29 protein-coding genes are annotated in these 48,653 nt (G+C 64.3%); 15 read left to right on the top strand and 14 right to left on the bottom strand.

The genetic code is table 11. From position 1 onward, the window contains the following. From QYE47_RS22760 to ccoN (QYE47_RS22735), 6 genes are all read right to left on the bottom strand, one after another. Window positions 1-290: cbb3-type cytochrome c oxidase subunit II (locus QYE47_RS22760; protein ID WP_301159132.1), on the bottom strand; the 290-nt coding region annotated here is incomplete at its 3' end. Further along, window positions 290-1,732, bottom strand: coding sequence for a cytochrome-c oxidase, cbb3-type subunit I (ccoN, locus tag QYE47_RS22755; protein ID WP_003254284.1), 1,443 nt, complete (start codon window positions 1,730-1,732; stop codon window positions 290-292). The genes ccoN (QYE47_RS22755) and QYE47_RS22760, both read right to left, overlap by 1 nt. A 532-nt stretch (window positions 1,733-2,264) precedes the next feature. After that, window positions 2,265-3,206, bottom strand: a complete 942-nt coding sequence (gene ccoP, locus QYE47_RS22750) for a cytochrome-c oxidase, cbb3-type subunit III (RefSeq protein ID WP_014590229.1) — start codon at window positions 3,204-3,206, stop codon at window positions 2,265-2,267. Further along, entirely contained in the window at window positions 3,203-3,397 is a 195-nt protein-coding gene (locus tag QYE47_RS22745; protein ID WP_010955003.1) for a cbb3-type cytochrome c oxidase subunit 3, read from the bottom strand. The genes ccoP and QYE47_RS22745 overlap by 4 nt, the downstream gene beginning before the upstream one ends. Window positions 3,398-3,402: 5 nt before the next feature. After that, window positions 3,403-4,011, bottom strand: a complete 609-nt coding sequence (gene ccoO / locus QYE47_RS22740; RefSeq protein WP_010955002.1) for a cytochrome-c oxidase, cbb3-type subunit II — start codon at window positions 4,009-4,011, stop codon at window positions 3,403-3,405. A 13-nt stretch (window positions 4,012-4,024) separates the two neighbouring features. Next, window positions 4,025-5,449, bottom strand: coding sequence for a cytochrome-c oxidase, cbb3-type subunit I (gene ccoN, locus QYE47_RS22735; protein WP_014590230.1), 1,425 nt, complete (start codon window positions 5,447-5,449; stop codon window positions 4,025-4,027). A 50-nt stretch (window positions 5,450-5,499) separates the two neighbouring features. Between ccoN (QYE47_RS22735) and QYE47_RS22730 the strand changes: the two genes are divergently transcribed. Further along, window positions 5,500-6,192, top strand: a complete 693-nt coding sequence (locus tag QYE47_RS22730) for an alpha/beta family hydrolase (protein ID WP_041166869.1) — start codon at window positions 5,500-5,502, stop codon at window positions 6,190-6,192. Window positions 6,193-6,306: 114 nt separating this feature from the next. Here the strand turns inward: QYE47_RS22730 and QYE47_RS22725 are convergent, their stop codons facing one another. Both QYE47_RS22725 and QYE47_RS22720 read right to left on the bottom strand, forming a co-directional pair. Further along, entirely contained in the window at window positions 6,307-6,591 is a 285-nt protein-coding gene (locus QYE47_RS22725) for a pyrimidine/purine nucleoside phosphorylase (protein WP_003254278.1), read from the bottom strand. A gap of 74 nt (window positions 6,592-6,665) precedes the next feature. After that, window positions 6,666-7,217: an exonuclease domain-containing protein gene (locus QYE47_RS22720; RefSeq protein ID WP_020192631.1), complete on the bottom strand. Its 552-nt coding sequence runs from the start codon at window positions 7,215-7,217 to the stop codon at window positions 6,666-6,668. Window positions 7,218-7,388: 171 nt separating this feature from the next. Between QYE47_RS22720 and QYE47_RS22715 the strand changes: the two genes are divergently transcribed. Further along, window positions 7,389-8,189 (top strand): ABC transporter substrate-binding protein, encoded by an 801-nt coding sequence (locus QYE47_RS22715; RefSeq protein WP_070383598.1) that lies wholly within the window; start codon window positions 7,389-7,391, stop codon window positions 8,187-8,189. Window positions 8,190-8,252: 63 nt separating this feature from the next. Beyond that, complete coding sequence (locus QYE47_RS22710; RefSeq protein ID WP_070383599.1) at window positions 8,253-9,266, top strand: GNAT family N-acetyltransferase; 1,014 nt, start codon at window positions 8,253-8,255, stop codon at window positions 9,264-9,266. Between the two features lie 227 nt (window positions 9,267-9,493). On the opposite strand, the gene QYE47_RS22705 is transcribed toward QYE47_RS22710, so the two are convergent. Then, a complete protein-coding gene (locus tag QYE47_RS22705; RefSeq protein ID WP_010954997.1) occupies window positions 9,494-10,024 on the bottom strand; it encodes an RNA polymerase factor sigma-70 in 531 nt (176 codons plus the stop codon). Window positions 10,025-10,329: 305 nt separating this feature from the next. Here QYE47_RS22705 and QYE47_RS22700 point away from each other — a divergent pair, with 305 nt between their 5' ends. Beyond that, complete coding sequence (locus QYE47_RS22700; protein WP_070383600.1) at window positions 10,330-23,283, top strand: non-ribosomal peptide synthetase; 12,954 nt, start codon at window positions 10,330-10,332, stop codon at window positions 23,281-23,283. Between the two features lie 42 nt (window positions 23,284-23,325). Here QYE47_RS22700 and QYE47_RS22695 read toward each other — a convergent pair whose 3' ends face one another. The 5 genes from QYE47_RS22695 to dsbD all read right to left on the bottom strand — a co-directional run bounded on the left by QYE47_RS22695 (window position 23,326) and on the right by dsbD (window position 28,481). Then, window positions 23,326-24,027 (bottom strand): ATP-binding cassette domain-containing protein, encoded by a 702-nt coding sequence (locus QYE47_RS22695; RefSeq protein ID WP_070383601.1) that lies wholly within the window; start codon window positions 24,025-24,027, stop codon window positions 23,326-23,328. Between the two features lie 245 nt (window positions 24,028-24,272). Next, window positions 24,273-24,437 carry a hypothetical protein gene (locus QYE47_RS22690; protein WP_155766697.1) on the bottom strand — a complete coding sequence of 55 codons (165 nt, stop codon included), beginning with the start codon at window positions 24,435-24,437 and terminating at the stop codon, window positions 24,273-24,275. A 732-nt stretch (window positions 24,438-25,169) separates the two neighbouring features. Continuing rightward, complete coding sequence (gene dsbG / locus QYE47_RS22685; protein ID WP_019437875.1) at window positions 25,170-25,928, bottom strand: thiol:disulfide interchange protein DsbG; 759 nt, start codon at window positions 25,926-25,928, stop codon at window positions 25,170-25,172. Between the two features lies 1 nt (window position 25,929). After that, complete coding sequence (locus tag QYE47_RS22680) at window positions 25,930-26,766, bottom strand: TlpA disulfide reductase family protein (protein WP_014590239.1); 837 nt, start codon at window positions 26,764-26,766, stop codon at window positions 25,930-25,932. Beyond that, window positions 26,766-28,481 (bottom strand): protein-disulfide reductase DsbD, encoded by a 1,716-nt coding sequence (dsbD, locus tag QYE47_RS22675; RefSeq protein WP_019437874.1) that lies wholly within the window; start codon window positions 28,479-28,481, stop codon window positions 26,766-26,768. Before dsbD ends, QYE47_RS22680 begins: the two co-directional genes overlap by 1 nt. 660 nt (window positions 28,482-29,141) lie before the next feature. Between dsbD and QYE47_RS22670 the strand changes: the two genes are divergently transcribed. The 11 genes from QYE47_RS22670 to QYE47_RS22620 form a co-directional block, all read left to right on the top strand. Further along, window positions 29,142-31,973: a xanthine dehydrogenase family protein molybdopterin-binding subunit gene (locus tag QYE47_RS22670; protein WP_070383602.1), complete on the top strand. Its 2,832-nt coding sequence runs from the start codon at window positions 29,142-29,144 to the stop codon at window positions 31,971-31,973. Continuing rightward, window positions 31,966-32,502 (top strand): (2Fe-2S)-binding protein, encoded by a 537-nt coding sequence (locus tag QYE47_RS22665; protein ID WP_003254265.1) that lies wholly within the window; start codon window positions 31,966-31,968, stop codon window positions 32,500-32,502. The genes QYE47_RS22670 and QYE47_RS22665 overlap by 8 nt, the downstream gene beginning before the upstream one ends. 2 nt (window positions 32,503-32,504) lie before the next feature. Beyond that, window positions 32,505-33,716 (top strand): cytochrome c, encoded by a 1,212-nt coding sequence (locus QYE47_RS22660; RefSeq protein ID WP_070383603.1) that lies wholly within the window; start codon window positions 32,505-32,507, stop codon window positions 33,714-33,716. Window positions 33,717-33,719: 3 nt separating this feature from the next. Continuing rightward, entirely contained in the window at window positions 33,720-34,691 is a 972-nt protein-coding gene (locus QYE47_RS22655; protein ID WP_070383604.1) for an XdhC family protein, read from the top strand. Next, window positions 34,688-35,251 carry an NTP transferase domain-containing protein gene (locus QYE47_RS22650; RefSeq protein WP_014590244.1) on the top strand — a complete coding sequence of 188 codons (564 nt, stop codon included), beginning with the start codon at window positions 34,688-34,690 and terminating at the stop codon, window positions 35,249-35,251. The genes QYE47_RS22655 and QYE47_RS22650 overlap by 4 nt, the downstream gene beginning before the upstream one ends. Window positions 35,252-35,431: 180 nt before the next feature. Continuing rightward, entirely contained in the window at window positions 35,432-36,115 is a 684-nt protein-coding gene (locus QYE47_RS22645) for a response regulator transcription factor (RefSeq protein WP_004576176.1), read from the top strand. Then, complete coding sequence (locus QYE47_RS22640; protein WP_014590245.1) at window positions 36,112-37,434, top strand: ATP-binding protein; 1,323 nt, start codon at window positions 36,112-36,114, stop codon at window positions 37,432-37,434. The genes QYE47_RS22645 and QYE47_RS22640 overlap by 4 nt, the downstream gene beginning before the upstream one ends. A 265-nt stretch (window positions 37,435-37,699) precedes the next feature. Continuing rightward, entirely contained in the window at window positions 37,700-39,100 is a 1,401-nt protein-coding gene (locus tag QYE47_RS22635) for an aspartate aminotransferase family protein (protein ID WP_014590246.1), read from the top strand. Window positions 39,101-39,205: 105 nt separating this feature from the next. Further along, on the top strand, window positions 39,206-40,189 hold the full coding sequence (locus QYE47_RS22630) for a TauD/TfdA family dioxygenase (RefSeq protein ID WP_014590247.1): 984 nt from the start codon (window positions 39,206-39,208) through the stop codon (window positions 40,187-40,189). A gap of 155 nt (window positions 40,190-40,344) precedes the next feature. Beyond that, window positions 40,345-46,869 carry a non-ribosomal peptide synthetase gene (locus tag QYE47_RS22625; RefSeq protein WP_014590248.1) on the top strand — a complete coding sequence of 2,175 codons (6,525 nt, stop codon included), beginning with the start codon at window positions 40,345-40,347 and terminating at the stop codon, window positions 46,867-46,869. A 1-nt stretch (window position 46,870) separates the two neighbouring features. Beyond that, a partial coding sequence (locus QYE47_RS22620) for a condensation domain-containing protein (protein WP_301159131.1) occupies window positions 46,871-48,653 on the top strand: 1,783 nt, incomplete at its 3' end.

Raw genomic sequence — 48,653 nt, 5'->3', positions numbered from 1 at the left:
AACGGGTGGTCCCACACGCTTTCACCGGCTACCGAGTAGTGGCCGTAACGCTCGGTTTCAGCACGGAACGGGCGGATCATCTGCGAGTGGCAGCCCACGCAGCCTTCGCGGATGTAGATATCGCGGCCTTCCACCTCGAGCGCAGTGCGTGGCTTCATGCCCTCGACCGGCTTGTTGGTGACGTCCTGGAAAAACAGCGGGACGATCTGGGTCAGGCCACCGATACTCACGGCGATGACCATGAAGAAGGCCAGCAGGCCTATGTTCTTCTCGACGGCTTCATGCTTCATCAGTGCGCTCCCACAACGACGATCTTGGCGGCCTCTTCAGCCTGTGCCGGGTTGGCGGCACGTACGGTACGGAACACGTTGTAGGCCATCAGCAGCATGCCGCTGGCGAAGAACGCACCGCCCAGGGCGCGGACGATGTAGCCGGGGTGGCTGGCCTGCAGGGCTTCGACGAAGGAGTAGGTGAGGGTGCCGTCATCGTTGATGGCGCGCCACATCAGGCCCTGGGTGATGCCGTTGACCCACATCGAGGCGATGTACAGTACGGTACCGATGGTGGCCAGCCAGAAGTGCGCGTTGATCAGGCCGATGCTGTGCATCTGCTCGCGGCCGTAGAGTTTCGGGATCATGTGGTACACGGCGCCGATCGAAATCATTGCCACCCAGCCAAGGGCGCCGGCGTGGACGTGGCCGATGGTCCAGTCGGTGTAGTGCGACAGTGAGTTCACGGTCTTGATGGCCATCATCGGGCCTTCGAAGGTGGACATGCCGTAGAACGCCAGCGACACCACCAGGAAGCGCAGGATCGGGTCGGTGCGCAGTTTGTGCCAGGCGCCCGACAGGGTCATCATGCCGTTGATCATGCCGCCCCAGCTTGGCGCCAGCAGGATGATCGACATTACCATGCCCAGCGACTGCGCCCAGTCAGGCAGGGCGGTGTAGTGCAGGTGGTGCGGGCCGGCCCAGATGTACAGGGTGATCAGCGCCCAGAAGTGCACGATCGACAAGCGATACGAGTAGATCGGCCGCTCGGCCTGCTTGGGCACAAAGTAGTACATCATCCCCAGGAACCCGGTGGTGAGGAAGAAGCCCACGGCGTTGTGGCCGTACCACCACTGGATCATCGCGTCGGTGGCGCCGGAGTAGGCCGAGTACGACTTGAACAGGCTCACCGGCAGCGAGATGTGGTTGACGATGTGCAGCATCGCGGTGACCACGATGAACGCACCGTAGAACCAGTTGCCGACATAGATGTGCTTGGTCTTGCGCTTGACGATGGTGCCGAAGAACACCAGGCCGTAGGTTACCCAGACGATGGCCAGCAGGATCGCCAGCGGCCACTCGAGCTCGGCGTATTCCTTGGTGGTGGTGTAGCCCATCGGCAGGGTGATCAGCGCGCCGACGATCACGGCTTGCCAACCCCAGAAGGTGAAAGCGGCCATGCTGTCGGAGATCAGCCGGGTCTGGCAGGTGCGCTGCACCACGTAGTAGCTGGTGCCGAACAGCGCACAGCCCCCGAAGGCGAAGATCACCAGGTTGGTGTGCAGCGGGCGCAGGCGGCCGAAGCTGGTCCAGGGAAGGTCCAGGTTCAGTTGCGGCCACACCAGCTGCGAGGCGATGAAGACGCCGAGGCCCATGCCAAGGATCCCCCAGACCACCGTCATGATGGCGAACTGGCGGACGACCTTATAGTTATAAGCAGTCGGACTGATTGCTGTGCTCATTCTAAGGTTCCACGGTTTTGATGTTCTTGTTGGTCGAAAAATCGGCGCCAGTATTGATAACCAGCAAGGTTACCGCAACGCAACTTTGGTACGCCGACCCGTGTCCAGACCCGTTCACTGATGTCCCGCAGGGATCGGGTCTGGGCGATTGTACACAAATAAATATTTGTAATGTGTACCGTTTTTCATCTTTTTCTGATCGATCGGTCAAGCTTTTTCTGGGTCGGCGACAGGCCATGCGCCGCGTCTGCTCCGGTCCTTTCGGAGCGAAGCCCACTGAGGCAACAAGCTTAGTTGTGTTCGGTGGGGGTGCAAGGGAAGGGGGTTGAGGCTGGTAGTGGGCGGGGGAGTGTAAGGCTTGAGGGTTATGGGGGGTGGGGGTGTAAGGTTTGGGGTTGTGGTGGGCGGGGGGGTAAGGTTTGAGTGTTGTGGTGGGGCAGGGGTGTAAGGTTTGGGTGTTGTGGTGGGGCAGGGATCGAGCGCCGCGCGGGCGGCGCTCGATCTCACAGGCGGCAAATCCCTTTCGGCAAACTCACTTGGCAGTCACAGCCTCAGCCGAACCATCCTGCGACAGGCTATACACATAAGCCGCCAGCAGGTGCACCTTGTCATTCCCTTGGATCTCGGCCTGCGCCGGCATTTGCCCCTGGCGACCATAACGAATGGTCTGCTGCAGCTGGGCAAAGCTCGAGCCGTAGATGAACGCCTGCGGATGGGTCAGGTTCGGAGCGCCCATGGCGGGCGTACCTTTGCCTTCCGGCCCGTGGCAGGCCACGCAGTTGGCTGCGAAGATCTTCTGTCCGTTCTCCACATCGGCCTTCGCGCCCTCAGGCAGAGTGCGGCCATCGAGTTTGCTGACCACGAATGCAGCCACATCGGCCACGCCCTGGTCACCGATCACTTCGGCCCAGGCCGGCATCACGCCATGGCGACCGCTCATGATGGTGGTCTTGATGGTTTCCGGCTCGCCGCCCCAGCGCCAGTCATTGTCGGTGAGATTGGGGAAGCCAAAGGCACCCTTGGCGTCGGAACCGTGGCACACCGAGCAGTTGGAGGCAAACAGGCGGCTGCCCATTTTCAGCGCCTGCGGGTCCTTCGCCACTTCTTCTACGGGCATGGCGGCGTATTTGGCGAAGATCGGACCGAACCTGGCATCGGCCTTATCCATTTCCTTCTGCCATTCGTTGGCGCCGGTCCAGCCATTTTCATAGCCCGGCAGGATGCCTTTCCAGTTGCCCAGGCCCGGGTAGAGGATCAGGTAGCCGACCGAGAACGCCAAGGTGCCAACGAACAGCCAGAACCACCACTTGGGCAGCGGGTTGTCGTACTCCTCGATGCCGTCGAAGCTGTGGCCCATGGTCTCGTCGGTGGTGTTGTTGCTCTGGCCCTTGCGCGTGGCGAGCAGTAGCCAGGTCAGGCCAATCAGGCTACCGATGGTCAGTACGCTGATGTACGTACTCCAGAAGGTGGTCATTGCCCGTTACTCCTTTTTGCAGCAGGCTCCTGCCCGGCAGTGGGCAGGCGGTCGTCGACGAAGGGCAGCAGGCGCGCTTCGGCGAAATCACGGTCGCGGCGGCGGTTGAAGACCCACAGGGTGAGGCCGATGAAGGCAATCATCACCACCAGGGTGCCCAGCCCGCGGATCATGCCGATGTCCATTTCCATCGCACTCACCTCTTGTTCTTGATCGCGGTGCCGAGCACCTGCAGGTAGGCGACCAGGGCATCCATCTCGGTCTTGCCTTTGACCGCTTCACGGGCGCCGGCAATGTCGTCGTCGGTGTACGGCACGCCCAGGGTGCGCAGGGTGCGCATCTTGACGTCGGTGTGGCTGTTGTCGACCGGCTGGGCAACCAGCCACGGGTAGGACGGCATCTTCGACTCCGGCACCACGTTGCGCGGGTTGTACAGGTGCGCACGGTGCCAGTCGTCCGAGTAGCGGCCACCGACCCGGGCCAGGTCCGGCCCGGTGCGCTTGGAGCCCCACAGGAACGGGTGGTCCCACACGCTTTCACCGGCTACCGAGTAGTGGCCGTAACGCTCGGTTTCGGCGCGGAACGGGCGGATCATCTGCGAGTGACAGCCCACGCAACCTTCGCGGATGTAGACATCGCGGCCTTCCAGTTGCAGCGCGGTGTAGGGCTTCATGCCTTCGACCGGTTTGTTGGTGACGTCCTGGAAGAACAGCGGGACGATCTGGGTCAGGCCGCCGATGCTGACGGCAAATACCATCAGCAGCGCCATCAGGCCGACGTTTTTCTCGATGACTTCATGTTTCATCAGGCGTTTCTCCTCAAGCCAACCGGGCGTTCGCAGGGGCGACGTCAAGCGCTGGCGAACGCACGGTGCGCCAGGTGTTCCAGGCCATCAGGAACATGCCGCTGAGGAAGATCGCGCCGCCGACGAAGCGCACGACGAAGCCTGGGTGGCTGGCCACCAGGGTTTCCACGAACGAGTAGGTGAGCGTGCCGTCGCTGTTGACCGCGCGCCACATCAGGCCCTGGGCGATGCCGTTGACCCACATCGAGGCGATGTACAGCACGGTACCAATGGTGGCCAGCCAGAAGTGCGCATTGATCAGGCCGAGGCTGTACATGCGTTCTTTGCCGAACACTTTGGGGATGGTGTGGTACAGCGCGCCGATCGAGATCATCGCTACCCAGCCGAGGGCGCCGGCGTGGACGTGGCCGATGGTCCAGTCGGTGTAGTGAGACAGGGCGTTGACCGTCTTGATGGCCATCATCGGGCCTTCGAAGGTGGACATGCCGTAGAACGCCAGCGACACCACCAGGAAGCGCAGGATCGGGTCGCTGCGCAGTTTGTGCCAAGCGCCCGACAGGGTCATCATGCCGTTGATCATGCCGCCCCAGCTGGGTGCCAGCAGGATCAGCGACATCACCATGCCCAGCGACTGCGCCCAATCGGGCAGGGCGGTGTAGTGCAAGTGGTGCGGGCCGGCCCAGATGTACAGGGTGATCAGCGCCCAGAAGTGCACGATCGACAAGCGATACGAATACACCGGCCGTTCGGCCTGCTTGGGCACGTAGTAGTACATCATCCCCAGGAAGCCTGCGGTCAGGAAGAAGCCCACCGCGTTATGGCCGTACCACCACTGCACCATGGCATCGGTGGCGCCAGCGTAGACCGAGTAGGATTTGGTCAGGCTGACCGGCAGTTCCAGGTTGTTGACGATGTGCAGCAGTGCCACGGTCAGGATGAAGGCGCCGAAGAACCAGTTGCCGACGTAGATGTGTTTGGTGTTGCGCTTCATCAGCGTGCCAAAGAACACGATGGCGTAGCCCACCCAGACGATGGTGATCAGAATGTCGATCGGCCATTCCAGTTCGGCGTATTCCTTGGAGCTGGTGTAGCCCAGCGGCAGGCTGATGGCCGCCAGCAGGATAACCAGTTGCCAGCCCCAGAACGTGAACGCGGCCAGGCCCGGTGCGAACAGGGTGGTCTGGCAGGTGCGTTGCACCGAATAATAGGAGGTGGCGAACAGTGCGCAGCCGCCGAACGCGAAGATCACCGCATTGGTATGCAGGGGGCGCAGGCGGCCGAAACTGGTCCAGGGGAGGTCGAAGTTGAGGGACGGCCAGGCGAGCTGGGCGGCGATGAAGACGCCGAGCCCCATCCCGACGATTCCCCACACCACCGTCATGATGGCGAATTGGCGGACCACCTTGTAGTTATAGGCGGTACTGCTGGTTGTGTTCATGTATGGGTTCCCATCCACGGTTATTTGGCAGGCTTTACAGCGAGGCAAGCATGATTAATGGGCAAAGTGCCGGTATTGACGGGGATCAATGGGCGAAGGTCGCAAATGTCCCAGGCTTGCGCTGCGATCCTCCGCGGGTTGCAGGTAAAGATGACTACAAGGGGTGCCTGATTCTGGCCCATGGCGCGGGCGCGCCGATGGACAGCGAGTTCATGGACGAAATGGCGCAAAGGCTTGCGGCGCTTGGGGTAGCGGTAGTGCGCTTCGAGTTCCCGTACATGGCCGAGCGCAGGGTTACCGGTGGCAAGCGGCCGCCGAACCCGCAGAAGGTGTTGCTTGAATGCTGGCGCGAGGTGTACCGGCAAGTGCGACCTTTGGTCGCGGGCAAGCTGGCCGTGGGGGGCAAGTCCATGGGCGGGCGCATGGCGAGTCTGCTGGCCGACGAACTGGGCGCGGATGCGCTGGTGTGCCTGGGCTATCCGTTCTACGCGGTGGGTAAACCCGAGAAGCCACGGGTAGAGCACCTGGCCGAGTTGAAGACACCGACGTTGATCGTGCAGGGCGAGCGGGATGCGCTGGGTAACCGCGAGGCGGTGGCGGGGTATGCGTTGTCGCCGGCGATCGAGGTGAGCTGGCTAGTGGCGGGGGACCATGACCTGAAGCCGTTGAAGGCTTCGGGGTTCAGCCATGAGCAGCATTTGCAGGCGGCGGCTGAACGCGTTGCTGATTTCCTGAAGGACTAGTGCTGGATTCTTCGCGGGCAAACCCGCACCTACAAGGACCGCACAACATCGAAGGTCGGCTCAGCACCCTGTAGGAGCGGGTTTACCCGCGATGAGGCCGGAACAGGCCAACGCTTAGTCGCGGTATTCGCACAGGTAAGCGGTATCCACCTTCACCTGCAGCTGGAACTTGCTGTCAGCCGGCACGTTGAACTTGTCACCGGCGTTGAAGGTTTCCCAGTTGTCGCTACCTGGCAGTTTCACGGTCAGCGCGCCCGATACCACATGCATGATCTCGCGCTTGGCAGTGCCGAATTCGTATTCGCCCGGAGCCATGACGCCGACAGTGGCCGGGCCTTCTTCGCCCGAGAATGCGATCGACTTGACGGTGCCGTTGAAGTACTCGTTGACCTGGAACATGGGCGACTCCTGAAAAGAGGTGCTGAAAAAGGGCTGGCCAGTATGCCCAAGCCCACAGGCGTCGTCATCTGCTTTCAGGGGCCGTTGGCGGGCAGGGTCAACGGTAATAGCCGCGCCGTGTTGCGCGCATCTTCCAGGGCCCTGTGCTGCTGCCCGCAAAAGTGCATGCCGGCCAGTTGCAGGGCGCCGTTCAGGCCGGTGGGGCGCTGCAGGTGGCGGGCCTTGGCAAAGCGTTGCTTGAGGTTGATGTGCGGCAATGTGCGCAGCAGGCTGTCGAGGCTGTGCTGTTGCCACTCCTGGTGCAGTTGCTGGCGGTCGTAGTCGCCCCAGCTGACCCAGGCCTGAAGCTGCCCGCGGTGGTGCCCCAGCCAGCGCTCGAAGCTTGCCCACACCTCGCGAAACGGCGCGGCGCTGTCCACGTCGGCCTGGCTGATGTGGGTCAGCTCACGGCAGAACGGGGTCAGCTGCGGCCGCCGCCGTGGCTTAACAAAACGCTGGAAATGGTCGACCTCGCGGCCTTCGCGGGTAACCAGGCTTGCGCCGATTTCAATGACTTCCATCTCTGTGACCGGCCACCCACCATCGTCGGTGGTGGCTTCCAGGTCGATCACCAACCAATGGCCCATACCAGGCTCCCATGCAGATCCTGCTAGAGCGTAGCCAATGTCCGGGCATACGGCATCCTATGGCATTTTGCCGCCTGCTTTGGCACAAAGAGCAGGCGCCAGCAGTTGTGTCGCCCCTGGAAAACGCCTAGCTTAAGCGCATACAGGCATAAACCGTGATGAGTGTCCGTCTTGACTCCAGCGCCCGGCCTCAAGGCCTTGTCCACCCTGATGCTGCTGGCCGTGTTCTGGTTGGCGGCACCGGTATGGGCTGGCGAGGCGGTTGAAGTAAAGATTGGCGCAGCCCATTTCCCGCCTTACACAGTGCGCCCCGAGCAAGGTGCCGATACCGGTTTGCTGCCGCAGTTGGTCGATGCACTCAACCGGGCGCAGCAGCACTATCACTTCGTTCTGGTGCCTACGTCTATCCAGCGGCGCTTCGGTGACTTCCAGCAGGGCCGCACCGACATGGCTATTTTCGAGAACCCACAATGGGGCTGGGAGCAGATTGCTCATCAGACTGTGGACATGGGCCTGGAAGATGCCGAAGTGTTCGTCGCCCGCAAGGCAAACGGCAATGATCCGCATTATTTCGATGACCTGCGCGGCAAACGCCTTGCCTTGTTCAACGGCTACCACTACGCGTTCGCCAGCTTCAACACTGACCCGGACTACCTGCGCAAGACATACAACGCGACCCTGACCTATTCCCATGACAGCAACCTGCTGATGGTGCTGGCCGGCCGCGCCGATATTGCCCTGGTCACGCGTTCCTACCTCAGCGATTTCCTGGCACGCAACCCGGCGAGCAGGGCGCAGCTGGTGCCTTCGCAACGCATTGACCAGGTCTATCACCACTACGCTTTGCTGCGCCCGGGGTCGCCTATTGGCGAGCAGTCGTTCGCTGCCCTGCTGCGTGGCCTGCGTGACAGCGGTGAACTGGCGCACATCTTCGAGCCGTACCGCATCACGGTGGCTGCACCGCAAGACTAAATTCCCGTGTTGCGGCAACGTTCCCTGCAGTGTGCCTTTTCTTCATTTTCGTGAGTCAAGCCCATGCCGTTCGATGCCGCTTCGCAGCCACAGTCACCGCCACGCTGGCGCAGCCTCAGTGCCGAGGAGGGCGACAGCTGGTTAAGCCTGGCCCTTGAAGGCCGCCCCCTGATCCAGTTGCGTCTGGAGGCTGGCGCTTCTCTGCACGTTCACCTTGAGCGCTTTTGCCCCGAGCGCCCCTACCAAGCCTTGTGGGCCGCCTGCTATTGGTTGCTGTCGCGCGATACGGCCTGCCAGCGCCTGACCTGGCACCTGCCCGAAGTGTTGCCGCAGGCGTTGGCCAGTGGCCTGCTGCTGGCCGGTGAACAGCCTGGCCAGTACCTGTGCGAGCGCGCACTGTTCTGGCAACTGCCGCAGCCGTGGCTGGGCGAGTCGGTTGCCGGGGTATATCCGCAGCAGATGCAGATCAGCAACGGTAAGCGCCACCCGCGCAGGGCGCCCAAGCCGCGGGGCGAAGTGTACCGACGCTTCGATGCGCGCTTGGGCAGTTGGGTATCGCTGCGTACCCTGGAGATCGAGCATGACCTGGAGCGTTTCAACCGCTGGCAGAACAACCCTCGCGTGGAGGCGTTCTGGCAGGAGGGTGGCACGCTGGCGCAGCACCGCGAATACTTGGCCAAGCTCGAAGCCGACCCGCATACGTTGACGTTGATCGGTTGTTTCGATGACGAGCCGTTTGCCTACTTCGAGGCGTACTGGGCCAAGGAGGACCGCATTGCCCTCTTCTACCCGGCCGATGACTACGACCGTGGTATCCATATGCTGGTGGGAGAGGAGAGCCACCGAGGGCCGCACAAGGTGGCCAGCTGGCTATCGGCGTTGGTGCACTACCTGTTCCTGGATGACCCGCGCACCCAGCGGGTGGTGGCCGAGCCGCGCGCCGACAACGGCAAGATGATTGGCTACATGCACGACCAATGTTTCCATTGCGACAAGGAGTTCGACTTTCCACACAAGCGGGCGGCGTTGATGATTCTGGGGCGGGAGCGGTTTTTCGATCGTTGCAAGCTGACGTAGGGGCTAGTGTGGTGTTTCACAAATAACGACCATAACTCGCGGCGCTTTTTGCACTCATGCGGCGTTGTCGCTCCTCGCCGTAGCTGGGCTACGACTCGTCGCGACGCCTTGCCTGAACGCAAAAATCGCTCGCGAGTTATTGGCCGTATTTGCAAAAAACCACACTAGCGCTGCAAGCAAAAGCGAGAGCGATCCAGGTTCGCTCTCGCTTTTGCTTGCAACAATCTTCAGGCCTGCCGACTGGCCGTCTTGCGACAATGCACCAGCGCATCGCGGATCATGAAGTTGACCAAGGTCGGCGATACGCCCAGTTCCTTGGCAATGTCCTTCTGCGGCACGCCATTAAGGCGGTACATCTCGAAAGCATAGCGGGTGCGCGGCGGCAGTTCGTTCAAGGCCTCCGCGATGTCGTTCAGCGCGGCGCGGTTGATATGGGTGGCTTCGGGCGAGGCGTTCTGCACCACCACGTTCATGCCTTCCTCTTCACTACCGGAGTACTTCAGCTCCATCGCCTGCTTGCGATAGTGGTCGATCGCCAGGTTGCGCACGATCTGGAACAGGTAGCTCAGCTGGGCCTTGAACGATGAGGTGATCTGCGGGGCGGTGCTGAGCCGGAAAAAGGCATCCTGTACCACGTCCTCAGCCCGCGAGCGGCAGCCTGTGATGCGGGCGGCGATCTTGACCAGGATGCTGCGGTTGTCGACGAAGGCCTGCAGTAATGGTGAATCGCACTTACTTGTGGATAGTTGTTCCGCCATGGAAATCACCTTGTCACAGAGGGGAGAGGAGGCGCCCAAGGTTGGGAAGCTTCCTACGACGTGCGACAAACTATGCAAGATGATAATAATTGTCAAATGCGAAATGTAATTAGTATCTGTGGGTTTCAGTTCTAAAGCGCGGTTGGCTTTGGGGGTATGCCTTATCAACCCTTAAAGCCTGACCTGCCCGCTAATTTCTCTCCCTGCCCATCCGTTCCCCTGTGTACATCCCCGGTCGCATACGTTGCCCGCCCACGTTAGCGGAGCAGCTGTCAGACCTAACCAGACACTGGCAGGAACACCCAATGACGGACGCCTTCGAACTCCCGCTCTCGCTGGTCCAGGCCCTGGCGCAACGCGCCGCGCAGACCCCGGACAGGATTGCCCTGCGCTTTCTCGCCGACACGCCCGGTGAGCAGGCCGTGCTCAGCTACCGGGACCTCGACCAGCGTGCACGCACCATCGCCGCCGCCTTGCAGGCGCGCGCCAGCTTCGGTGACCGTGCCGTGCTGTTGTTCCCCAGCGGGCCAGATTACGTGGCGGCGTTCTTCGGCTGCCTGTATGCGGGCGTGATCGCGGTGCCGGCCTACCCGCCGGAGTCCGCGCGCCAGCAGCACCAGGAGCGTTTGCTGTCGATCATCGATGACGCCGAGCCGCGCCTGCTGCTGACCGTGGCGGCGCTGCACGACAGCCTGCAGGGCCTGGAAGCCCTGGCGGCGGACAATGTCCCCCAACTGCTGGCAGTGGATGGCTTGGACCCGGCCCTGGCTGCGAACTGGCGTGAACCCGTGCTCAAGGGCGATGACATCGCCTTCCTGCAGTACACCTCCGGCTCCACCGCGCTGCCCAAGGGCGTGCAGGTCAGCCATGGCAACCTGGTGGCCAACGAGCAACTGATCCGCCAAGGCTTTGGCATCGACCTCAACCCCGACGATGTGATCGTCAGCTGGCTACCGCTGTACCATGACATGGGACTGATCGGCGGCCTGCTGCAGCCGATCTTCAGTGGCGTGCCTTGCGTGCTGATGTCGCCGGGGTACTTCCTGGCCCGGCCGTTGCGCTGGTTGCAGGCCATCAGCGAATACGGTGGCACCATCAGCGGCGGGCCCGACTTTGCCTACCGCCTGTGCAGCGAACGGGTGAGCGAGGCTTCGCTGGCCGGGCTCGACCTGAGCCGCTGGCGCGTGGCCTATTCCGGCTCCGAGCCTATCCGCCAGGACAGCCTGGCCACCTTCGCCGACAAGTTCCAGGCCTGTGGCTTCGACCCGCAGAGCTTCTTCGCCAGTTATGGCCTGGCCGAAGCCACCCTGTTCGTCAGCGGCAGCCGTCGTGGCCAGGGTATCGCCGCGCTGGAGCTCGACGCCGCAGCCTTCGCTGCCAACCGTGCCGAGCTGGGCAAGGGCAGTGTGCTGATGAGCTGCGGCTACCCACAGCCGGGGCATGCCGTACGCATCGTCGAACCACAACGCCTGCAAGTGCTGGATGACAACCAGGTTGGCGAGATCTGGGCCGGCGGCCCGAGCATCGCATTGGGTTACTGGCGCAACCCCGAAGCCAGCGCTCGCACCTTTGTCGAAATGGACGGCCAGACCTGGCTGCGTACCGGCGACCTGGGCTTCATGCGTGACGGCGAGGTATTCGTCACCGGGCGCCTGAAGGACATGCTGATCGTGCGTGGGCAAAACCTGTACCCACAAGACCTGGAAAAAAACCTCGAGCGCGAAGTTCAGGTGCTGCGTAAAGGCCGGGTAGCGGTGTTCGCCGTCGAGCACCAAGGCGAGGAGGGCATCGGTGTCGCGGTGGAGGTCAGCCGCAATGTGCAAAAGGCACTCAAGCCCCAGGACCTGATCAAGACCCTGCGCCAGGTCATCGCCGACGCCTGCCGACAGGCCCCGGCCGTGGTCCTGCTGCTGAACCCCGGCGCGCTGCCGAAGACCTCCAGCGGCAAGTTGCAGCGCTCTGCCTGCCGGCTGCGCATGGACGAAGGCAGCCTGGACTGCTATGCCCGTTTCCCTGAGGTGAGCGAAGCCGGTACCCGTGCAACCGCTGGCGATGAGCTGCAAGCACGCATCGCCGCTGTGTGGCGCGACATCCTCAAGGTAGACGCGGTGGCCGCGGACGACCACTTCCTGCTACTGGGCGGTAACTCCATCGCCGCCACCCAGGCCACGGCGCGTCTGGCCGACGAGCTGGGTATCGACCTGAGCCTGCGTACCCTGTTCGAGGCGCCGGTACTGGCCGACTACAGCAAGGCCGTGGCACAGATCATCGCCGATGGCGCCGCTGGCACCGCAGCCATCACCACGCTGGAGCGCGCCCAGGCGTTGCCCCAGTCGCTGGCGCAAAACCGCTTGTGGCTGCTGTGGCAGCTGGAACCGCAATCAGCGGCCTACAACATTCCCGCCGGCTTGCACCTGCGTGGCGAGCTGGATGTCAATGCTCTGCAAGTGAGCTTCCAGGCACTGGTGGCGCGCCATGAATCGCTGCGTACTGTGTTCAGCGAAGAGAATGGCCAGGCGCTGCAGCGTATCCTGCCTCAACAGCCGTTCAGCCTGCACCGCCTGGACCTTGAAGGGCACTCGCCCGAGCAGGTCGCCGCGCTGCGGGAAACCGAGGCCCGCCAGCCGTTCGACCTCACCCAGGGCCCGCTGCTGCGGGCAACCCTGGTGCGCCTGGGCGACGAAGAGCATCAGCTGTGGGTGACCCTGCACCACATCGTTGCCGACGGCTGGTCGCTGAACATCCTGCTCGAAGAATTCGCCAAGCTGTATGCCGCTCGCTGCCAAGGCCTGGAGGCCAACCTGGCGCCGCTGCCCCTGGGGTACGCCGACTACGGCAGCTGGCAGCGGCAATGGCTGACTGACGGTGAAGCCGAACGCCAGTTGCAGTACTGGAAGGCACACCTTGGTGGTGAGCTGCCGGCGCTTGACCTGTGCACTGACCACCCGCGCGCCAGCCAGCGCGAGCACAGCGCTGCGCGCTTCAACCTCAAGGTGCCGGCCAGGCTTGGCGAAGCGCTCAAGAGCCTTGCCCACCAGCAGCAGGCCAGCCTGTTCATGGTCCTGCTGGCAGGTTGGCAGGCGCTGCTGCAGCGCTACAGCGGCCAGGCCGATATCCGCGTCGGCGTGCCCAACGCCAACCGCCCGCGCCTGGAAACCCAAGGCATGGTCGGTTTCTTCATCAATACGCAGGCGCTGCGCGCGCAATTCGATGGCCGTCACTCGTTTACCCAGTTGCTGACCCAGGTACGACAGGCCACGTTGCAAGCCCAGGCTAATCAGGACCTGCCCTTCGAACAGCTTGTCGAAGCCCTGCCCGATGCGCGCGAACAGGGCCTGTTCCAGGTCATGTTCAACCACCAGCAACGCGACCTGTCAGCCCTGCGGCGTCTGCCGGGGCTGTTGGCCGAAGAGCTGGCGTGGCACAGCCGCGAAGCCAAGTTCGACTTGCAGTTGCACAGTGAGGAGGACCATCTGGGCCGCCTGAGCCTGGCCTTCGACTACGCCGCGGAGCTGTTCGAAGCCAGCACCGTCGAGCGTCTGGCCCATCACCTGCTGGCGTTGCTGGAACAGGTGTGTGCCGCGCCGCAGCAGGCGCTGGGCGACGTGCAATTGCTGGATGAGCCCGGCCGTGCTCAGCTGCTGGGTTGGGGCCAGGCACCGGCCGCCGCAGCGCACCACCTGTTGGTCGAACAACTCAATGAGCAGGCACGCCTGACGCCGCAGCGCACCGCCCTGGTTTGGGACGGGGGCAGCCTGGATTACGCCGGGCTGCACCAGCAAGCCAATCGCCTGGCCCACTACCTGCGTGATAAAGGCGTCGGTCCCGATACCTGTGTGGCCATTGCCATCGAGCGCTCACCGCAATTGCTGGTCGGCCTGCTAGCCATTCTCAAGGCTGGCGGTGCCTACGTACCGCTGGATGTCGATTACCCTGCCGAACGCCTGGCCTACATGCTGGCCGACTGCGACGCCCGTTTGCTATTGAGCCACAGCAGCCTGCTGGGCAAGCTACCGCAGGTCGACGGTGTCAGCGCCATTGCCCTCGACCAGTTGCACCTGGACAGCTGGCCCAGCCATGCCCCCGGCCTGCACCTGCACGGCGACAACCTGGCCTACGTTATCTATACCTCCGGCTCTACCGGGCAGCCCAAGGGCGTAGGCAATACCCATGCGGCGTTGGCCGAGCGCCTGCAGTGGATGCAGACGACCTATGCGCTGAATGACAGCGACGTGCTGATGCAGAAGGCGCCGATCAGTTTCGACGTCTCGGTGTGGGAATGCTTCTGGCCGCTGGTCACCGGCTGCAAGCTGGTACTCGCCGGCCCTGGTGAACATCGCGACCCGCAGCGTATCGCTGCCCTGGTGCAGGCTTATGGGGTGACTACGCTGCACTTTGTACCGCCGCTGTTGCAGGTGTTCGTCCAGGAGCCGCAGGCAGGTGCCTGCAGCAGCTTGCGCCGGGTGTTTTCGGGTGGCGAAGCGTTGTCCGCCACGCTGCGTGACCGCGTGCTGCAGGTGCTGCCGCAGGTGCAGCTGCACAACCGGTACGGCCCGACCGAAACCGCCATCAACGTCACCCACTGGCACTGCCAGGTGGCGGACGGCGAGCGCTCGCCCATCGGCCGCCCGCTGGGCAATGTGCTGTGCCGCGTGCTGGACGATGAGCTGGAGCTGAGCGCCCCCGGTGTGCCGGGTGAACTGTACCTCGGTGGCGCGGGCCTGGCCCGTGGTTACCTGGGCCGCCCCGCCCTCACTGCCGAGCGCTTCGTACCCCAGGCCGACGGCAATGGTCAGCGTCTTTACCGCAGTGGCGATCGCGCCCGCTGGCAGGTTCAGCTGGAGGCCCTGGAATACCTTGGCCGCCTAGACCAGCAGGTAAAGGTGCGTGGTTTCCGCGTCGAGCCCGAGGAAGTGCAGGCCTGCCTGCTGGCACAGGCGGGTGTGGAACAGGCGCTGGTGTTGATACACAAGGACGCCGTTGGCGCGCAACTGGTCGGCTATTACAGTGGCAGCGCCCAGCCTGCCGAGGTGCTGGCCGTGCTGGCTGAGCAATTGCCAGCCTACATGGTGCCGGCGCAACTCATCCCCTTGGCACAGATGCCACTGGGCCCCAGCGGCAAGGTCGACCGCAAGGCACTGCCTGCCCCAGTGTGGCAGCAGCGTGAGCATGTCGAGCCACGAACCGAGCTGCAACAACAGGTCGCGGCCATCTGGCGCGACGTGTTGAATCTGCCGCGCATTGGCCTGCAGGACGACTTCTTCGCCCTTGGTGGCCACTCGTTGCTGGCTACTCAGATCGTTTCACGCACCCGCCAGGCCTGCGATGTCGAGCTGCCGCTCAAGGCCCTGTTCGAAGCCAGCGAGCTGGGCGCCTTCTGTGCCGAGATCGCCCGCCTTCGCGCGGCCGGCGAGCGCAACCTGCAAGGTGCAATCACCCGTGTCGACCGCCGTCAGGCGGTGCCATTGTCGTACTCGCAGCAGCGAATGTGGTTCCTCTGGCAGATGGAGCCGGACAGCCCGGCGTACAACGTCGGCGGCATGGCACGCCTGCGCGGCACCCTGCACGTGGACGCCTTCGAGCGTGCACTGCAGGCGCTGATCGTGCGTCACGAAACCTTGCGCACCACATTCCCCAGCATCGACGGCGTGCCGTACCAGTGCGTGGCCGAAGACAGCGGCCTGCATCTGGACTGGCAAGACTTCAGCGCTTTGTCAGACGATGCCTGCCAGCAACGTTTGCAACAACTGGCCGACGACCAGGCGCACCAGCCCTTCGACCTGGAGCGGGGGCCGCTGCTGCGCGCGTGCCTGGTCAAGGCCAACGAGCGCGAGCACTTCTTTGTGCTGACGCTGCACCACATCGTCACCGAAGGCTGGGCCATGGACATCTTCGCCCGCGAGCTGGGCGAGCTGTACGAAGCCTTTGTCGATGACCGCGAGTCGCCACTGGCGCCGCTGCCGGTGCAGTACCTGGACTATAGCGTGTGGCAGCGGCAATGGCTGGAAAGCGGCGAGGGCGCTCGTCAACTGGCCTACTGGAAGCACCGCCTGGGCGACGAGCACCCGGTGCTGGCGTTGCCTGCCGACCGCCCGCGTCCGGCAGTCCAGAGCCACCGTGGCGAGCTGTACCGCTTCGAACTCGATCCGGCACTGGTGGCCCGCGTGCATGCTTTCAATAGCCAGCGCGGCCTGACCCTGTTCATGACCATGACCGCCACCCTGGCCGCCTTGCTGCACCGCTACAGCGGCCAGCGCGACCTGCGTATCGGCGCGCCGGTGGCCAACCGCATCCGCCCGGAAAGCGAAGGCCTGATCGGCGCTTTCCTCAACACCCAGGTGCTGCGCTGCCAGCTGGACGGCCAGATGACCGCCAGCGCGCTGCTGGAGCAGATTCGCCAGGCTGCCATCGAAGGCCAGTCGCACCAGGACCTGCCGTTCGACCAACTGGTAGAGGCCCTGCAGCCCCCACGCAGCAGTGCCTACAACCCGCTGTTCCAGGTGATGTGCAACGTGCAGCGCTGGGCCTTCCAGCAAAGCCGCACGCTGGCCGGCATGCAGGTGGATTACCTGGTCAACGATGCCAGCGCCACCAAGTTCGACCTTTACCTGGAGGTGACCGACCTGGACGGCCGGCTGGGCTGCTGCCTGACCTACAGCCGCGACCTGTTCGACGCGCCGCGTATCGCGCGCATGGCCGAGCACTGGCAACAACTGCTGGTCGGTTTGCTCGACAACCCGCAACACCGCCTGTGCGAACTGCCAATGCTGAGCAGTGCCGAGCGACAAGTGCTTACAGGCCAGTTGCAGGGCGAACACGATTTCGACCTTGGCCAGACCCTCCACGGTCTGTTCGCCGCCCAGGCCGCGCGCACGCCACAGGCTGGCGCGTTGACCTTCGCCGGCCAGCACTTGACCTACGCCGAGCTCGACCAGCAGGCCAACCGTCTGGCGCGTGCCCTGCGCGAACGGGGTGTCGGCCCGCAGGTGCGCGTGGGCCTGGCGCTGGAGCGCTCGCTGGAAATGGTCGTCGGCCTGCTGGCCATCCTCAAGGCCGGCGGCGCCTATGTACCGCTCGACCCCGAGTACCCGCTCGACCGCCTGCGCTACATGATCGAAGACAGCCGCATCGGCTTGCTGCTCAGCCAGCGTGCGCTGCTGCACACTCTGGGCGAGCTGCCTGAAGGCGTGGCCAGCTGGAGCCTGGAAGACGATGCCGCCAGCCTGGCGGCCTACAGCGATGCGCCGCTGGACAACCTCAGCCTGCCGCAGCACCAGGCTTACCTGATCTACACCTCCGGCTCCACCGGCAAACCCAAGGGCGTGGTGGTCAGCCATGGCGAGTTCGCCATGCACTGCCAGGCGGTGATCGCCGCATTTGGCATGCGCAGCGATGATTGCGAGCTGCATTTCTATTCGATCAATTTCGACGCTGCCAGCGAGCGCCTGTGGGTGCCGCTGTTGTGTGGTGCGCGCGTGGTACTGCGCGCCCAGGGTCAGTGGGGCGCCGAGGACATCTGCCAGTTGGTGCGCGAGCAGCAGGTGAGCATTCTGGGCTTTACCCCCAGCTACGGCAGCCAGCTGGCGCAGTACCTGGGCGGGCGGGGCGAACAATTGCCGGTACGCCTGGTGATTACCGGGGGCGAGGCGCTGACCGGCGAGCACCTGCAGCGTATTCGCCAGGCCTTTGCGCCGCAGCAGTGCTTCAATGCCTACGGCCCGACCGAAACCGTGGTCATGCCGCTGGCGTGCCTGGCGCCAGACGCGTTGCCAGCAGACCTTGGCAGCGTACCGATCGGCCGCGTCATCGGTAGCCGTACGGCCTATATCCTCGACGAGGATCTGGCCTTGTTGCCGCAAGGCGGCATTGGCGAACTGTATGTCGGCGGCGCCGGCCTGGCCCAGGGTTATCACGACCGGCCAGGCCTCACTGCCGAGCGCTTTGTCGCCGACCCGTTCAGTGCCGAAGGCGGGCGCCTGTACCGTACCGGAGACCTGGTACGCCTGGGTACCGATGGCCTGGTGGAGTATGTCGGCCGTGCCGACCAGCAGGTGAAGATCCGCGGCTTCCGCATCGAACTGGGCGAAATCGAGAGCCGCTTGCAGGCGCACCACGATGTCGACGAGGCCGTTGTGCTGGCGCTGGACTTGCCGGGCGGCAAGCAGTTGGTGGGCTATCTGGTGTGCAGGCAGGCCACCGCCAGTAGCGACGCGCAACAACTGCTGCGCGAAGTGGTGAAAGCCGATGCCCGCCAGCACCTGCCCGACTACATGGTGCCTGCGCACCTGGTGCTGCTCGATAGCCTGCCGCTGATGGGCAACGGCAAGCTCGACCGCCGTGCGCTGCCGCTGCCGGACCTTGAGCAGGCGCGGCAGCAATACCAGTCCCCTGGCAATGAGGTGGAAGCACAGCTGGCGCAGATCTGGCGCGAGGTGCTCAACGTTGCCCGGGTCGGCGTGCAGGACAACTTCTTCGAGCTGGGGGGCGACTCGATCCTGTCGATTCAGGTGGTCAGCCGCGCCCGGCAGGCCGGCTTGCAATTCACGCCGCGCGACCTGTTCCAGCATCAGACCATCCAGACCCTGGCAGCTGTGGTTCAGCTCAGCGAAGCCGTGAGCACGGTGGAGCAGGGACTGCGCCAGGGCCAGGCCGGGTTGACGCCGATCCAGCACTGGTTCTTCGACAGTGACGTGCCACAGCCGCAACACTGGAACCAGGCCGTGCTGCTGGAGGTGCGCCACCCCTTGGTTGAGGCCACCCTTGAACAGGCGTTGGCTGCGCTGGTGCAGCACCATGACAGCCTGCGTCTGCGCTTCAGCGATGCCCAGGGCCGCTGGCAGGCGCAGTACGCGCAGCCTGGCGCCGAGCAACTGCTGTGGAGCGCCACTGTCGCCGATTTCAATGATTGCCAGGCACTCTACACTGACGTGCAGCGCAGCCTGGACCTGCAACAGGGGCCGCTGCTGCGCGCCTTGCTGGTGCGTGACGGGCAGGGCACCCAGCGGTTGTTGCTGGCGATCCATCACCTGGTGGTCGATGGTGTGTCCTGGCGGGTGCTGCTGGAAGACCTGCAGGCGCTGTACCGTGGCCAGCCTCTGCCGGCCAAGACCCACGCCGTCGGCGACTGGGCCGCGCGCCTGGCCAGCTACGCCGGCAGCGATTCGCTACGTGACGAACTGGCTTGGTGGCAAGGCCAGCTGGGCGGTGTGCGTCGCGAATTGCCGTGCGACCATCCGCAGGGCGGCAATTTGCATCGCCATGCTCAAACCCTGGCCATCGGCCTGGACGTGGAGCAAACCCGACAGCTGTTGCAACTGGCCCCGGCGGCTTACCACACCCAGGTCAACGACCTGCTGTTGACTGCACTGGCGCGGGCCTTGTGCCGCTGGAGCGGCGATGAAGAAGTGCTGGTGCAGCTTGAAGGCCATGGCCGTGATGGGCTGTTCGAAGACATGGACCTGACCCGCAGCGTCGGCTGGTTCACCAATGCCTACCCACTGAGCCTGCGTCCGCTGCCAGGTGAAGACGACGCGGCGCGGGCCGGTTCGATCAAGCGCATCAAGGAACAACTGCGCCAGGTGCCGCACAAGGGCCTGGGCTACGGCGTACTGCGCTACCTGGCGGATGCCGCCGGGCGCGAGCAGATGGCGGCCTTGCCGCAGGCGCGCATCACCTTCAACTACCTGGGCCAGTTCGACCAGCAGTTCGACAGTGCGGCCTTGTTCCAGCCCCTGGAGGCCCCGGCCGGGTTGGCCCATGACCTCGATGCGCCGTTGCCCAACTGGTTGAGCGTCGATGGCCAGGTGTATGGCGGTGCTCTGCAACTGCGCTGGACCTTCAGCGCCGAGCGCTACGATCAGCAGACCATCGCGGGTCTGGCCGAGGCCTATCGTCAGGAGCTGCTGGCGCTGGTCGCGCATTGCCTGGCCGATGGCAATGGCAGCTTCACCCCATCGGACTTCCCGCTGGCGCACCTGACTCAGGAGCAGATCGACGCATTGCCGGTACCGGCCGCGCAGATCGAGGACGTTTACCCGCTGACGCCGATGCAGGAAGGCATGCTGCTGCACACCCTGCTGGAGCCGGGCACTGGCCTGTACTACATGCAGGACCGCTACCGCATCAACAGCGCCCTCGACCCCGAGCGTTTCGCCCAGGCCTGGCAGGCCGTGGTGGCGCGCCACGAAGCGTTGCGCGCCTCGTTCAGTTGGAACAGCGGCGAGGCGATGCTGCAGATCATCCACAAGCCGGGCAACCTGGCGGTGGACTACCAGGACTGGCGCGGCCTTGCTGAGGATGCCCAGGAGCAGCGCCTGCAGGCCCTGCACAAGCAGGAGCGCGAGGCCGGCTTTGCCTTGCTCAGCGAAGCACCGTTCCACCTGCGCCTGGTGCGCGTGGCCGATGAACGCTACTGGTTCATGATGAGCAACCACCACATCCTTATCGATGCCTGGTGCCGCTCGCTGTTGATGAACGATTTCTTCGAGGTCTACCAGGCCCTTGGCGAAGGCCGTCAGGCCCAACTGCCGGTGCCACCGCGTTACCGCGATTACATCGGTTGGCTGCAGCGCCAGGGCCTGGACGATGCACGCGCCTGGTGGCAGGCCAACCTGGCTGGCTTCGAACGTGCCACAGCCATCCCGAGCGACCGCCCGCTGCGCCATGACCACGCCGGTAGCGGCATGGTCGTCGGCGACTGCTACACCCGCCTGGAGGTGAGTGATGGTGTGCGTCTGCGCGAACTGGCCCAGGCTCATCAGCTCACCGTCAACACCTTCGCCCAGGCGGCCTGGGCCTTGGTGTTGGCGCGTTACAGCGGCGACCGCGATGTGGCCTTTGGCGTGACCGTGGCCGGGCGCCCGGTGAGCATGCCGCAGATGCAGCGCACCGTTGGCCTGTTCATCAACAGCGTGGCCCTGCGCGTGCAGTTGCCCATCGCTGGTGAGCGCTGCAGCGTACGCCAGTGGCTGCAGGGCCTGCTGCAAAGCAACATGGAACTGCGCGAGTACGAATACCTGCCGCTGGTGGCGATCCAGGCGTGCAGCGAGCTGCCCAAGGGCCAGCCGCTGTTCGACAGCCTGTTCGTGTTCGAGAATGCGCCGGTTGAAACCGCCGTGCTCGATCACGCCCAGCACCTGAACGCCAGCTCCGACTCGGGCCGTACCCACACCAACTTCCCGCTGACGGCGGTGTGCTACCCGGGTGATGACCTGGGCCTGCACCTGTCGTTCGACCAGCGCTACTTTGACTACCCGACCGTCGAGCGCCTGCTGGCCGAATTCAAGCGCCTGCTGCTGGCGCTGGTACAAGGCTTTGAAGGGGAGGTGAGCGAGCTACCGTTGCTGAGCGCCCAGGAGCAAGGCTTCCTGCTGGAGGATTGCAACCGGACCGAGCGGGTTTATCCGCTGGAACAGAGCTACATCGCGCAGTTCGAAGCGCAGGTCGTGGCGCATCCACAGCGTACCGTGGCCCGCTGCCTGGAGGCGTCCTACGATTACGCCGGGCTGAACCTGGCGGCCAACCGCCTGGGCCATGCGCTGGTGGCTGCCGGGGTCTGCGTGGACCAGCCAGTGGCACTGCTTGCCGAGCGTGGGTTGCCGCTGCTGGGCATGATTGTCGGCAGCTTCAAGGCCGGCGCCGGCTACCTGCCGCTGGACCCGGGCCTGCCGGCGGCGCGCCTGCAAAGCATCATTCAGCTCAGCCGCACGCCAGTGCTGGTGTGCAGCGCGGCCTGCGCCGAGCAGGGGCGGCAGTTGCTCGGTGAGCTGGAGGCTGCGCTGCGGCCGCAACTGCTGGTCTGGGAAGACGTCCAGGCCAACCCGATCGCAAGCCACAACCCGGGCATCCACAGTGGCCCGGACAACCTCGCCTATGTGATCTACACCTCAGGCTCGACCGGCCTGCCGAAAGGGGTGATGGTCGAGCAGCGCGGCATGCTCAACAACCAGCTGAGCAAGGTGCCTTACCTGGCGCTGAGCGAGCAGGACGTGATCGCCCAGACCGCCTCGCAAAGCTTCGACATCTCGGTCTGGCAGTTCCTGGCTGCGCCGCTGTTCGGCGCCAAGGTAGAGATCGTGCCTAACGCCATCGCCCACGACCCGCAGGGCCTGCTGGCGCACGTGCAGGCCACCGGCATCACCGTGCTGGAGAGCGTGCCGTCCCTGATCCAGGGCATGCTGGCCAGCGACCACCAGGCCCTCGACGGCCTGCGCTGGATGCTGCCGACCGGCGAGGCCATGCCACCGGAGCTGGCGGCGCAGTGGCTGCAGCGCTACCCGCAGATCGGCCTGGTCAATGCCTATGGGCCGGCGGAGTGCTCGGATGACGTGGCGTTCTTCCGCGTCGATGCCGCCTCGACCCAAGGCAGCTACCTGCCAATCGGCACGCCAACCGACAACAACCGCCTGTACCTGTTCGGCGAGGACCAGGCGCTGGTGCCGCTGGGAGCGGTGGGCGAGCTGTGCGTGGCTGGTACGGGTGTAGGCCGTGGCTACGTCAGTGACCCGGTGCGCACGGCGCTGGCGTTCATTCCTCACCCTTACGGGGCACCGGGAGAGCGCCTGTACCGTACCGGTGACCTCGCACGGCAGCGCCTGGACGGTGTGCTGGAGTACGTCGGGCGCATTGACCATCAGGTGAAGATTCGCGGCTATCGCATCGAGCTGGGCGAGATCGAGGCCCGGCTGCATGAGCAGGCGGAAATTCGCGATGCCGCCGTGGCGGTGCAGGAGGGCGTGAACGGCAAGCATCTGGTTGGCTACCTGGTGGCGCACCAGGGCGTCAGTGCCGATGCCGCGTTGCTGGAGCAGGTCAAGCAACGACTGCGTGCCGAGTTGCCGGAGTACATGGTGCCGTTGCATTGGGGCTGGTTCGACAGCTTGCCGCACAACGCCAACGGCAAGCTCGACCGCAAGGCCTTGCCAGCCATCGACATCGGCGGCCAGTACAGTCAGGCCTATCAGGCGCCACGCAATGAATTGGAGGACGTGTTGGCGGGTATTTGGGCCGATGTGCTCAAAGCCGAGCGGGTGGGGGTGCACGACAACTTCTTCGAGCTGGGCGGGCATTCGCTGCTGGCCACGCAGATCGCTTCGCGGGTGCAGAAGCAGCTACAGCTGAACGTGCCGCTGCGGGCGATGTTCGAGTGCAGCACGGTGGAGGCGTTGGCCGAGTATGTTCAGGGGCTGCAGGGCAGTGCGCTGGATGATGACAAGGTCGACCGGCTCAGTGACCTGATGGCGGAGCTGGAGGGGTTGTGATGGGCAGGGGCGCCTGGCGCCCCCTCTCGATGGCCACGGTACTTAGACCGAAGCATTGATAAAGGCTTCATCCAGCGATTTGGCACGGTGGCGTTCCATGAACTGTCCACCACTGTCAAACGCTTCCAGTCGTTTGTTTGCGAGCATATAAAAGCGCTGGCAGTTTCTCGTGATTTCCTCTGTGTAATGAGAAGATATCAGCACGCTCGCACCTTCCGCGCACGCGCTTTTTATACCGAGCCATATATAATGTCGAAATTCAGGGTCTACGCCAGCCGTTGGCTCGTCAAGAATGATCAAGTCACTGTTTAAAAGCAACAAGGTCAGCGTGAAGTAGCTACGAATTTCACCGTAGCTGCAATTGGCGGCTTTTTTCTTGGCGATTTCTGCATATCGCTTGGACAGTGACGGGGACCATTTGGCTAGTTTCGAGAGAATCTCTGTGTGATCTGGGGAAGCGTTGGGGGTCAGGCTGGTGATAAGCTTGCCCGCTTCGTTCATACGCAGTAATGGGGGCGGTGTAAGGATTTGCGTCAAATAGGCCTGACGCCTGGATAAATTGGAAATGGCACCTTTTGCCGGTTTCTTTATTTTACAGATGAGGTCGAAAAGGGTTGTCTTTCCGGCCCCGTTGTTGCCCAGAATGCCGACCAGTTCCCCCGCTTTTATAGTGAGTTCAATGTCGTTCAGCAGCGGGTTTCCGCTGTATCCGAAGTGAAGGTTGTTTATAGTTAAAATGTCCATCAGTATCGGCTCCATATGGGTTGGATTCTGAAATACCTTCCGGTCAGGTATGTCGAGGCTGCAGAGGCCGAAAGTGCAATCAGGAAACTGCTGAGAAGGGGCATTTCGCCATGGAAGATCTGCGCGCTTAGAAAGAGCGGGTTGATCAGCGTTAGCGCCTGCGAAGCATCGTTGGCTGGGTAACGATGAAGAGTATGCAGGGGGCCAGTGCTGACCAAAGAAGCGATGTGGGCTCCCTCAAGTGCTCAGTGGTCAAGATTTTTGTGATGCTCGTGATTTTTTGTGCGCTGCGGATACAGTGGTTTGGATTCATGAGTAGACCATTTTGGTGTCATGGTTGCGGTGTTATTTGATTTCGCAGTGAGTGTAGAAGCCAATGCCATGAGGGTAATGCCATATTGATTTTCCATGAGTGTCTCCTGGTTGTTGGTGTGGTCTGAAATGTATGGGTATGGAGGTTTAGGCGTTCGGCGGTTTCAAGTCAATCTTTCGGTGGGGATGGCGTGGCTGGACGTGATATTGGAATGTTCGGTTTAAAGCTATTTTTGTGGGAAAATTCTTCAGAATGGTCTTGCTTAAACCTGATAGTGTTTTTTTGGGGTTTATTTTTTCTTCTAATTGTGTAAGAAGTTTCTGTTTTTGATGCTCGAACGCTCTGTTGTGAGCGTCCGAGAGTTCTTTGTTGTGCGTGTGTGTAGGATTTGAATAAGGGAAGCAAGCAAACGATGTTTAACGACAGGGTGTGCCGAATAATTGTTTCTAGATATGTTGAGTGGCAGATTTAAATCTGCGCGAGGTAGATTTGCCCGGCTGGGAGACTTAATGCTTGCGTAAGAACGGCCTGCGCCCAATCACCAATGTGTCTCCACTCCCGATCAGCGTAGGAGCGGGTTTACCCGCGAATACAATGGCGGCGGCAACGGTGAACGGCTGGTGGAAATTGGCCAGCAGGTCCGGCCCTTTCGCGGGTAAACCCGCTCCTACACCCGACCGCGCAGGCCTTGCGATCACGGGCCTGGCGCAAAACCCAGCCGTTAGCGCGAGCCCCGTAGGAGCGGGTTCACCCGCGAACACCGGCGTAGCCGGAGCCATGCCCCGCGTCACCTGCTTCGCGGCGCTCGATCTGTGCCCCACCACATGCACTAGCGCTTGCCAAGAATCTTCCCCAGCATCTCCGGCCGTGGTGCCCCTTGCTGGCTTTGCAGGTTGCCTTGCTCATCCTGATAGAAAATGGCCGGGGTCGCCTGCAACCCCATCTCTTCCATCAACGCCATGTTCGCCGCCAGCTTCTGTTGCACAGCCTCTGGCACCTGTTCCAGCGCCTTCAGGGTGCTGGCCTTGCCGGCCTTCTCATGCTGTTGCAGTGCCTTGGCCGGGTCTTTCGCTGCCAGCAGCGCCGCCGACTTGCCCGGGCTGTCTTCGCGGATGATGCCGACCATGATATGGCGCAACTGCACCTTGCCCGACTCCACCCATGGCCGCGCCTGTTCCCAGAACATGTTGCAGTACGGGCAGTTCGGGTCGCTGAACAGGTACACCTTGCGCGGCGCATCGGCCTTGCCGTCGGCGATCCACGCGGTTTTTTCCATTTTCGCCCAGATTTCCTGGCTCATCGGCGCGTATACCAGCTTTTGCAGCGGCTCGGCGCTCAGGTCTTTGCCCTGTTCGTCGAACAGGCTGCCGACCAGTACATGCTTGCCGTCAGGGGTCAGGTACAGGGCCAGGGCGTTGTTCTGGTACTCGGCGGCATAACCGCGCAGGCCGTTGGGCGCATCGAAGCTGCCCTTGATCACGGCGCCCTTAGCTTGCAGCTGCTGAACCGCCTTGGGCAGTTCTTCGGCCTGCAGGGCAGGGGCGGCCAGCAGGGCCAGGGACAGGGGCAGCAGTGCAGTCAATCGCATGTCAGTTTCCTTGTGCGGCAGGGGCGGGCGCAATGGCCCGGTCGAAAGGTTCCAGGGCGTGGCGCAGGCTGGCCCGGGACAGTTCGCCCAGGTGGCTGCCGACCAGCCGCCCGTTGGCGTCGTAGAACAGGGTGGTGGGCAAGGCCATGGAGCCGACACGCTGGGCCAGCAGGCCGGTGCCGTCGAACAGCACGTGGGTCAGGCTCAGGCCGGTGGTGGCGAGGAAGGTGCTGACGTTTTCCGGGGTCTCGCCCTGGTTGACGAACAGGAAGGTCACGTGCGGGTAAGCGCTTTGTGCCTGTTGCAGCACTGGCATCTCACGCCGACACGGTGGGCACCAGGTGGCCCAGATGTTGATGACCAGCGGCTTGCCGCGGTAGCTGTGCAATGCCACGGCCTGGCCGCCAGCGTTGCGCAGGCTCAGTTCGGGCAGCTCGGTGCCTTTGCTGTACAGGTGGCCACCCAGGCTGGCCAGGCCCCAGAACAGTGCGCCGCTGAACAGCGCCCAGCCTAGCGGGCGGCGCAGGCCGGGGTGGCGCCAGCTTTGCCACAGGGCTCCGAGCACGATGCCGGCAAGGCCCGACCAGAACAGGAAGCCGCCGTCACGGATGTCGATGATTTGCAGGGGGTCGTCCCGGTACATCGGCCAGTAGGCCAGTACGAAGCCGGCGCGGGCACACAGCAGGCCGATCAGGAACAGGTTGAACAGCGCCGATTCCGGGCTCTCGCCACCACGTCGGGCGACCCACCAGCCGACCACGCTGGCGATCACCAGGGCGGTGAGCATCAGCAGGTGGTTGAGGGCCATGGTCAGTGGCCCGAGTGTTACGGTCAGCATCAGCCTTGGCTCCTGGTCTGGATCCAGTGTTGCTGGAACGCTGCTGCGTCCACCTCACCGGTGATGCGCCGCGCGCGGCGTTCTTCGCCTTCCGGGCCGATCCAGATGATGCTGGGCGGGCCGGGTACTTGGTAGCGCTGCAGCAGGGCTTTGCTGGCGGGGCTGTCGGCGGTCACGTCCAGGCGCAGCAGGTGCACGCCGGCCAGGCCGGTCTGCACGTCGCTGCGGGCGAACACCTGTTTTTCCATGACTTTGCACGACACGCACCAGTCGGCATAGTAGTCGAGCATCACCCACTGGCCGCGGGCTTTGGCCGCGTCCAGCTCACGTTGCAGGTCCTCGGGGCGGCTGACGGTGACGAAGCTGTCCTCGGCATGCTGGCCAGCGGCCGCTGTGCTGCCACCCCCGGTGAACGGGCGTAGTGGCTGCCAGAGGTCGTCGCCGCCTGCTGCCGCACCGACCAGCAACAGGCCGCCCCACAGGGCGCCCAACAGCGGTACGGCGCGCAACGCCGGCAGCCGCTGCAGGGCCGGCCAGGCAGCCCAGGCCAGGGCGATCAGCCAGGCGCCGCTCAGTGCCAGCAGCAAGGTAGCAGGCAGCAGGCTGCGCACGGTGTACAGCGCCATGGCCAGGAACACGAAACCGAACACACCCTTGACCCGGTTCATCCACGCACCCGGGCGCGGCAGATAACGGTTGCCCAGGGTTACCAGCAACAGCAGCGGCACGCCCATGCCCAGGCCGAGGCTGAACAGCACCAGCGCGCCTTGCAGTACGTCACCGCTCTGCGCGATGTACAGCAGCGCACCGGCCAACGGCGCAGTCATGCACGGGCCGAGCAACAGGCCGGACAATGCCCCGAGCAGTGCCGCGCCGTACAGGTTGCCGCCACGGGTACCTTGCCCGGCGCGGTCCAGGCGGTCGCGCAGGGCGGCAGGCAGTTGCAGTTCGAAGACGCCGAACATCGGCAGGGCCAGCAGCACGAACAGCCCCGCCAGGCTGCCCAGCAGCCAGGGTTGCTGCAGCCAGGCCTGCAGGCTGGCACCCAGCAGGGCAGCAACCACCCCCAGCCCGGCGTACACCAGGGCCATGCTCAGCACATAGACCCCGGCCAGCAGCCAGCCGCGCCGGGCACTGGCGCCATTGCCCAGCACCAGCCCGGCAAGGATCGGCAGCATCGGCAACGAGCAGGGGGTGAAGGCCAGCAGCAGCCCAAGGCCGAAGAACGCCAGCAGGCTCCAGGCCAGGTGGCCTTGCTGAAGGCCGCTGGCCAGGGCCTGGTCGCTGGCTTGCTCGGCGGCAGGCGTTACGCTGCCACCCAAGTCGATCGAGGTGGTTTGCGGCGGGTAGCACAGACCGGCATCGGCACAGCCCTGCCAGCCCAGGCGCAACTGACCCTGGGCGTTGGCAGGCAATAGCAGTTCAAGCTGGTCGCGGTACACCGCGCTGTCGCCGAAGAACTCGTCGTGATGGTTGAGTGCCGGTGGCAGTTGCGGGTGTTGCTCGGTGGGCAGGCCATCGAACTTCAGGCGCTTCTGGTACAGGTAGTAGCCCGGCTTGATCTGGAAGTACAGGCGCATCTGGCCGTCGGCCTGGCGGTCGTGGGTGAGCACGAAGGCTTGGTCAACCGGCAGGAAGTCTGGTTTCACATCGAACGGGTTGGCTTGCAACGGGCCGGCCAGTAGGAGTGTGAGGAAGAGCAGGAGAACGCGCATGTCTTCGCCTTGGCAGATCTGGGAGTGGGGCCATGCTGACCGGGGTTGATTAAATGAAGGTTAACGCGGGTGTTGGGGTTGGGAGTGGGTCAGGAGTAGTAAGAGTTTGCTCTGGGTTTGCAGGGTCTTCGTTGTTGGATTTTCGAGGGGGGCGGCGTTGGAATTTCGAGGTGTTCGCCGATTTATCTTCAGCGCCTGTGAGATCGAGCGCCGCCCGCGCGGCGCTTCGCGGGTAAACCCGCTCCTACGTTTGTTTCGGGCCAGTCCCTCCTGCACCAGTCGCGCGCGACCGCCTTGTTTGTACGACGCGATATCGAGACATGCGCCAAGGCGGTCGCGCGCAAATCTCACAGGAATAATTGGCCCGAAACAAACGTAGGAGCGGGTTTACCCGCGAAGCGCCGCGCGGGCGGCGCTCGATCTCACAGGCGCTGAAAATCTCCCGGCGAACACCTACCAGGCGCTGAAAATCTCCCGCCAAACACCTACCCGCCAAAGCGCGAATTCCGCCTCTTGCCCTATACACACCGCGACACATTGTCGGCTTGACTTTGCCTCTACCCACCCAATTGCTGTAAAGTTGACGCCAAGGTCAGCTTTTATCAAGCCAGGCCAAGAATCAAAAGAAAGGGCAGGCCCCAACTGCCCAGAGGATCAAGCATGTCCAACCGTGATATTTCTCGGCGCGCCTTCCTGCAAGGCGGCCTGATCGCTGGTGTCGGCGTGACCATGGCGCCACTTGGCAGCCAGGCCTTCGCCGCGTTGATGGAGGAGCGCGTCACCACCTCGCCACAGAAGTGGATGAACCACGACGGCAAGGCGCGTTTCCGTAACGATGCCTTGTCCAAGGTCTGCGGCGACAAAGTGTTCGCGCGCGACATCCGCGCCAAGGACATGCCCGGCTGGCCCGCGCAGCAAGGTCATGCGCTGCTGCTCAAGGCGACCAAGGTCGACCGGATTTACGCCGGCCATGACCTCAGCCTGCTTGGCACCGACCTGCAGCCGGACCGCATCGTCACCGCCGCCGACCTCGAACAGGACGGCATTGCCTGGCCCGAGGCCCATTCGCCCGACCCGCTGCTGCCGCCCGGCAAGGTGCCGATGTTCATCGGCCACCCGGTGGCGATCCTGATCTGGCACGACTTCGAGCGCTTCCGCCAGGCCAAGCGCAAGCTGCAGTTCAATCAGCAGGCGATCCGCTACGGTGCCCAGGCGTCGCTGTACCAGCGCGACCCTTATGGCAGCTTCCGCTTCGTGCGGGTGGGCGGCGCCACGCCGTTCGACGACGATGAGTTCTCCAGCCTGAAGAACTCCATGCTGTTCCCCACCATTCTCAACCGCAAGCCGGTGTGGTCGAAGCAGCCCAACCAGCACGGCGACCTGACCGAGCAGGGGTTGTTCTACGCCAAGCGCATGGCCGAGCAACTGGACAACCCGCCCGAGGACTGGCTGGTGTTTGACGAGCGCTACAAGACGCCGTCCATCGAACCTGCCGCGCTGGAGCCGGACAACGGCAACGGCTGGTATGACCCTGCCACGGGCACGCTGCACTTCGTGGTCGCCACTCAGTGCCCGTTCGAAGTGGCGCAGGAATGCGTGCACATGATCAAACCGTCGCGCTTCGCCCTGAACACGCTGAACATGCACCCGGGGTATACCGTGGGCTATGGCTCAAAAGACAACAATATCTTCGTCTTCTATGCCGCGGTAGCTGCGCTTTACGGCGCCGGCATGCCGATCCGCCTGGCCAACGATCGCTACGAGCAGTTCCAGAGCGGCATCAAGCGCCATGCCTTCGATATCCGCTACCAGTTGGCGGTGGACAAGAAGGACAACAGCTTCAAGATATTCCGCGCCGACATGAGCTGCGACGGCGGCGGGCGCATCAACTACAGCCCGTCGGTGGCCGCAGTGGGCGCCACTGCTGCCCAGTCGATCTATTACATGCCACAGAACGACCTGTCGGTGACCGCCTACTATTCCCGTGGGGTCGAGGCCGGCTCCATGCGCGGTTACGGCACCCTGCAGAGCATGGCGGCCACCGAGATGATGGTGGATGAGATCGCCGGCCGCCTGGGGGTCGATGCCATCGACCTGCGCCGCGCCAACGCGCTGAAATCGGGCATGAAGAACACCCAGGGTGCGGTTCCGGCCGGCGCCCTGCGCCTGTACGAAATCCTCGACAAGGCCGCTGTGCACGAGTGGTGGCGCAACCGCGATGCACGCAAGCAACAGATGGACGCCAAGGACCCGGACCACTGGTACGGCGTCGGCTTCGCCATCTGCCAGAAGGACTTCGGCACAGGCTCCGAGGCGCCGATGGCCAGTGTCGAGTTCAACGCCGATGGCCGCATCAGCCTGCGCCATATCGGCACCGAGCTGGGTACCGGCATGTCCACCTCCCAGGCTTTGGTGATCAGCGATTTCCTCGGCCGTTCGGCCGACGAGGTGAAGACCGCGGTCACCGAATGGCCGGAGCTGCAGCTGACCACCAGCGGCAACCCCTACCTGATCAGTCAGCCCGAACAGGACGCCGCGCTGCGCAACCCGCGCTGGGTCGGCAAGCTGGCGTCGCCATCTTCGGCCACCAACTCGGCCTTCTATTTCAGCCATGCCACCCGCGAAGCGGCGCGTGTGCTGTTCAATCATGGGCTGTGGCCAGCGGCCATGGCGATCTGGAGCCAAGGCCCGCACGGCGGCCAGGCCAACCCGCTGGTGGTGCGCCGCGAAAATGCGGTATGGGTCAACGGTGAGCTGACTGGCAACGGCCTGGCGCCGATTCCGTTTGCCCAGCTGGCGCAGAAGGCCCACGAAATGGGTCTGGTTACTGGCGTGAGCGTGCACGGCTTCAACCGCTGGAGCTGGGCCGAGGCCGACTTTGTCATTGATGGCGTGCGCGAGCGCTTCCCGCTCGATGCCATGGCGGTGAAGTACGGCGATGGTGCGGTGAATGCCAAGAAGGCGCAGATGGGCAGCCATGGCTATCACCTGCTCGACCGGCAGAATGCGGCCTACCCCGACACCCAGCTGAACAACGCCATGGTCACCTACTACAGCCCGGTGGCGACCATCGTCGAGGTCAAGGTCAACAAAGGCACCTTGGAGACGCAGGTGCTCAACCACCACAGTTGGGTCGAGTGTGGCCGGGTGCTGGTGCCGGAACTGGTCAAGGGCCAGCTCGAAGGCGGTATCGCCATGGGCATTGGCCATGCACTGACCGAAGAAATGCCGTTGTACGAGGGTGGCCCCGGGGAGGGCGACTGGAACTTCAACCGCTACCGCCTGCCGCATGCGCGCGATGTGGCGGTGTGGCAGCAGACCAGCGAAATCCTCCCGCCGCTGTCACCGACCGACCCCTCCAAGGGCATCGCCGAAGTGGTGATGATCCCGGTCGTCGGTGCCATCGGCAATGCCGTCGCGCATGCCATCGGCAAGCGCGTGCGCGATCTCCCCATCACCCCAGCCCGTATCAAGGAGGCCCTCAATGGCTAACCGTCCACTGCAACTGACGCTCAATGGTCAACCGGTCGGGCCGGTCGAGGTCCCTGCGGACCTGGCGATGATCGACTACCTGCACGAACACCAGAACCTCACCGGCTCGCGCCTGGGTTGCGGCCAAGGCATCTGCCACGCCTGCGTGGTAATCGTCGACAACCCCGACGGCACCAGCGAAGAAGTGCGCACCTGCATCACCGGTGCGCATTACTTCGAAGGCAAGAAGGTTCGCACCATCGAAGGCCATGCCAAAAAAGACGAGGCCGGCAACCTGACGCTCAACCCGATCCAGCAGAAGTTCGTCGACCTGTTCGCCTTCCAGTGCAGCTACTGCGCACCAGGCTTCGTCAACGCCGCTACCGTGCTGGTGGAAACGGCCCAGCGCCAGCCGTTGAAGAAGAGCGAAGTGGAGGACCGCATCGAGGCCAGCCTCGGTCACCACATCTGCCGCTGCACAGGCTACGTGCGTTACTACGATGCCACCCGCAAGGTGCTCAACGATCTCGGCCTGGTCAAGGAGGGTTGAACATGGGCTTCGTACGTAGCGCCTCGGCGTTGGCCCTCGGGCTGGCTGTCAGTTCGTTTGCCTTGGCGGCCGACGATGCGCAGGTCAAGCGCGGTGAATACCTGGCCCGCGCGGCCGACTGTATGGCCTGCCATACCGCCGAAGGCGGCGCGCCGTATGCGGGCGGCCTGCCGATCCATTCGCCGTTCGGCACCATTTATGGCAGCAATATCACCCCGGACAAACAGTACGGCATCGGCAACTACAGCGCCGACGAGTTCTTCGCCGCAGTCACCGAGGGCAAGCGCAAGGACGGCGCCAACCTTTATCCTGCGATGCCTTACACCTCGTACCACCTGATCAAGCGTGAAGATTCGGACGCGATCCTCGCCTACCTGATGACCATACCGCCGATCAACCGCCCGGCACCGCAGACCGCGCTGCGCTTCCCGTTCAATGTGCGCATGGGGCTCAGCGGCTGGAACATGCTGTATGGCAAGAGCGTGCAACTGCAGCCGACCGAGGGTAAAAGCCCGGCCTGGCAGCGCGGCCAGTACATGGTCGAGGTCATGGGCCATTGTGGCGAATGCCATACCCCGCGCAACGCAATCGGTGCGCTGCAGCAGGACCAACGCCTGAGCGGCGGCCTGCTGGGTGGCTACCTGGCGCCAAGCCTGCTGGCCCAGGACCTGGCCGAGCGCGGCTGGACCCAGCCGGACCTGACCACCTTCCTCAAGCACGGCATCAGCGCCCAGGGCAGCATGTTCAACGAGATGTTCCCGGTGGTGCACCACAGCACCCAGCACCTGGAAGATGCAGACCTTGCGGCCATGGCCACCTACCTGCTGGGCGACCAGCCGCCGCCGGCCAAGGCTATCGAGTCCGTTGCCCTGGAGCAGATGAGCGACAGTGCCAGGCGGGGCCGCCAGCAGTACCTGAACGTCTGCGCCGGTTGCCATGGGGTCGACGGCGAGGGCAAGCCGCACATCGCCGTAGCCATGCGCGGCAACACCGTGCTGCGCCAGGCCGACTCCCGCAATCTGGTCAAGGTGGTTCTCGAAGGCATCCGGGAACAGCAGTTCACCGGCTTCGAGCGCATGCAGCCGATGCCGGGCTTTGCCGACAAGCTTGATGACCAACAGGTGACAGATATGGTCAACTACCTGCGCCAGGCCTGGGGTGGATTGCCCGGCGACCTGAACGTACAGCAGCTCGCCGAGCTGAAGGCGGAGTAAAGCGTGCAGCATCTCGATCTACAGGTGATCCGTCAGGCTTTGCAGTGGTCCTGCAACGGCCAGCGGGTATGGTTGTGCACGGTGCTCGCCACCTATGGCTCGGCGCCGCGTGCGCCGGGTTCGCTGCTGGCGGTGAATGCCAGCGGCCAGTGGCTGGGCTCGCTGTCCGGTGGCTGTGTCGAGGACGACTTTCTCGAACGCGTGGCCCTGGGGGAATTCCCGGAGCCGGTTGCCATCGTGCGTTATGGCGACGGCAGCGACCCGCGTTCGCGCGTTCGCCTGCCGTGTGGCGGTGTGCTTGAAGTACTGGTGGAGAACCTGCCGGTTGAATGCGAGGTGCAGGCGCATCTGCGTGAGCTGGAACGTGCGCTGCTGGGCCAGCGCCGGGTACTGCGTGAGGTGAGCCTGTCTGCGGGTACCCGCCAGCTGCTCGATGACCATAGTCAGGGGCCACGGGTCGAACGGGAAAATGCCCGGGTGCGCTTGCGTGTCGGCGCCGCCCAGCGGCTGCTGCTGGCCGGCTATTCCAGCGTGGCGCATTTTTGCGCCGAATTCGGCAGAGGGCTGGGTTTTGAGGTCATCCTTTGCGAGCCGCGTGACGAAGTACTCGACGGCGTAGTGCTGAATGGCATTGAGGTGCGCCGCGAGCTACCGTCGGAATTCATCGCCAATGGCGGTTGCCATGCCGATACGGCAGTGATGGCATTGACCCATGATCCAAAAATCGATGACCTGGCCATGCTTGAAGCCGTCCGGACCGAAGCGTTCTACATCGGCGTGATGGGCTCCAAGGCCACCTCCGACAAACGTCGCGAACGCTTGCAGCGAATTGGTGGCCTGGGTTGCGACGAGCTGGCGCGCATCCATGCGCCGATTGGCCTGAACCTGGGCAGCAAGACCCCGGCCGAGATCGCCCTGGCGGTACTGGCCGATATCCTTCGTGTGCGCAACGGCATCGAGCGGGCGGCGCTGTGAGCGTGGTTGCGCTGGTGCTGGCGGCGGGGCGCGGCACGCGTTTCGGCGCTGACAAGCGCCGGGCGACCTTGGCGGATGGCCGCAGTTTGCTGGCGCATAGCGCGGAGCGGGCACGGGCGGTGTTTGATGATGTGCGTGTGGTGTTGCGCGCGGGCGAGCAGGGCGGGGATTTCGGTTTGCCTGGCGGTTACCGAGTGATCGTCAGCCCGGATGCGGCAGCGGGCATGGGGCACAGCCTGGCGGCCGGGGTCGGGTCGTTGGGCGACAGCCAGGCACAGGCGGTGGCGATCTTGTTGGGTGATATGCCGTGGATCGAGTTGGCTACCTTGCGCCGCTTGGCCGAGGCTTCCAGCGCTTCGAACATTGTGTTGCCACGCCATGCCGGGCAGCAGGGCCACCCGGTGATTTTTGGGCGCGATTTCTGGCCGGCGCTGGGGCTATTGGCCGGCGATGAAGGGGCGCGGGCGGTGGTGCAGGCGCAGCGGGATTGTTGTGTTGTGGTTGAGGTGGAGGATGCTGGGGTGTTGCTGGATGTGGATACCCCGCAGGGGTTGATGTAGGGCCAAGGTGTTCGCCATAGCGTCCGCGGCGCCTGTGGCAGGTGTTCGCAGATGTCACGACGAACAACCCGGCCCCTCACCACACCCAAGCCGAACCCCCCACCCCCCACAAAAGGTCCATAATCCCCCCTTAATCCGCCCAAGGTGCAATAACAGCCACACCACTCCGGGAGCCCCACCATGCACGTTCTGCTCTGCGAGGACGACGACCTGATCGCCGCCGGCATCTGCGCCGGCCTCACCGCCCAGGGCCTGACTGTGGACCGGGTGGGTAACGCCGCTGCTGCGCGGGCGATGCTGCAGGCCGCGCAGTTCGACGTGATGATTCTCGACCTCGGCCTGCCCGACGAAGATGGCCTCAAGCTGCTGCGCCGCCTGCGCGAAAAAGGCGAGACCCTGCCGGTACTGGTGCTCACCGCCCGCGATGCCGTCACCGATCGTGTCGATGGCCTGCAGGCCGGTGCCGACGATTACCTGCTCAAGCCCTTCGATCTGCGCGAGCTGGCCGCACGCCTGCATACCTTGCTGCGGCGGGTGGCCGGGCGGGCGGTGAACGTGATCGAGCACGGCCCGCTGCGCTATGACCCGAGTAGCTGCGAGGCGACCCTGGCCGGCCAGCATGTCGACCTGTCCCGCCGTGAGCAGGCCCTGCTCCAGGCGCTGCTGCAGAACCCCGGGCGAGTGCTGTCCAGCGAGCAACTGAAAGACTGCGTGTATGGTTTCAGCGACGAAGTCGAGAGCAACGCCCTGAACGTGCACATCCACCACCTGCGGCGCAAGCTGGGTAACGGCATTGTCGAGACCGTGCGGGGCCTGGGCTACCGGCTGGGCCCGGCGCAGGCACCGCAAGAGGCCGCATCATGAGCCTGCGGGTGCGCCTGAGCCTGATCCTCGGCAGTGCCTTCGTGATCATCTGGGCACTGGCCGCCGCGTGGATGCTGCGTGACCTGCGCCAGCAGATGATGTTCTCCCTCGACCAGCGCCTGGTGGCGTCGGCGCGTATGGTCGCCGGGCTGATCGACCAGTTGCCGCAGCCGCTGACTGCCAAGGGCGGGGAGGCGCATTTTTCCGCCGACCAGTTCAGCGTACCGGATGGCATGGCCTGCCAGGTCAGCTCGCTGCGTGGCGAGATCCTCGCCAGCAACCACAAGCACGATGGCGCCATGGACGACGAGCGCAGCGGGTTTCGTGACCAGACCATCGACGATGCGCTTTGGCGCACCTTCACCTACAACCACGGCGATGTGCGCATCACCACGGCCGACCGGCACATGGAGCGCGAGGCGCTGAATCAGTCGATTCTGCTGGCGGCATCGGCGCCGGTATTGATGGCCCTGCTTGGCAGCCTGGGGCTGTTGTGGATCGGCCTTGGCAAGGGCCTGGAGCCGCTCAACCGTATGCGCGATGCCTTGCGCCGCAGGCGTGCGGACAGTGTCGAGCCGCTGCAGGTGGCGGGCATGCCCAGCGAGTTGCAGCCGTTGCTGGAGACCCAGAACCAGCTGTTCCTGCGCATTGCCCAAACCCTCGAGCGTGAGCGGCGCCTGACTGACGATGCCGCGCATGAACTGCGCAGCCCGCTGACCGCGATCAAGACCCACCTGCAGGTGGCGCGCATGACCGACGGTGCAGTGCGCGAGCAGGCGCTGGAGCATGCCGAGCAGGGCACCGACCGCATGCACCGCACGCTTGAGCAGTTGCTGATGCTGGCGCGGGTGGAAGGCAGCCTGTCGTTCGAGGATGGCGTGCAGTGCAGCGCCGAGCAGGTGGCCCGTCAGGCGGTGCAGGATGCCGGCGGCGGCGACAACCGGCGTATCGTGTTGCGTTTGCCAGAGGAGGCGACGCAAATCTACCTGGGGATGCCGGCACCGTTGGCGGTGGCAGCGCTGCGCAACCTGCTGGACAATGCCTTGCGTCATGGCGGCGATGAAGCCGTAGAGCTGGAGGTGCAGATGGCGGACGGCCAGGTGGGCTTCATGGTGCGTGACCATGGGCCAGGCATTGCCGAAGCGGACCTGGAGCACCTGACCGAGCGCTTCTGGCGCAATGGGCAGAGTGGTGGTTGCGGTTTGGGGCTGGCGATTGTGCAGGCGATCGTGCAGCGGTGTGCCGGTAGCCTGCGCTTTGACAGCCGTAGTGACGGCTTGCGGGTCTTGTTGCAGGTACCGGCGCGTCCTGGGCATTGATGTTTATCGCCTGTGCTGGCCTCTTCGCGGGTGAACCCGCTCCTACGGGCGGGTGGCGGTCTGTGGGGGCGGGTTTGCCTGTGCTGGTCTCTTCGCGGGTGAACCCGCTCCTACGCAGGCGGTGTGGTTGTTGTAGGAGCGGGTTTACCCGCGAAAGGGCCGGCACAGACAAAAATAAAATCGCGTAACAACCGCTAAATCCTCCCCCCACTCAAGCGTTTCCAAAGCGATAACCGCCCATCCGCTTGCTCGCGAGGATTTACCCATGTCCACCGCTTCCAGCCTTGCCCGGGTTGTACCGGCCAGCGTGCCGCAACCCTTGTACGAATTCACCGATTCGCCTTTGCTGCAACGCCAGCAACAGCAGGAATCCAACGCCCGCAGCTACCCGCGGCGTATCCCGCTGGCGCTCAGGCGTGCCCGTGGTATCCACGTCGAAGACGTCGAAGGCCGCCAGTTCATCGACTGCCTGGCCGGTGCCGGCACCCTGGCCCTGGGCCACAACCACCCGGTGGTGGTCGAGGCGATCCAGCGGGTGCTGGCTGACGAGTTGCCGCTGCACACCCTGGACCTGACCACCCCGGTCAAGGACCGCTTCGTCCAGGACCTGTTCGGCATCCTGCCCGAGGCGCTGCGCCGCGAGGCCAAGGTGCAGTTCTGTGGCCCGACCGGCACTGATGCAGTCGAGGCTGCGCTCAAGCTGGTGCGTACCGCCACCGGCCGCAGCACCGTGCTGGCCTTCCAGGGCGCCTACCATGGCATGAGCCAAGGCGCGCTGAGCCTGATGGGCAGCCATGGGCCGAAACAGCCACTGGGGGCCTTGCTCGGCAACGGCGTGCAGTTCATGCCTTACCCGTACGACTACCGCTGCCCGTTCGGCCTGGGCGGTGAGGCCGGGGTCAAGGCCAACCTGCATTACCTGGAAAACCTGCTGCTCGATCCGGAAAGCGGCGTGCCGCTGCCCGCCGCCGTGATCCTCGAAGTGGTGCAGGGTGAGGGCGGGGTGGTTCCGGCCGACATCGAATGGCTCAAGGGCGTGCGGCGCATTACCGAGCAGGCGGGCGTGGCGTTGATCGTCGACGAGATCCAGAGCGGCTTCGCCCGTACCGGGCGCATGTTCGCCTTCGAGCACGCCGGTATCGTGCCCGATGTGGTCACCTTGTCCAAAGCCATCGGTGGCAGCCTGCCGCTGGCGGTAGTGGTCTATCGCGACTGGCTGGACACCTGGAAGCCAGGTGCGCATGCCGGTACCTTCCGTGGCAACCAGATGGCCATGGCCGCGGGCTCGGCGGTGATCAACTACCTGGTCGAGCATCGACTGGCCGAGCATGCCGAGGCCATGGGGCAGCGGTTGCGTGGGCATTTGCAGCGCCTGCAGCGGGACTATCCGCAGTTGGGTGATATCCGTGGCCGTGGCTTGATGCTGGGTGTGGAACTGGTCGACCCACAAGGCCAGCCGGATGCGCTGGGCCACCCACCGGCTAACCGCGACTTGGCGCCGAAGGTGCAGCGCGAGTGCCTCAAGCGCGGGCTGATCCTGGAGTTGGGTGGGCGGCATGGGGCGGTGGTGCGTTTCCTACCGCCGTTGATCATCAGTGCCGAGCAGATCGACGAGGTTGCCCAGCGCTTCAGCGCTGCGGTCGCCGCCGCCGTAGGCAGCGTTTGACGCCGCGCTGCATGCCACTGTTCGACGCGGTCGGCCTGCAAGGCTGACCGCCAACCCAAGCGTGTCGACGGTCTCTACGGAGTCTGGCGACAAGGAGAGCGAAACATGAGTGTACTTGCCGGGATCAAGGCGCGGCCATTGATGCCCGAACGGGGCTCTTTACCGCTGCTGATCGAAGCGCCCGAAGCGGGGCTTGGTTTGCTGGACGTCTTCGATGAACTCAAGGCTATCGTCGACGGCCACCTAGACCAGTGCGGCGGGGTACTGCTGCGCGGTTTTGACGTGGGCGGAGTCACGGCCTTTCGCGAATTCGCCCAGGCCTTCGGCCACCCGCTGCTCAACTACGAGTTCGGCTCGACGCCGCGCAGCAATGTTACCCAAGGGGTCTACACCTCCACGGAGTACCCCGCGCACCAGAGCATCCCGCTGCACAACGAGCAGGCCTACAGCCTCGACTGGCCGATGCGGATCTGGTTCTACAGTGTGATTGCCGCTCAGACTGGCGGTGAAACGCCAATTGCCGACAGCCGTGAAGTGTTCCGGCGCATGCCGGCCGACATACGCGAGCGCTTTGCCAGCAAGCGCCTGATGTATGTGCGCAACTACGGCAATGGCCTTGATGTGAGTTGGGAGCAGGTGTTCAACACCGAGGATCGCAGCGTAGTGGAGGCCTATTGTCGCGCGCACCACATCGACTGGGAATGGAAGGACGACGGTGAGCTGCGCACGCGCCAGGTCTGCCAGGCCGTGGCCACGCACCCCTGGACGGGGGATCAGGTATGGTTCAATCAGGCCCACCTGTTCCATGTCTCCAACCTACCGGCCGAGGTGCGCGAAAGCCTGCTGGAAATCGTCGACGAGGAAGACTTGCCGCGCAACGTCTACTACGGCGACGGCACACCGATCGAGAACGAGGTGCTCGAACGCATTCGCGCTGTGCTGGACGACTGCGCGATCAGTTTCCCCTGGCAGGAAAACGACGTGCTGATGCTCGACAACATGCTCGCGGCGCACGCCCGGGCGCCGTTCACCGGGCCACGCAAAGTGGTCGTGGCCATGGCTCAGGGGCACCGCGAAGCGGCGCTTTGAGGCCACTGTGGCGAGCGCTTGCGGCTTGCCGCAGGCGCTCGCCAGCGCAGCGTCCGGGCATGGCGCTGCCGCGTTAAATTCACCCTCCCTCCGCTCGTTCTACTGGAAACGCTTTGGCCGCACGGCCGAGCCGCAGATCAGTAAGGACCCCGAGCATGAACGCCCAAGACTCACTCAAACTGGCTCGACGCTTCATCGAGCTGCCCGCTGCCAAGCGACGGTTGTTTCTGGATGCCATGCGCGGGGAGGGCGTCGATTTCGCGCTGTTGCCGATCGCGCCTGGGGTCGAGGTTGCCGCCCGTGACGCGCTGTCATATGCCCAGCAGCGCATGTGGTTCGCCTGGCGGCTCGATGCCAAGAGTGCTGCCTATAACCTGCCCATGGCAGTCAAGCTCAAGGGGCCGATAGCGCCTGAGGCCTTGCAGCAGGCGCTGGACACCCTGGTGGCGCGACATGAATCGCTGCGCACGGTGTTTCCCGAGGTTGACGACCAGCCACGCCAATGCGTGCAGGCGCAGGCGTCGATCAGGGGCGAGCTGTTGGACCTTTCCCACCTGCAGGGCGAGGCCCAGGCGCAGCAGGTCGAGGCCGTATGTGCTGCAGAGTCGGCGGCACCCTTCGACTTGGCCGCCGGGCCGCTGATGCGGGTGCGCTTGCTGCGCACCTCGGCCACCGAGCACCTGTTGCTGATCACTCTGCACCATATCATCGCCGACGGTTGGTCGCTGGGTATCCTGATCGACGAACTGGTTCGGCTTTACGATGCCGCCGTGGCCGGCCAAGCGTCAGCACTTGCGCCGCTGGCCATCCAGTATCGCGATTTCGCCCTGTGGCAGCGCAGCTGGCTGGAAGCCGGCGAGCAGGCGCGCCAGCTGGAGTACTGGTTGGATCATCTGGGCAACGACCACCCCGTGTTGCAATTGCCGAGTGATCACCTGCGTCCGGCGCTGCCCAACCACCGTGGCGAACGCCTGGAGTTGCAAATCGATGCAGCGTTGGCCCAGCGCCTGCAGGCCCTGGCCAGGCGGCACAACGTCACGCTGTTCGTGGTGCTGCTGGCCGCGTTCAAGGCCTTGTTGTACCGCTACAGCGGCCAGTCGCGGGTGCGCGTCGGTGTGCCGATCGCCAACCGCAACCGCAGTGAAGTGGAGGGGCTGATCGGTTGCTTCATCAATACCCAGGTGCTGCAGACCGACATCGACCCGACTCAGGGTGGTGCGCACCTGCTGAGCCAGGTCAAAGCCTGTGCGACGCAGGCGCAATCGCACCAGGACGTGCCGTTCGACAAGCTGGTGGAAGCGCTGGGCCTGGAACGCACCGGGGGCGTGAGCCCGCTGTTCCAGGTGCTTTTCAACCATCAGTCGATGGTTACCGACGTCGCCACTGTGCGCACCGCCTCGGGCCTTGAGTTGGAAAAACTCGAGCTGCGCAAGAGCACTGCACGCTTTGACCTTACCTTGGACACCGTGGAGGTTGCCGGGCAGCTTCGCGCCGCCTTCACCTTTGCCCTCGACCTGTTCGAGCGCGACACCGTCGAAGCCATGGGGCGTGATTGGCTGAGCCTGCTGGCCGCCCTCAGCCGCGATGACGTTGCTGCGCTGGGTGACTGGCCGCTGGCGGGCGCACCCGTTGCCGCACCGCAGGTGCTGCCTTATGCCGGCCCATTGCTGCACCAGCGCGTGACGGCCTTTGCCAAGGCGCAGCCGCAGCGCATCGCCGTTGTCAGTGCCGATGGCTCGCTCAGTTACGGCGAGCTCGACGCGCGCGCCGACCAGCTGTGTGCCCAGCTGCAAGCGCACGGTGTGGTCGCCGATCAGCCGGTGGGCCTGATCGCCGAGCGCTCGGTGAACCTGTTGGTTGGTCTGCTGGCGATTTTCAAGGCCGGGGGGGCGTATGTGCCGCTGGAGCCGGGTCAGCCGCAGCAGCGAATGGCATTCATGCTGCGTGACGCACAGATCAAGGTCTTGCTCAGGGCCGAGGACGAGCCTGGCCCGGCCATCGGGGGCGTACAGTGCCTGGCGCTGAACGCGGCAGGTGGCGAGGCAGGGGTGCCCGTGGCGGTTCATTCCGGCAACCTGGCTTATGTGATCTACACCTCGGGCACCACCGGTATGCCCAAGGGGGTCGCGGTGTCTCATGGAGCGCTGGCCAATTACCTTGAAGGCTTGTCCGAGCGGATTGCCCTTAGCGATCTGGAACACTTCGCCATGGTCTCCACGCCTGCCGCCGACCTTGGGCATACCATGCTGTTTGGCGCGCTCTGGGCCGGCAAGACGGTACATCTGCTGCAGCGCGAGGCGGTGCTCGATGCCGACGGTTTCGCCGCCTACCTGTCGGCAAACCACGTCGATGCGCTGAAAATCGTGCCTTCGCACTTGGGTGCGCTGCTCGATGCCTGCGCCGATGCCAACGTGCTGCCGCAGCGTTGCCTGGTGCTTGGCGGCGAGGCCTGCCCGCCGGCACTGCTGGCGCGTATCGGCGCCTTGCGCCCGGGCCTGAAGGTCTTGAACCATTACGGGCCGACCGAAACCACGGTGGGCGTGCTCACCGCCGAACTGGCGGCTGGCGAGGTAACGCATCTGGGCAGCCCGTTGCGCAACAGCCGAGTGCAGGTGCTCGACGCCACGCTGCAGGTGGTGCCCGGTATGGCCAAAGGCGAGCTGTGCATCGCCGGGGCCGGCCTGGCCCGTGGTTACCTCGCACGCCCTGGGTTGACCGCTGAGCGTTTCGTGCCTGATGCCCACGGCGAGCCTGGGGCGCGCCTGTACCGCACCGGCGATGTGGTGCAGCGTGATCGCCAAGGCCGCCTGTTGTACCTGGGGCGCGTCGATCACCAGCTGAAGATTCGCGGCTACCGTGTCGAGCCAGGGGAGATCGAGGCGTGCCTGCAAGGCCTGCCGGATGTGGACAAGGCGGTGGTGCGTGCCACCGGCCAAGATGGCAGTTTGCAACTACTCGCCTACCTGGTGGCGCCGCGGCTGCTGGCCCGCGAGCGTGATGCCGAGGCGGCACAGGAGACCGTGCAGAAAGCGCTGAAGTTGCACATGCAGGCGCACATGGTGCCAGCCCGCGTGTTGTTCCTCGACAGCCTGCCATTGACTGCCAACGGCAAGGTCGACCTGGCCAGATTGCCGCTGCCGGACCAACAACACCCGGCGGCCAGCCACACACCGGCTCAGACGCCACTGCAGATCGACCTGGCCAACCTTTGGCAGGAAGTGCTGGGCTGTCCGCAGGTCGGCTTGGACGACAACTTCTTTGCCCTGGGTGGGCACTCGCTCATGGCCACCCAGATCGTCTCGCGCGCACGCCGACAACTGGGCCTGGATATCCCGTTGCGCCTGCTGTTCGATACGGCTGACCTGCGCAGCTTCAGCCGCGGGGTCAGCCAGCTGGGCGAGGTGGCCGATGCACCGATCCAGGTGCTCGACCGCCAGGCTTGGTTGCCGGTGTCCCATGCCCAGTACCGCCAGTGGCTGTTCTGGAAAATCCATCCGCACAGCTCGGCCTACCACACGCCGATGGCCGTGCGCATCACTGGCGCCCTGGACCGTGAAGCGCTGGCCCAAGCGTTTTCGGCGCTGGTGTCACGGCATGAATCATTGCGTACCTGTTTCGAAGAGCAGCAAGGTGTGCCTGGCTTGCGCGTCCACGCCAATCTCGCGGTCACCCTTGAGCAGCAGCAGGCGCAAGCCTTTGACCCCGCGCAACTGTTGCAGCAGTTGCAGGCCGACATCCAGCAGCCATTCGACCTTGCCAACGGGCCGCTGATTCGCATGAAGCTGTATCAGCGTGGCGAGCAGGAACACCTACTGCTCGTGACCCTGCACCACATCGTCTCCGACGGCTGGTCGATGGGCGTGATGGTGCGCGAGTGCATTGCCGTCTACAACCACCATGCCACAGGGGCAGCGCAGCCTGATTTCGCGCCTTTGCCGGTGCAATACGCCGACTATGCCAGCTGGCAACGCGAGCGCCTGAGCGAAGGCCAGATGCAAGCCCAGCTCGGCTACTGGCAGGCGCAGCTGGAAGATGATTTCGCAGTGCTGCAGTTACCTGCCGACCGCCCACGGCCCGAGCTGCAAAGCTATCGGGGCGGACGTCTGGACGTGCGCCTGCCCGCGCAGTTGACGGCGGACCTGCGGCGCCTGGCAGTGCGCTGCAACGCCACGCTGTTCCACGTCTTCCTAGCCTCGTTCGGCCTGCTGCTGGCGCGCTACAGCGGCAAGGAGAAGATCAATATCGGCGTGCCCATGACCAACCGCAATCGCCTGGAGCTCGAAGGGTTGATCGGGTTCTTCGTCAACACCGTGGTGCTGCGGCTGGGTGTGGACTACAGCGTCAGTTTCGAGCAGTTGCTGGCCCATACCAAAGAAATCAGCCTGCAGGCCCAGGCCAACAAGGACCTGCCATTCGACGCGCTGGTCGAGGCGCTGCAGCCAGAGCGCGGCATGGGTTACAACCCGTTGTTCCAGGTGATGTACAACCACTTGCGCGATCTGGGTGAGCAGGTGACCGGGCAAAGCTTGAATGGCCTGCAGGTAGAGGAGGTGGACCTTGACGAAGGCACCGCGCAGTTCGATCTCTCGCTCGACACCGTGGAGCGCTCCGACGGCGTGTTGGCGACCTTCACCTATGCCGTCGACCTGTTCGACCCCTCACGCATCGGGCGTATGGCCACGCACTGGCTGAACCTGCTGCAAGCGCTGTGTGCCCAGCCGCATGCCTGCGTCGATTGCCTGGCCCTGGCCACGGCCGACGAGCGCCGTCTGGTCGAGAGGGACTGGTGCCAGGGGCCTGCAGAGCAATTGAGCGATACCGCCGTGGCCCGCCAGTTCGAAGCGCAAGTGCTGCGCGCACCGGATGCCGTGGCAGTCATCCATGAAGGCCAGGCCTGGAGCTATGCCGAACTCAACCGGCGCGCCAACCGCCTGGCCCATCGCCTGCAAGCGCTCGGCGCCGGGCCTGAGGTGCTGATCGGTGTGGCCCTGGAGCGTGGCCTGGGGATGGTCGCGGGCTTGCTGGCGATCCTCAAGGTGGGCGCCGCTTATGTGCCGCTGGACCCTGACTACCCGGCCGAACGCCTGGCCTACATGATCGAGGACAGCGGCCTGGCCTTGCTGCTGACCCAGGCCAGCCTGAGTGAGCAGCTGGCAGTGCCTGCCTGCGTCACGCAGGTGTGCCTCGACGCGCTGCTCGAAGACGGTGACGCTTCCAACCCGCAGGTCGCCATCGACCCTGCCACGCTGGCCTACGTCATGTACACCTCGGGCTCCACCGGGCGGCCCAAGGGTGTGGCGATCACCCAGGGCGCACTGAGCCAGCATGCCCAGGTGTCGCTGGGCTTCTTCAACCTCAAGCCCAGCGATCGCATCCTGCAGTTCGCCACCTTCAACTTCGACGGCTTCGTCGAGCAGCTGTACCCGGCGCTGATCTGCGGCGCTTCGGTGGTGGTCCGCGGGCCGGAGTTGTGGGGCAGCGAGCGGTTCTACCGCGAACTGATCAGCAATGACATCAGCGTGGTAGATGTGACCACAGCCTATTGGTTCATGCTGGCCAAGGACTTTGCCGAGCACGGTCCTCGCGACTACGGCCGCCTGCACCAGTTTCACGCCGGCGGCGAAGCCATGCCGCCGGAGGGCTTGCTCGCCTGGCAGGCGGCGGGCCTTAGCCATGTAACGCTGCTCAATACCTACGGCCCGACTGAGGCGACCGTCACGGTTACCGCCCACGACTGCGCGCCCTACCTAGGCGCCACGGCGCAGGCGCTGCCACCGGTGATGCCGATCGGCCGGGTGCTTGCCGGGCGCAGCATCCACGTGCTGGATAACAGTGGCGGTGCGGTGCTCAATGGCGCGATCGGCGAGCTGATGATCGGCGGCGAACTGCTCGCCAGGGGCTACCACCAGCGCCCTGGCCTGACCGCCGAGCGCTTCATCCCCGACCCGTTCGGCGCCCCCGGCAGCCGCCTCTATCGCTCCGGCGACCTGGCGCGCTACCTCGCCGATGGGCAGATCGAATATGCCGGGCGCATCGACCATCAGGTGAAGATTCGCGGCTTCCGCATCGAGCTGGGAGAAGTCGGCGCGCGCCTGCTGGAGCACGCCAGCGTACGTGATGCCCTGGTCATCGACGTCGATGGGCCGCTGGGCAAGCAACTGGTCGGCTACCTGGTGCCTGCGGTGGCAGACGTCGCCCAGGCCAGCGTGCAAACGCAACAGGACCTTCTGGCGCAGTTGCGCGCCGACCTTCGCAGCCGCCTGCCGGACTACATGGTGCCTGCCCACCTCATGTGGTTGCCCGAACTGCCCCTGAGCCCGAACGGCAAGCTGGACCGCAAGGCCCTGCCGCAACCCGATCTGGCCCAGCTTCAGGTGCGCTATGTGCCGCCGTACAGCGATACCGAATGCAAGGTCGCAGCGATCTGGGCCGATGTCCTGCGCATCAAGCAGGTCGGGCTGGACGACAACTTCTTTGAACTGGGTGGTCACTCGCTGCTGGCGGCCCAGGCCCTCTCACGTATCAACAGCCAACTGGGCATCGATATGCCGATCCGTCTCATCTTCGAAACACCGGTTCTGCGGGCCTTTGCCCAGGCGCTGGAAGGCGCGGGCCAGGCCCTGACCGAAGAAGGCCTCGCCGATATCGAACAACTGATGAATGAATTGACTGAGGCTTGAAATGGACAAGACAACCGCAGAACGCATCGCCAGACGTTTCGTAGCAATGCCGCTGGAGCAGCGCCGCCAGGTGGTCGAAAAGATGAGCGCCGGCGGCCAGAGCTTCCGCCTGCTGCCAATTGTCGCCAGCCGTCATGACGTGGCGCGTATCCCACTGTCCTATGCCCAGCAGCGGCTGATGTTCCTCTGGCAACTGGAACCGACCAGTGCGTTCTATAACGTACCGATGGCGGTGACGCTCAGGGGCGAGATCGATGTCGGTGCCATGGCCCGTGCCCTGGAGCTGCTGGTGCAACGCCACGAGACCCTGCGAACTCGGCTGGTCATGGACGAAGGGGAGTGCTATCAGCAGGTGCTGGAGCAGTCGCCGGTGGTCCTGGAGTGCGTCGAGGTCCAGGCGCACGACCTCGATGGCGCAGTGCGCGACGAACTGCGTCGCCCCTTCGACCTGTTCGCAGACCCGCTGCTGCGGGTCAAGCTGCTGCGTGTGGGGGCCACCGAACACGTGCTCACGGTGTGCATGCACCACATCATCAGTGATGGCTGGTCGAGCGAGCTGATGGTGCAGACTTTCGTGTCGTTCTATGACGCACTGGTGGCCGGGCAGGCACCGAACCCTGAAGCGCTGCCGATCCAGTACGCCGACTACGCCATCTGGCAACGCGCCTGGCTGGAAGCCGGTGAGGGCGAGCGGCAATTGCGTTACTGGCAGACCCAGCTGGGCGATGAACAGCCGTTGCTCGACCTGCCGTTGGACTACCCACGCCCTGCGCAGCCCAGCTACCGGGGCGCGGTGGTGCGCGCCGACCTGCCGCCCGCGCTGTCCAGCGCGTTGCGCAGCCTGGCCCAGGCCAATGGCCAGACCCTGTTCATGGTGCTGCTCGGCGCCCTGGCCGTGGTGCTGTCGCGCCACAGTGGCCAGCACGACATCCGCATAGGCGTGCCCAATGCCGGGCGCAACCGCAAGGACCTCGAAGGGCTGATCGGTTTCTTCATCAATACCCAGGTCATGCGCGTGCAGGTGGATGAACAGGCCACCTTCAGCGAGCTGTTCGCCCAGGTCCGCCAGGTGGTGGCCGACGCCCAGTCGCATCAGGAGTTGCCGTTTGAGCAACTGGTCGATGCGCTGGCCCCAGAGCGCAACCTCAGCCATAACCCGCTGTTCCAGTTCAAGCTCAACCAGAACGTCGCGGGTGAAGCTGCCGGCGGCGAGCAGCGCAAGACCCTCAGCGGTCTGCAGGTCGAGGAGTACCCGTTGAGCGGCGCCGATGCGCGTTTCGACCTGGCCTTCGACTTCACCGATGGTGCCGACGGTATCCAGGCGTACTTCACCTATGCCACCGACCTGTTCAAGGCCAGCACCGTCGAGCGTCTGGTGACGGCCCTGCACACGTTGTTGCAGGACATGGTCGCGGCACCTGCCAGCCGGCTGCTGGACTGTGTCGGCGATGCCGATGCGGTTTTGCACGGTGAGCCCACGAGCTTCCCTTGCACGGACTTTCTCAGCCTGTTCCGCCGGGCGCTGGCCGATGCCGGCGAGCGCCCGGCGCTGCGTGCGGGCGGGGAGCAGTTGAGCTATGCCCAGCTCGATCAGCGTTCGAACCAGTTGGCGCATCACCTGCTGGCACTGGGCGTCAAGCCGGGCGCAGTGGTTGCCTTGTGCCAGGAGCGCTCCATCGAATGGGTGACCGGCCTGCTGGCAGTGCTCAAGGTGGGGGCGGCCTTTCTGCCATTGGACAGCGCCCAGCCGGTCGAGCGCCTGGCTCAACTGGTGACGGACAGTC

It is taken from the genome of Pseudomonas sp. 2,4-D, from assembly GCF_030418155.1.
Taxonomy (GTDB): Bacteria; Pseudomonadota; Gammaproteobacteria; order Pseudomonadales; family Pseudomonadaceae; genus Aquipseudomonas; species Aquipseudomonas alloputida.
This window is presented reverse-complemented; position numbering and strand designations above follow the sequence as displayed.

Bases quoted from the DNA above. Each gene is read 5' to 3' on its own strand.
- ccoN (WP_003254284.1), bottom strand. From the start codon at position 1,732: ATGAGCACAGCAATCAGTCCGACTGCTTATAACTATAAGGTCGTCCGC.
- ccoP (WP_014590229.1), bottom strand. From the start codon at position 3,206: ATGACCACCTTCTGGAGTACGTACATCAGCGTACTGACCATCGGTAGC.
- QYE47_RS22745 (WP_010955003.1), bottom strand. From the start codon at position 3,397: ATGGAAATGGACATCGGCATGATCCGCGGGCTGGGCACCCTGGTGGTG.
- ccoO (WP_010955002.1), bottom strand. From the start codon at position 4,011: ATGAAACATGAAGTCATCGAGAAAAACGTCGGCCTGATGGCGCTGCTG.
- ccoN (WP_014590230.1), bottom strand. From the start codon at position 5,449: ATGAACACAACCAGCAGTACCGCCTATAACTACAAGGTGGTCCGCCAA.
- QYE47_RS22730 (WP_041166869.1), top strand. From the start codon at position 5,500: ATGATTAATGGGCAAAGTGCCGGTATTGACGGGGATCAATGGGCGAAG.
- QYE47_RS22725 (WP_003254278.1), bottom strand. From the start codon at position 6,591: ATGTTCCAGGTCAACGAGTACTTCAACGGCACCGTCAAGTCGATCGCA.
- QYE47_RS22720 (WP_020192631.1), bottom strand. From the start codon at position 7,217: ATGGGCCATTGGTTGGTGATCGACCTGGAAGCCACCACCGACGATGGT.
- QYE47_RS22710 (WP_070383599.1), top strand. From the start codon at position 8,253: ATGCCGTTCGATGCCGCTTCGCAGCCACAGTCACCGCCACGCTGGCGC.
- QYE47_RS22705 (WP_010954997.1), bottom strand. From the start codon at position 10,024: ATGGCGGAACAACTATCCACAAGTAAGTGCGATTCACCATTACTGCAG.
- QYE47_RS22700 (WP_070383600.1), top strand. From the start codon at position 10,330: ATGACGGACGCCTTCGAACTCCCGCTCTCGCTGGTCCAGGCCCTGGCG.
- QYE47_RS22695 (WP_070383601.1), bottom strand. From the start codon at position 24,027: ATGGACATTTTAACTATAAACAACCTTCACTTCGGATACAGCGGAAAC.
- QYE47_RS22690 (WP_155766697.1), bottom strand. From the start codon at position 24,437: ATGGAAAATCAATATGGCATTACCCTCATGGCATTGGCTTCTACACTC.
- dsbG (WP_019437875.1), bottom strand. From the start codon at position 25,928: ATGCGATTGACTGCACTGCTGCCCCTGTCCCTGGCCCTGCTGGCCGCC.
- QYE47_RS22680 (WP_014590239.1), bottom strand. From the start codon at position 26,766: ATGCTGACCGTAACACTCGGGCCACTGACCATGGCCCTCAACCACCTG.
- dsbD (WP_019437874.1), bottom strand. From the start codon at position 28,481: ATGCGCGTTCTCCTGCTCTTCCTCACACTCCTACTGGCCGGCCCGTTG.
- QYE47_RS22670 (WP_070383602.1), top strand. From the start codon at position 29,142: ATGTCCAACCGTGATATTTCTCGGCGCGCCTTCCTGCAAGGCGGCCTG.
- QYE47_RS22665 (WP_003254265.1), top strand. From the start codon at position 31,966: ATGGCTAACCGTCCACTGCAACTGACGCTCAATGGTCAACCGGTCGGG.
- QYE47_RS22660 (WP_070383603.1), top strand. From the start codon at position 32,505: ATGGGCTTCGTACGTAGCGCCTCGGCGTTGGCCCTCGGGCTGGCTGTC.
- QYE47_RS22645 (WP_004576176.1), top strand. From the start codon at position 35,432: ATGCACGTTCTGCTCTGCGAGGACGACGACCTGATCGCCGCCGGCATC.
- QYE47_RS22640 (WP_014590245.1), top strand. From the start codon at position 36,112: ATGAGCCTGCGGGTGCGCCTGAGCCTGATCCTCGGCAGTGCCTTCGTG.
- QYE47_RS22635 (WP_014590246.1), top strand. From the start codon at position 37,700: ATGTCCACCGCTTCCAGCCTTGCCCGGGTTGTACCGGCCAGCGTGCCG.
- QYE47_RS22630 (WP_014590247.1), top strand. From the start codon at position 39,206: ATGAGTGTACTTGCCGGGATCAAGGCGCGGCCATTGATGCCCGAACGG.
- QYE47_RS22625 (WP_014590248.1), top strand. From the start codon at position 40,345: ATGAACGCCCAAGACTCACTCAAACTGGCTCGACGCTTCATCGAGCTG.